Raw genomic sequence first — 53,623 nt, 5'->3', positions numbered from 1 at the left:
CCGACCAATGTTTGGTGAATATCATCGTTGAGCTGTTTTAAATCGAGCATAACGAGATCGGTTACCTCCATTAGCTCATCAATCACGGGATCATAGCGACGTACAAAGCCGTTTGTATCAAGGCAAGTATGGATATTTTGCGCTTTACATGCACGGAACCAATCACGAACAAATTCAGCTTGTAAAATCGCTTCGCCGCCCGATGCCGTTACGCCACCACCTGTGGCATTCATAAAGTGCCGATAAGTAACAGCTTCTTTCATTAACTCTTCGACGGTAACCATCTTACCGGTATGGGTGTCCCAAGTATCACGGTTATGACAATATAAGCAGCGCATTAAGCAGCCTTGAAAAAAGACAATAAAGCGAATACCAGGGCCATCAACAGTACCACAAGATTCAAAGGAATGGATACGTCCCAGCGTCGCAGGAGGCGCAGTGGTGCTTAAATCAGCGGTTGGGATAATATTGGTTGTTGTCGACATAGCAGGAACTCCAAAAATACCTGTTATACTTAAATATATCGTTATTAGTGGGTAATTGACTTAAAGTATTCAGGTTTAGTTCTAAAAAAGCCCCATAAGGCTGGGGCTTTTTAGTTATTTTAATTGACTTATTAACCTAATTATTACATTGAACTTGTGAAAGTACGAGTAATAACGTCTTGCTGTTGTTCTTTAGTCAGTGAGTTAAAGCGCACTGCATAACCAGAAACACGGATAGTTAACTGAGGATACTTCTCTGGGTTTTCCATCGCATCCAACAGCATTTCACGGTTCATTACGTTGACGTTCAGGTGCTGACCGCCTTCGATAGAAGCTTCATGGTGGAAGTAACCATCCATTAGACCGGCTAAGTTCGCTTTACGAACCTCATCATCTTTACCTAATGCATTTGGTACGATAGAGAAGGTATAAGAGATACCATCTTTCGCGTAAGCAAATGGCAGTTTAGCGACAGAAGTCAGTGAAGCCACAGCACCTTTTTGGTCACGTCCGTGCATTGGGTTTGCACCTGGTCCGAATGGTGCGCCAGCACGACGACCATCTGGTGTGTTACCTGTTTTCTTACCATAAACCACGTTAGAAGTGATTGTCAGGATAGATTGAGTTGGTACTGCATTGCGGTAAGTCGGCAGTTTCTGAATTTTCTTCATGAAACGTTCAACTAAGTCACAAGCAATATCATCGACGCGAGGGTCGTTGTTACCAAATTGTGGGTATTCACCTTCGATTTCAAAGTCAATTGCAATGCCGTCTTCGTCACGAATTGGTTTTACTTTCGCATATTTAATTGCAGACAGTGAGTCAGCAGCGACAGATAGACCTGCGATACCACAAGCCATTGTGCGGTAAACGTCACGGTCATGCAGTGCCATCAGAGCCGCTTCATAGCTGTATTTGTCATGCATATAGTGAATGATATTCAATGCAGTGACATACTGAGTTGCTAACCAATCCATAAAGTGATCCATACGATCCATCACAGTATCGAAGTCAAGTACTTCGTCCATGATAGGAGCGTGTTTAGGACCTACTTGCATTTTCAGTTTTTCATCAATACCACCATTGATGGTATACAGCATGGTTTTCGCTAAGTTAGCGCGAGCACCAAAGAACTGCATTTGTTTACCAACTACCATTGGGCTGACGCAACATGCGATAGCATAGTCATCGTTGTTGAAATCTGGGCGCATTAAGTCATCGTTTTCATACTGAACTGATGAAGTATCGATAGAGACTTTTGCAGCGAATTTTTTGAAGCTAATTGGCAGTTTCTCTGACCACAGGATAGTCATGTTAGGCTCTGGAGAAGGGCCCATAGTATACAGTGTATTCAAGAAACGGAAGGTGTTTTTAGTCACCAGTGTACGGCCATCAAGACCCATACCTGCCAGAGATTCTGTTGCCCAAATTGGGTCACCAGAGAACAGCTCATCGTATTCAGGAGTACGTAGGAAACGAACCATACGTAGCTTCATGACTAAGTGGTCAATCAGCTCTTGTGCTTCTTGCTCTGTCAGTTTACCAGCTTCAAGGTCACGTTGGATATAAATGTCTAAGAAGGTTGAAACACGACCAAATGACATTGCCGCGCCGTTTTGTGATTTCACTGCCGCTAGGTAAGCGAAGTAAGTCCACTGAACCGCTTCTTTAGCGTTAGTCGCAGGACCTGAAATGTCATAACCATATTTTGCAGCCATTTCTTTGATTTGGCCTAATGCACGGTGCTGTTCAGCAATTTCTTCGCGCAATTGAATGGTCATTTGCAGGTCTTCACCGTTCTCTAATCTTTCTTGCAGTGAAGTGAACTGATTAAATTTGTCTTTCATCAGGAAATCAATACCGTACAGAGCAACACGACGGTAGTCACCGATGATACGACCACGACCATATGCGTCAGGCAGACCGGTTAAGATACCTGATTTACGGCATTTTAGAATGTCTGGAGTGTAAACATCGAAAACGCCTTGGTTATGGGTTTTGCGGTATTCAGTAAAGATTTTTTTCAGGCTAGGATCTAAAGTGCGATCATAGGCTTTACATGAATTTTCCACCATTTTGATCCCACCGAATGGGATAAGTCCACGTTTTAGAGGTGCATCAGTTTGCAGGCCAACGATTTGTTCTAAATCTTTGGCGATGTAACCCGCATCATGGGAAGTGATCGTTGATGCAACATCAGTGTCAAAATCAACGGGGGCATGAGTACGGTTTTCGATTTTGATTCCTTCCATGACTTTTTCCCACAGCGCATCTGTTGCTGGGGTAGAGCCTGCTAAGAAAGATTCATCACCTTCATATGGAGTGTAGTTTTTCTGGATGAAGTCACGCACATCGACGTTTTCTTTCCAGTTACCTTGGTTAAAACCTTGCCATGCTAAAGCGAATTTTTCATTTAATTCTGACATGATACTTTTACCTTTTAACAATGGATCTTTTAAGGATCTTAATAAATCTTTTCGTGAAAGTAGTGGCTATTAATGTTTTTGACCACCACGTAAATGCATGAACCAGTAAATTAGGCCGACTAAAAGTGCGCCGCCAATGATATTGCCGATAGTAACGGGTATTAGGTTGTCTGTAACAAAGTTGCTAACACTGAGTTGAGAAAAGTGTTCTGGTGAAACGCCAATTTGAGTCCAGAATTCAGCTGGAGCAAACTCTTTGATCATGATACCTAATGGGATCATAAACATGTTTGCAATGCTATGTTCAAAGCCACTCGCAACGAACATGGCGACAGGGAGCACAAGCACCAAAAGCTTATCGGCTAGGCTACGACCTGAATAGCTCATCCAAACAGCGAGACAAACCATTAAGTTAGCTAAAATACCTAAACAAACAGCCTCAATAAATGTATGGTGCAGTTTATGGTCTGCGGTTTGTAGGACATTAAGCCCCCATTGACCATTTGCCGCGGTATATTGACCAGCAAACCAAATCAAAGCAACAAAGAAGAGCGCGCCGATAAGGTTGCCAACATAGACGTTAAACCAATTTAGGAACATTTGCCCCCAAGTGATCCGCCCTGTAGCTTTTGACACAATGGTCAACACCGTGGATGTAAATAGATCTGCACCGCAAATAACCACGAGCATCAACCCAAGAGAGAAACAGACACCACCGATAAGTTTCGTAAAACCAAAAGGAGCGGCTTGTGCGCCAGTGGTCGCAGTAATATAAAAAACGAATGCGATTGAGATAAAGATACCGGCAGTGAATGCTGACAAGTATGTTATTGCTGGATGTTTATTGGCTTTGTAAACACCAGAGTCATCTGCAACTTGAGCCATTACAGCGGGAGGCAAAAGATTAAAAGGGTTGTCAGCTTTCATACTAACACTCTCTTACTAAGTTGATTAATTATAGCACGCAATCATAGTAACAAACGGCATAACTAAGAAATTTGATATGGATCATGAACCATCGTAAGAAATCGACGTAAATTGTTGAAAAATGGTTAAATTTAGATTTATCTAATTGATTTTTATAAATTAAATATTTTTTAAATTTTATTAAAAATTTTTATATTCTGACTTTGCTCAGGGAATATAGGTAAATAAAACCGGTGATTTGTTATTTAAATATTGCAAAATGAGCGGTGATTTTAATTAATTTAACTTATATAAAGATAATGGCCCGAAGGCCACTATCTAAAAATGATGAGTTAGAAAACAATTAGGCATGTTCACGTTTTGCTTTTTGCAGTTTTTCATAGGCGGCAAGTAGCGCTTGGTGAGCTGGAAGCGCAGTTAATTCATCATCGATGGACCACAAGCCATAGAAACAAGATTCGCCAGCAATAGCAGCGGATGCCGCATCGACGGTCTCTTGCCCATACATACGGACAAAAGCGCTATAATATTGTGACGCATCACGTTGTTCTTCTTGGCTCAGTAGTAGCAGGGTATGCAAACAACGATAATAGTTAGCTCGTTCAGCGGTAAAAACGGAGCTATTAAAGTCTTGTGTCCATTCTACCCATGCTAATGCCTGATCTAGGTCACCACCTGCTAGCGCCAGCATGGATTTTAACTCACCAATACGCAAGTTACTCCAGCCATTATCTTTACCTACGGCAAGGCCAAGTAGCTCTCGTACACGCGTGAAATCATCGAGGCCTTCATCGTCCAATTGCGCTATTAATGCCAGATAATCTTGCTTTTCCCATTGGCTATCAGGCAGCGTGATAATGGTATGACGTAAATGTGCACCCATCGCATTGTTGGCAATATGCAAGTCTTCGACAGGATAAATATCAGACATACCCGGCACTAAAATACGGCAGGCATAAACCCCTAAGTGGTGATAATCAGCAATATAAACCTCGGCGTCGAGCTGATTAAAAATGCCCATAAGTGTTGCAAATTCTTCTTGTGTTGTGCCTTTAAAATTCCAATCGACGAAAGGGTAATCGGCATCGTCTTTAAAGAGATCCCAGCTAATAAGACCACTAGAGTCGATAAAATGGGTCTCTAGGTTAGTCTGCTCAGCCACTTCTTCATCATCGAATGTCGGCGCATTAAACACATCAAGATCTTTAAGGCTACGGCCTTGCAAGAGTTCTGTTACGGTACGCTCTAAAGCAACACCAAAATCAGGGTGGGCACCAAAAGAGGCAAAACAGGTTCCATTTTGTGGGTTAAATAGCACCACGCAAATGACTGGGAATTGACCACCAAGAGAGGCGTCATAACAGAAAATAGGGAAGCCTTCTTTTTCAAGTGTGGCAACGGCTTCAACCACATTAGGATAGCGAGCCATGATCTCATTTGGGATGGTAGGCAAGCTGATTCGTTCAGCAATAATGCGGTTTTTCACAAAACGTTCAAAGACTTCAGATAAGCCTTGAACACGCGCTTCATTTGCCGTGTTGCCTGCCGACATACCATTAGAGACATATAAGTTGCCGACAATATTCATAGGAATATAAACCGTTTGGTTATCGGATTGGCGAGTAAAAGGCAGTGCACAGATACCACGCTCTTCATTACCCGATTGTAAATCGATCAACTGACTGCCTGCCAAGGCATTATCAGGATCGTAAAATTCACGTAAGCGAGTGTCTAAAATACCTTCCGGTAAGCTATCGTCTTCGGTAAGAGGAAACCATTTTTCATTGGGATAATGAACAAAATCACCTTCAGCGATCGATTTTCCTAAATAGAAATCGGCAAAGAAATAGTTAGTTGATAAACGCTCGAAATATTCACCGAGTGCAGAAGCTAAAGCGGCCTTTTTGCTCGCGCCTTTGCCGTTCGTAAAGCACAGAGGGCATGCTTTGTCTCGAATATGGACTGACCAAACATTAGGAACAGGATTCAGCCATGAGGCTTCTTCAATATCAAAACCGAGCTTTTTCAATTTTGTTTGAAATGCATCGATGGAAACTTCAAGGGCGGCATCTTTGCCAGGAATAAATGTTTGGCTCATGATTTTGTTACTTATCAATAGGGAGAATTATAGGGGGCTATGATACGGATTTTTGTTACACACCTCACGCAAAATTATCCTAATCCCCACTATTTTGCCTAAAATAATTATCGGTATCACGGAAATGCAGTTTCAAATCCACATAATAACGGTAGTTTATTTAAAGAGAGGTTATAGGATGAAACAGAGTCATAAAATATTACTGGCGACAGCGCTCTCATTGGCAAGTACATCCGTTTTTGCACTACCAAATATTACCGTATTAGCCACCGGAGGAACGATAGCAGGAGGTGGTGAATCAGCAACATCTTCAAGCTACCAAGCCGGAAAGGTCGGTATTGATGCACTCATCAATGCAGTGCCTGAAATCAAAAAAATAGCGAATCTTAATGGCGAGCAAGTGGTCAATATTGGCTCCCAAGATATGAATGACCAAGTCTGGTTAACGTTAGCGAAAAAAATCAACCAAGAGTGTGATAAAACAGATGGATTTGTGATCACTCATGGTACAGACACGTTAGAAGAAACTGCCTTTTTCCTCGATTTAACAACATCATGTCAAAAACCTATTGTATTGGTTGGCGCAATGAGACCATCGACTGCACTGGGGGCTGATGGTCCTCTCAATCTATATAATGCGGTGGTGGTAGCGACGGATAAATCAGCGGGGGATCGCGGTGTCTTAATGGCAATGAATGATAAAGTGATCCAAGGGCGTGATGTCGTTAAGATGAACACAACCGAAGTGCAAGCGTTTGAGGCAGTAAATGCAGGCCCACAAGGTTTTATCCATGATGGCAAAGTGACTTTTTATAAACCAGCAGAGCCTAGAGATAATAAAGCAGCCTTTGATGTCAGTAAATTAGACAAATTACCTCAAGTTGGCATTGTCTATAACTATGCTAATGCCTCTGCTGCCCCAGTGAAAGCGTTACGTGATGAGGGAGTTGAGGGAATAGTGAGTGCGGGGGTTGGGAATGGCAACATGTATAAAACGGTTTTTGATGCATTAGCCACTGCTGCTAAAGAGGATGTGGTTGTCGTTCGTGCCAGCCGTGTACCAACAGGCTACACCACTCGTAACGCTGAAGTGGATGATAACTTATATGGCTTTGTAGCTTCAGAGCGCTTAAACCCGCAAAAAGCACGTGTTTTACTTCAATTAGCCTTGACTGAAACCAAAGATCCTAAACGTATTCAGGCACTTTTTGAAAAATACTAACCCACACTAAAATTAGCGAATAGGGGGAATGACCCTCTATTCGCAGCTTTTCGCAGATAAATCCACCCTATTGGCGACAATATTAGCGGTAATTAGCGCAAAGCAAGGTACTAAGGAAAAGAGTATAAAGAGCCATATTGATGCCGATTGTGCACCTTCAATCCCTCCAGGTGAAGAAAGCCCTGCAAGGTTAGCGATCATACCTGCCAAAGAGGCACCAAAAGCAGTGGAAAATAGCTGTAAGGTCGTAATTGCCGACGACGCTTTTTGAGATTCACTTCCAGCCGAGACTTGCAATACTCGCGTGAGCAAATGTGGCCATGCTGCACCAATACTTGCGCCAGTGATAAATAGACCAATACAAATAATCCATACCTGAAATGCTTCAATAGCAATAATTTTTGTTATGAACAATGCAAGAGTGGTTAGGCCTACCAGTGTGAATAGTGGAGCGAAACGAATAATTCGCACGGCAACCGTCGGCTTTAGTGATGAGGAAGCAATGGCGGCACTTGACCAACCCGCACCGACTAGGGCCGCTAAATAGCCTGATAACAAGGGAGCCACACCATGCAATATCTGTAAAAAATAGGGAACAAAAACCTCTGTTTGTACACTTAGACCCAACAATGCCATCGTGAGGTAAATAGGCGCTAATTGTGCAGAAAAGCGAAATGTTCCCGAAGGAAAAAGCGTATTATGACCACGACGCTCAATAACCATTAATCGAGCACACAGTAAAACGGCAATAAACATCCCTCCAATAGGGATAAATTTGTCTTGACTCAAACTGCCTAGAGAGATGGCGAGCACGGCGCAAGAAAGCAGTAAAAGGGCCTGTAATGGAATCGGCTGTTGAGGGCAGTTTTCATGGGGATTTTTTGCCGGCAAAATCCGCCAAGTCAGCCATAAATAAGGGATACCGACTACGACCAGACACCAAAATGCTCCTCGCCATATATCGTACTCTGCAAATACGCCACCCAGTGCTGGCCCTAGTAATGTTGCCATTCCCCACATACTCGACATCATCGCTAACACTCTCGACCATAAATGTTGAGGAAATACAATGTGTACCATTGAGTAAGATAAGGTGAGTAAAATCCCGCCACCAGCCCCTTGGATCACTCTGCCAAGGAGCATCACTGGCATTGAGGGGGTGATAGCGCAGATAACGGATCCTACAAGAAAAATCAACGTCGCCAGCCCATAACTTTTTTTGGGGCCAAAATAATTGAGGATCCGTGAGGTAAGGGCGGACAAAATAATCGAAGACAGAATAAACAGTGTGGTATTCCAAGCATAGAAATTAATGCCGCCAATATCCCGTACAACGGAAGGTAATGTGGTAATGGTGATATAAACATTAATCGCATGGAGGCAAATCCCCCCCGATAAGGCAAGTGTTAAACAGAGATTCTTACCGGTGAGTAGTGTACGCCAACCTTCCTGCTGACTTTTCTCTATATTCACGTGTGACGGATCCCTCTTATTTCTCTTATTGAATCGCCTTATTTTCCCTCACTAAAATCATTCACTTGATCTGTTTATGAGTGAAAAACTATTCATCAACTAAAGCAGTTATGAATCAACTTAGCAAGTTTGAATGAAACGATTACATTCAAATGCAGTTATTTTTTATGTTGAAATAAGTCCAAAATGCCCATTCTGTCCATAGTGTTTTGCCTGCATTTTATCCTAAATTCAGGATATTAATTCGAGAAACACCATAAACTCGAATAATTACTACTGTGAATGAATAGAAAAATTAATGTGTCTTGGCTCATATTTTAGGAATAAATATATTTTTAGCCTTGATAATTCGCGTTGCGAAAAATAGGCTAAGTAGGTACTCGTATTTTGTTTATCAAAACTAATCATTACTTAATGGGCGGCTACTGAAATTTATCACTGAAAAATAATATAAAAAACTGAGGAAACATCGAATGGTTAATAAAAATGTCAATCGTGGCAGGGGAATACTCGTGCTTAAAATAGGAATAGCACTCCTTCCTATTAGTTATCAACCAATAAGTTTTTCTGAGCAATTTTTAGATGATTCAACCCTTAAAGGCGGTTTGTATTATTGGCAACGTGACCGTTCGAGGAAAGAGTTAAATCCAGAAAGCGATAAATATAAGAAATATGTCGACAACCTTAAACATTCAACCGTGAATGCCAGCCTTGATTATTCTTCAGGTTATTTTCAGGATGTCATCGGTTTAGATTTAGCCGCATTTACAGCCATAGAATTATCCAATAGTGGCCCAGCGGCGCCTAATGAAATTGGTTTTAGTGATGCAAAAACGCGTTGGGATGAAAAATGGACCGGTGATCGAAGTGGTGTCAGCGTTTATAAAGCAGCGGCTAAAATGCAATATGGTCCGTTTTGGGGCAGAGGCGGTTATATCCAACCAACAGGACAAACACTATTAGCTTCTCACTGGAGCTATATGCCCGGAACTTATCGGGGTTTCGAAATCGGTGGGGTATTTGATTTCGCACAACAAGGGGCCTTGAGCCTGTCATATATGTGGACAGACCGTTATAAAGCGCCTTGGTATCGCGATATGTATAACTTCCGTGAAGCGGATGGTCAAACAGGGATCAGTTATTTGCAATCCCTTGGTTTTAAATATGATTTTAAAAATAACCTTGTTTTAGAGGCGGCTTATGGGCAAGCAAAAGGCTATATGGACCAGTACTTTGCGAAGGCCTCTTATGCTGTTCCTGTGGCCACACGTGACCTGCGGATGTCTTATCAATTTTATGGAGCAAAAGATAAGGTAACCAATGGTGGCATTAATGATGTTTACGATGGATTGGCGTTCTTGCAAGCCGTGACGTTTGGCTATACCTATGATCAGTTTGATTTTCGATTAGAAGGCACTTATGTGAAGGCAAAGGGGAATCAGGGCTATTTTTTACAGCGTATGACCCCGGGGTATGCGACATCAAATGGGCGATTAGATATTTGGTGGGATGGGCGCTCCGATTATAACGCGAATAATGAAAAAGCGCTCTTTGCGGGGGTGATGTACGATTTAGCTAAATGGGATCTTGCTGGTTGGAAAGTAGGAACATCATATATTTATGGATGGGATGCTAAACCCAGCACGAATACACAATATGCTCAAGATGTAAAATTAAAAGAAACGGCTTGGAACGTTGATATTTTATATACCGTTCAGACAGGTAAGGCGAAAGATACCTTATTTAAATTACATTTTACTAAATATGACAACCATACAGATATTCCAAGCTATGGTGGTGGGTTCGGCAATATATTTCAAGATGAAAAAGATATTAAGTTTATGGTCATGATGCCATTTACTATTTTTTAATAGCGCGGTCACTGCTATTAAAAAATAAAATAGCAGTGGTTGATTTTGAATTTAATATTGAGGTCACAATGAAAAAGAATTATTTAAGTCCTTTAGCATTATTCATATCAGCAACACTTTTTTCTACCGCAGTAAATGCTGAACAATCATCGGCTCAAGTCGTCGATGCATTAAGTGATATAGATGTGAAAATAAATGTGCTTGATAACCAAGCTGGTGAGCATGGTACTCACTGTGCTGCACTGGGTGCCGATTGGGCTGCATGTAACCGTGTCGATATTACCTTAACAAATGGCGATACTGCGATTGAATCCAACGATTGGGTGCTTTATTTTCATAGTATTAGACAGATTCTAAAACAAGATAACCCGCAATTTAAGATCACACATATTACAGGCGACCTTCATAAAATTACACCAACAGAGCAATTTAAAGGGATTAAAGCCCACGAAAAAGTGGTATTACCGCTAACGGGAGAATATTGGCAGGTTAGTTATTCAGACTTTATGCCTAGGTGGTACGCGACATCGGGAGATGCATCCCCACGCAACCTTAAGAGCACTGATACTCAAGATCCAACAACCTTTGTTACCCCCTTTGAACTGAAAAATTGGAAACGAACCGACGCCGATAACAATCTATTAATGACACCAGAAAACCGCTATCAAAAAAACTTAGCGATGAAACCGTTATCTGAGCAGCAATTGCGAGGGCAAATCTTACCTACTCCATTTGATATCAGTTTGCAGTCAGAGGATGTTGATCTGAGTAAAGGCGTTAAATTACAACTAAATGGGCTAACGAAAGGTGAGTTAGCTGTTATTGAACAACACTTACAACTGAGCAAGCTAAAACAAAATAGTCACGGGTTCCCCATTGAAGGGAAAATCGCACCTAAGCAATTTTCTACTGAAGATCAAGTGAGTGGTGCTTACAAATTAGTGATCACACCGCAACGAGCCGAAATTATTGGTTATGACCGTATAGGGTTATTTTATGGTGTAGGTTCATTATTGTCAGCGGTAACTGAAGGTGACACACCGAAAGTGGCAGCAATGGTCGTGAATGATAAACCACGTATGGAATATCGTGGGGTCTTTTTAGACGTTGGACGAAATTTCCACAGTAAACAGGTGGTGATGCGATTAATTGACCAGATGTCACGCTATAAATTAAATAAATTCCATTTTCATTTAACCGACGATGAAGGCTGGCGGATAGAGATCCCCGGTTTACCTGAATTAACGGAAGTGGGAAGTCAGCGTTGCCATGATTTAACTGAGCAAAAATGTTTATTGCCGCAACTCGGGTCGGGGGCTGACAATAATAATATGGGGAGCGGCTATTTCACGCGTGATGACTATATTGAAATTTTACGTTATGCCAAAGATCGCAACATTGAGGTGATCCCTGAAATTGATATGCCAGCCCATGCACGTGCAGCCGTTGTTGCTATGGAGGCGCGTTATAATAAGTTAAGCGCGGCGGGCGATGAACAAGGGGCAAATGAGTACCGCTTAGTTGACCCATCAGATACTTCAATAACCACATCGGTACAGTTTTATGATAAGCGCAGTTATTTAAACCCTTGCTTAGATTCATCACAGAACTTTGTCAATAAAGTCGTCAGTGAAGTGATGCAGATGCACGATGAAGCAGGTGTTCCACTGAAAACATGGCATTTTGGTGGTGATGAGGCGAAAAATATTCGCTTAGGTGCAGGCTTCCAAGATAAACGCGGCCCTATTGAGCCGGGCAAAGGTATTATTGATAAACAGCGCGAAGATAAGCCATGGGCAAAATCGAAAGCATGTCAGGCTTTAATTCAGCAAGGGGATGTCAGCGATTTTGACCATCTTTCCAGCCATTTTGCTAAACAGGTGAGTAAAAGTTTGCAACAAAAAGGCGTTACAACAATGCAAGCATGGCAGGATGGTTTAAAAGACGCTTCGAGTGCGAAAGATTTCGCCACTGACAATGTTCGCGTTAATTTCTGGGATACTCTCTATTGGGGAGGCTTTGACTCGGCAAATGATTGGGCAAACAAAGGCTACCAAGTGGTTATCTCCAACCCAGACTATGTCTATTTTGATATGCCTTATGAAGTTAACCCAAGTGAAAGTGGTTACTACTGGGCAACACGCGCGAGTGATGAACAAAAAGTCTTTGCTTTTGCCCCGAATAACCTCCCTCAAAATGCTGAAACCTCAGTGGATAGAGATGGGAATCCTTTCAGTGCGAAAAGCGACAAGCCTTGGCCGGGCGTATATGGTCTTTCAGGGCAATTGTGGAGTGAAGCCGTCAGAACGGATGATAAGGTCGAATACATGTTATTCCCTCGCATTTTGCCGCTGGCAGAAAGAGCGTGGCATAAGGCGCAATGGGAAAATGATTATCAATCAGGGCGTGAATATATTGGTGGTAAAACCCAATATGTTTCACAGCAAAAATTAGCAGATGATTGGAACCGTTTTGCGACTATCGTAGGGCAAAAAGAGCTTCGCCGCTTAGATAGAGCCGGAGTTGCCTACCGTATCCCTGTTCCTGGCGCAAAAATTGAAAACGGTGTGCTACTGGCGAATATCAGTTACCCTAGCTTAATTATCGAGTATGCATTGGCAGATAGCGATAACTGGCAGGTTTATTCGGCGGATAACCCACCCAAAGTCAATGGGAACGTCAAAATAAGAGCGAAAAGTCCAGACGGGGCGAGGGCGAGTCGTGTAGAAATCGTGACTCAAAAATAACGGGTATGTGGTGAGGGAGCGAATGAAGAGGCTCCCTCACGGTTTTATCGTCACCATACAATAATCACGTTCTATTACCCGCCGAGCTTGGGTATCAGAACCCTATCAACCATACGACTTAATCTTTACTCAGCTGACAAAGGATTGAAGGGGACTCGTTAGGTTCTTGAAAGATCTCAAAACAGGATAAGTAAGGCATTAATATGAAGTGGGGAAGGCTAGAGCCCAGTGAGTACTGGACTCAAATCCCACAGCCTTTTTAAAAACTATCTATAGTCAGTTAAAGGCAAAGATTTACGGTAATTACTCTTTTGGATCGTGTGCGTCCGCATTTTCACGGCAATCGCCATCAGCACAGTGACCATAAAGATACAAACTGTGGTTAGATAGTTTAATACCGTGGCGTGCAGCGATATTGGTCTGGCGCTCTTCGATGGATTTGTCAGAGAACTCGATGACTTTTCCACAGTCTAGGCAGATTAAGTGGTCATGATGGTGCTGTTGAGTCAGCTCAAAAACGGATTTACCGCCTTCAAAGTTATGACGTGTCACGATACCTGCATCATCAAACTGGTTTAATACGCGGTAAACTGTAGCCAGACCGATCTCTTCGCCCATATCAATCAGCTTTTTGTAGAGATCTTCCGCACTGACGTGATGGCACTCAGGCTCCTGAAGTACTTCCAATATTTTTAATCTTGGAAGAGTGACTTTGAGTCCAGCATTCTTCAATGCTTTATTGTTGTCTGTCATGCGGGTTTGTCCTGTATCTTAAATCATAAATTTAACAATAATGAGACGTTTTTAACATAAATTCAGTTGTCTTCTAAACTGATTTACAATTATAGGCATGGAAATAAAAAATAGAAACCATGCTTTGTCGCATTATTATAATAGTATTAATAAGCCTATTTCTAATTAGTCGATTAGCCTAAAATTTCAGACAAAGACATCTCTTCTGAAATTTGCTGTACCCATGCATCAACACGTTCTTCGGTGAGTTCCGGCTGGCGGTCTTCATCAATAGCAAGGCCGATAAAGTGGTTATCATCCGCCATTCCTTTAGATGCTTCAAAATGGTAGCCATCAGTTGGCCAATGACCGACGATCACTGCACCGCGTGGCTCGATAATATCGCGAATGGTTCCCATCGCATCACAGAAGTACTCCGCATAGTCTTCTTGGTCGCCACAGCCGAATAAAGCAACAAGTTTACCTTCAAAGTCAATTTCTTCGAGTGTTGGGAAGAAGTCATCCCAATCACATTGGGCTTCACCATAGTACCAAGTTGGGATACCGAGAAGCAGAATATCGAATGCTTCAATATCTTCTTTACTGCACTTTGCAATATCATGAACTTCCGCGTTCTCGTTGCCTAATCTCTTTTGGATCATCTTGGCAATATTTTCTGTATTACCAGTGTCACTACCGAAGAAAATGCCTATGACTGCCATAAAGTGAATAACCTCTTGTTTTTCCAATCTGGTTTACTAAAGCCAGATAGGGCTAAATTTGAACTAAAGTACCTAGAATTTTGACCCTATTTTGGCGAAAAAGCGTGAATAAATCTGTCGAATTTGTGTGGTTTATGAAGACGAAACTATTGACCAGAAGGCTCATAGACTAGCGCTAGCTGTGACATTAACATCTCTTCTATCAACTCACTACGGCTCATGTTTTTTTCATTCGCCAATTGATTCAATATCGTGACAGCATCTTCATTAAGTTTTAATTCAACGCGGCGTAGTCCTTTGACCTTATCACGCTTAAGTTGATTACGTTTGTTGATTCTTAATTGTTCATCCCGCGACAGCGGACTTGTTTTAGGTCGCCCAGGCCTGCGTTCCTCAGCGAACAAATCAAGGGTGGTGCGATCAGTTTGTTCTTTTGCCATATATTTTTACTGCTAAAGGGCGTATACCAATAATCCAGCGCGCAATAATACCCTAGCTGACTCCCTTGTACCATAGCGCATGTCGAGCGAAAGTTATTGATAGTAAAAAAAAGAGCTGTTTGTTGGAAAAAGCACCAGCCGAGCGCATGCTGGTGCTTTGACGGTACTATTATTGAGTTTGCTGCCGCCATAAATGTGCATATAACCCATTTTGCTGAAGCAAATTTTGATGGTTATCCATTTCAGCCACCTTACCGTCGCAAATTACACAAATGCGATCCGCATGCATGATAGTATTCAAACGGTGCGCAATACTGATCACTGTCCGTCCTTGTGTGATTAAAGGCATATTCGCCATGATGGCGGCTTCGGATTCATAGTCTAAAGTTGAAGTGATTTTGAATTCTGGATGTGTGAAATTAATCGTTATACATCAGCCAGTTAAAAGAGTTAAGTGTGGCTTTTGGCTGGCTTCATTCTTCGGCTGTGTCGAAATTGTGACGTGCTCACTATATTTGGTTAAATGCTGACCGCTAAAGTGAGCATATTTCTGAACCATTTCTAATGTCTCCCATCCTCCCATTTCTTTTAACACCATTAACGGAGTTCCACTTTGTGCGTGCCAACTTGCCCAAGTGTGTCTCAAGTCGTGAAAAGTGAAATCAGTTATACCGGAATCAATCAACGCTTGATAATAGCATTCACGATAATAGTTACTCCTTCGCTTTCCTTTGTTGGAAAACACATATTCACCATCCTTTTCAATTCCATTTAGAACCTCAATGGCCACGTCATTTAGCGGAACTGGTCTAGCTCGTCCTGACTTTGCATTATCTGCGGTTACATGAGCAACTCTTCTAACTATGTCTACACTTTTCCATTTAAGCGATAATATCTCGCTTTTTCTCATACCCGTTAAAATAGCAATAGAAACAAAATCCTTCATCCACTTAACTTTGATGTTAGATATGAGTAGTTCAGCTTCCCACTTTTCTAGCCATCGAACCCTAACAGTGGGTTCTTTCATCCGTGGTATATAGGATGACTTGGTTAGCCATCCCATCTTGTGAGCTAGTGAAAATGCACGCATAATAAAAGAACGATATCTATTCTGTGTTGCGTTGGATAGCTTTCTCTTTGTTTTTGGATTATAAACGGGCAAAGAGTTAGCTATTTCATCACTGGTTATTGTAGATATTTTCCTTCCTTTAAATACACACTGGAAATATTCAGCGTAGGCAAGTTTTGTAGGAAATGATGCTTGTCCTTCGGCATCTTTTAAAGCCAGTAACATCATTTCCTCAAACGACCTATCAGGAATCCTGTTCAGTTTTTCCATTTGCCATAGGTCATGTTTTAACTTGTCATGATACTCTTGGGCTTTGACTTTATCCTCCGTGCCAGCAGATTTTCTAATTCTTTCTCCGCTTGGTGCTGTAACGTCAACCCAGTATTTCTTACCTCTTTTGTAGATCGGCATGTTTTCCTCCCGCTACCGACTACAGCCAGCCGATAGACATTATTGTCGTTAAACTGCGCCTGTTCAAACTTTTTCAGGCTTTCCTTGTTTGCTCTCCATGAGCTACCGACCCTGAACATGTAATATTTAGCAGGGTTGCGGTATACCGTTGAAGATGACAGCCGGATCATCGGTGCGTATTCTTTTATTGTATAAAGAGAGTCATCCACTATTAATCTCCTTATCGATAGAGTTGACGTAATAAGTCAACCACATAATCGGTGGGAATTTCTTGTGTTTTTCGCTGAGTGTTAATTGAAACTTCGGAAGGTAATCTTTAAGTATTGCCGCGCTTTGTTTATCGCTGAGTTTTTTGAGTTGCTTTAATTTGTCTCTGCATTCCCTTGCTATCTTTCGGCGTCCGTTTTCAAGCGTTACATCATCCATTCTTCCTTCTATATTTCTCATCATCATCCCCACAATCTTTACTGCAATATGCGCTATTTGGTTTTGCTGGCATTTCTTCACACCAGATGCACATTCCGTTTATTGATTTAGTTACTGGTTGGCGATTTGATAATGCGGCTTGAATTCTTAATTCGTTGAGTTCGTTTGCTGAGTCGATAATGTCCATAATTCACCTATGCTATTTTCAATACGTTATTAAATTGAATATTGCTTTCCACCTGATCCCCGAATACATCCCAATCGCCAAATTTTTCACGAGCGAATAATTCGATGCGTGGCACGTCTCCATATAGTTCCTCTAACCTGTGATGTACTTCCTTTGGCTTTTCACTATGATCACCAAGGCATGAGTAAACAACTTGTCGAACACTGGCGGACTGACGTGGTAGACCATTACCACGAACAGCTATCAGGCATATTTCTGCATTTGCACGAGTGTAATTACCACCATTAATTTTCGTTTCGTTATTTAAAATATCCATATAATCGTAGGCATCGAATAGCTCACCGTTTTGTATTTGCTTTGTTATTCTTTCCATTGCCAATTTATTTAATTTAACCCACACGAAACCAAGCATAGTTTTAACTTTAAATCCCCATGCTTCGGATAGCTTAATTGCTTCAAGTGCAAAATTACCCGTGTACCACATGCACAGTACGGAGTTTTCAGAGGCTATAGTTTCTATGGGTAATCTGGATAGGGAATATAAGTCGGTAGTATTGTAATGATTGGTTGCCGCTCCGTTTGATGCTTTATTATTATATTGCCAAGGCGGGTCAGCGAGAATTAAGTCATACTTTTTCATTCTCCGCATCCTTCATCATTAAGAACACTTCCATAGCGGCGCGATATAGGTTTTTATTTACTGAGTAAATATCATGATAAAAAAGAGATTCAGAAATCCACTCGTCGCTATCGTATCTTGGTGACAAAGTTAATTTATTCTCAATAATAATCGGCATTGCATCGGATGGGTTGTTGCATGGGTCGAATACTTGATATTTACCTTTGATATTATAAGTAATAACGCCATTAGGTAAGAATCTAAAATATTTATGCTTTATTTTTGCTTTGTGAAATACAGCTTTATTAATCTCGAAGTCAGATAGTTCAGTGTATTTATTCATTGATTAATCCTTCACAGTTATCTTGTAATTACCTGCGTGTGATTTCTTACCGTACGCTGTTTTTCCATCACCAGTAGCCACAGCTAGCGCATTAACATCTGGTTTATTACTGATAATTGTTTTTGCCGCTTCTAGAGCAAATAAATACTCATTATCTTTACATTCGATTGTTATTTTCATTATCTAATCACCTCACCGCAAACTATCTCAACATCCCGCACCATCATTATCTGCATAGCACGGCTCTCGCATTCTTGCTGTGTGTATAATGTATCGGTTACAGGCGTAACATATCCCTGCCAAATTAATAACAGTACAAATAGCTTCATTATTATTTAATCCAATCGATATAGTGGGATATTAGTTTCTGTTTTTTCTGGGTAAATAAATGCTTTTTGTTTTCTACGAAGAAGAAGTCCAGAAACAGGAGTTATATAACCAACAGGCTCTACATCTTTTAGCTCATTAATCCGGTCGTTCATTTTAAGTACATTGCAACTATCGTCATTTGGGATGCTTTCTACGCCGTGTAATACAAAGTTGTTTAATATATTCTGCAATAAAGAATACTCTTCGTCATTTAAGGCAAGTAGCTTCATTTTATTTTCACTCCCAATCTTCTTTAATTAATTGCCTACCTTTATCGGTTAATTCAAGAGTTCGACCAGTATCAATTCCGTAGCCTAAATCCTCTAAAAATTCGCAAGCATCTTCACCAGCCGACATAAATAAATGGTCGCTATTTGCGTATTGTTGGAAAACTAGAATTAAATGCTTAATGGCTTCGTCGCGTTCTTTTTCTAAACTCTCGCGTGATGCTTGCCATGCCATCCATTGGCGCTGGTGCATTCTCGTTATCGAAATCATACCTAACCCATTCCGCTTCATTTCTTCTTTCTGTGGTGCAAACCACTCTTCAAATTGCTGCCTTGATTTATCCATGCTTACTCCTGAATTTTAGGTATAAAAAACCCTGCTAGTGCAGGGTGTTGGATATATTTGTTAATTAATTATTTTATGTAGCCACCTTTGCCATCTAATAATCCAGATGACTTTTCTATAAATTCTTCTTCTGTTGGCACTTTAGTTTCATATGCAACATTATAATAATAACCACTTATTTTAAATGAAGTGGTTCTGTATTTATCACTTACAGTGGGTTCTACTGCATCTCCAAATCTATGGCCTTTCGTTTTTTGCTTTTTATAAAGACAGGTTATAACTTCTGTTTCATTATTATCTTTAATTAGTAAATATTCCATGTCACTCTCCTTATAGTTGAGAGCTGACTATACCATCTAAAATTTAGTTAAGTAGTGATAATCAATAAATTCTGCGAAACTCAATAACCCACGCCCATTCTTTATTATTCCAGCTATCTTCGCCGTATATATCTATCCATGTTTGAGCGAACCACGAACGAGAAAAGTCAGGGAAACCATATTCACGCGACACAATATCAATAGAAGGGTGGCTTGGTGGTGCGCCTTCTTTCATTGCGTCTTGCTGCGATATCTCCTGTACTTGCTGAACCCAAACATCAGTAATTTCAATTTTCCCTTTGATATTACCGTCTTTATCTGCAACTTTGATGATGTCGCCAATTTCACCATACGGACAATCAACATCAACAAAACCATGCCTCCATGCTGCACATACTTGCTCTGATAGTGTGTAACCATCTTGCCATGCACCTAAATTGCGTAATTCATCCTCGGTTACTTTTGGCTGTGGTTCAATCAGTCTACGTGTCTGTGTTTTTCTGCCATCCATGACAGCCGCTAACATTGCATCGTTAAACTTGATTCTGTCTTTCATATTCATCCCTCTTATTGCATATATTTAATCGCTAGGATTAAAACGTTTCATGGCAAATATTTAATCATCACCTACACTTAAGCCAGAAAGGTTAATGACAAGCTGTGCAACTTTCGCCGATGCTCCCTGTGTCGGCTTTTTTTGTCTAAATATCTTGCCAAATCCTGCTCGTTAACTATTCTTAAACTGCATACACAGATAAATTATAAGCTTCATTCCTGCACGTCCCCTTGCCGTCCGCGCCGTGGCGGCATTTTTTATTCATTGCATCCCTGCGAGTTAAATTAATCTTCCGTTAAGTCAATAACATCATCAATAACACTTTGCTTTACTGCGTAATAGCCATCTTCGCCATTGAGTGTGATTTCTTCCGTGTTTTTGTAAATGCTGATAATCGCCTGTTTCAACTTCGCATTTTCTTCTTGTAACTGTTCAATAGTCATATCTATCTCCTGTTTGCATCCTTGCAAATATATCCTTTGGTTAAATCACATAAATAGCGTGGCGTGAGTATTGCAGCCCGATAGGGGCAAAGGGAATATTGTCATCCCAATCCATCGGTGGCTCATTCTGCGGCGATTGTTGCTGTGACTGTTGAGATTGTCGCGCTGGTTGCTGGATTCCTGCCTGATTGCTATTGCCGCCTAACATTTGCATAGAGCCGCCGATATTCACAACGACTTCTGTCGTGTATCGGTCTTGACCGCTCTGGTCTTGCCATTTTCTGGTTTGCAAAGAACCTTCGATGTATACCTGACTTCCTTTTTTCAGATATTCGCCTGCAATTTCAGCTAAATTGCCGAAAATCACCACTTTATGCCACTCTGTTTTCTCGCGCATTTCACCGGTTTGCTTATCGCGCCAGCTTTCAGAAGTTGCCAGAGTTAGGTTTGCCACAGCGCCGCCGTTAGGCATGTAACGTATAGATGGGTCATCACCGCACCGACCAATTAATATAACTTTATTAACGCCCTTACTTGACATGGCTCACCTTATTTTTATCAACAGCAGCGCCAAGATACCCCCTTGACCCGCTAACTAAATTTTTTAATGAATTGGGGTTTAACCTTCCCTTTCTTGAGCAATCCATCATATTTTGCTTTTGGGTTCCTGCTTCTAAGTGGTCAGGATTTGTGCAGGCAGGGTTGTCACATTTGTGCATGATAACCGCACCATCAGGTATCGCCCCTTTGTACATTTCATAACTAACTCGATGAGCCTTTTCTGGAGATTTATTTGCTCTGACTCTGTTGGATATTATTGGGTGTCCGTGGTTATCCATAGCTCCAGACCAACCCCAACAAGACCCATCAAGACTGATTATTTGCTTCTCTCTAACCCTGTCGAATATGCATCTTCTCTTTAGCGCCCCATGATAACGAGAGTTGCATCCAACCGAGCAAAATCGACTATTTTTCCATTGGGTAATGCTGTGTTTTGCTTTTTTATAAAACTCTGCGCCACAGTGAGCACATTTTTTGATATCAGAAACTTTTAATTTACTAGCCATTAAGAAGCCTCCGCATATTTAGTTAACTTTTCTATTTCTTCCTTGAGTTCATTTAAGAATTTACGAACTTCTTGCTCAATTTCTTGTGCTAGCTCGTCATTAAAAACAATCCGTGTTTTGAAATAAGCGAGGTTTACTGGAAGGCGATTGTCGTAGCTGACAAAGTCACACCATTTGCGTCCAGTGCACATCATTTGCCCATGCATCTGTAATAGATATTCTGTCTTGGGCTTTCCTGTCCTAAGCGTTTCTAAGTGAGTTGCGGTGTTTGGGCATTTGATTTCAATAAGTCCATCTTCATCTACCAACCCATCAGGGCTAGCTCCGAATCCTTCGATAGATGGGTGAGGGATAAAGCCTGTTTCTGTCACTGTGGCGTCGAACTCATTGAGGCAATACATTTCCCTTGCAACTGCCTCAAGCTCGTTTCCACGCTCCATACTGGCTGATTTAAAGGACTCTTCCTTTTGTCCTGTTAGTGTTTCGCAAATTAGCTGAGCCATATAATTTCTACGAGTTGCTCCGCTTCCTTTTGCCATTACTTTTGATAGGTTACTGGCGGTAACACATCCTAGTCTTGCCGCATACCATTCGTCAGTTTTCTGCTCCACTTGGCACCTCGGTAAATTCAGCATCAATGGCTATAGAGTTTTTAATTCGTTCCTTTTCAGCGGATCCGATAATGGTTCGCTCATCCCCTGATAACTCCGTCCATAATTGTTTAAATGCGTCCATTCCTTTGGCTGCTGCCGCTTCGCACTTAGCGATTAGTTCAGCTCTTTTTTCGTGGCTTTCTTGCCCGTTAATAACGCCCGTTGGTGTGTTTTCGGTAATTCTTTCGGCCTCGTCTTGGTCATAAATACCGGCAAAACCAAAAGCTAGTCGAGCACATTGGATCATTGCTTTGTGCCGTAACATCCGTTTTGGGTGTGATTTCCAAGGCTGGGTGTTTCGATTGCATTCATCCATATACTCAGTAACCGAGGTAGGATGACTCCTGTCTTTGCGGTAAATTTTGCATGTGCAGGAGTCAGCGTCCATAATGAACTCCATGCCATCAAAGTTTTTGTTTTCATTAATAATGCGCGCCCAACCATCAACACCAACCACCGGAACAATTCCTGTTCTGTCTGGGAATGCGTAAATTTCTTTAGTCCAAGGGTTTAAGTTGTATTGATTAGCGACGATGAGAAGGGCTAAAAATTGCTGTTCTGTTGCTTCGGCTTTAAATGCCGTGGATTTCAATGTTTGAATTAGGTCTTTTTCATCAATAGCCAGCTCTAACTTTTTGGCAAGTGAGCCAGCCATTGAAACTAGTGAGTTACTCATATTTTTCCCTTTGATTATCTCAGTAAGTTTTCAGACTTAGCGGCTTTAAATAATCCATTCCAAATACCATCAAGTTCAGATTCATTAAGTTTTTGTATTAGATGCGGAGTTTCATCCATGACCGCATCATAAAACCGCTGAGCCATTTCATTAGCTAGCTCATCATATTGATTTGCTAGATGCTCGCGGTCTGGAATGGTGACGAAATTTTCATACTCTGAAATTCTCATGCTGCCACCTTACCTTTGCTCCTGATGTAATCGACAATCCATTGCCCGTCGCCTGCTGCTATGGCTTCATCAATAAACCCAGCAAGCTGCCCATTTTCCTTAATGTTTTCGTACCGTTCTTTTTCCGTGAACTGTAGTTTGCTAATGATTATTCCGTAATCACCGTCTATGCGCTTGATGTCATTTCCGTTGACACAAGTAATAATTGTTCCTGATGAAGAGTGGTCGCATCCAAAAGTTGACAATAAAAGCTGTATGCATTTATTCATAAGTCACCTCACCAAAGCAGGAAGTAATAGGAATGCGAATATTGCTATAACTGCCAGACAAAACCCTGATGTTGGCTTATTTCTAACTGCTTGAGGTTTAACTGGTTTAACCATGCAAACGTCTCGCATTGCACGGCTGTATTTGTTTTTTGATTGCATGATTAATCCTCACTTATCGATTGATAGCGATTGTTATTTAGGTTCTGGTGTTGGTGCGGTGGGTTACTGCTGACCGAGGGCTTTTGCGATTACAGCGTCAACGATATCTAAATCATCGTCATCATCTGGTTTATAGCTTGCAATTTTATTGCGAAGTCTTATTAACTGCTCTAATAACTCTGGCGCTGCTGCGATTAGATGGGCGTTGGCATCTATGGGTGTTAGCTCATCAGAGTCACCTACAAAACCGATATACTGCCCATCGTTACCGAATATAGAGTAACCGCTACAGTTTGGTCTTTTGTCATGACATCGCCACGGCGCTGGCGTTCCTTTAAACTCCATATCACCCCCTAGCCTTTAACATTGCATCTGCCATGCGGTAGGCTTCCTCAGAAATTTCATTCATAGAATAATCGCTAAATGCCTGCTCACCGAAATATGCAATCATTGGTTGCATAGCCTTAGCGGCTAGATAATCACGTAAATTCATGCCTTCCTGCGCTACAAACTGCATATCTGGACGCCCGCTTGCTGGAAAAGCCGCTCCACCTGTTTTATCTGGCATACTCCCTCCGTTATTCTTCAGTTTCATCTGGCTTGATTGCAGTTTCAATATTTACTGGCCCATACAATACACCAACCAGACCAGCGCTTAATTCCCAATAGTCAGGAACACTGTCATTGAAATATTCAGGTGTAATTAAGTGCTTTCCATCGTCACTCAACCAAGCAAAATCAATATCGTTTGTATTTCGATACCAGAGATATGTCTTTCCATGTTCCATATCTTCAAAATCAACTTCTGGAATACGATCCATACTCCCTCCGTTATTAACTAAACACGATGCTAGTCGTCTTCTGGATAAAGCATTTCCTGTAATTCTTCAGGCGTTGGCTTTTTCCAGTTCGTTATCTTTCCTGTTTCGATATCGATATCTAACATCAGATAATCACCGTAGTGGTCACCGGGGAAAAAGCTAGGAACATAGTAGCTATAGTTTTCTACTTTATTCCCGTTAGCATCAAGAATGTCACAGTTGAAACTGTCAGAAACTTTAATGCACGTCCTTAGCGTTTTAATGTCAACTTTCGCTTTTGTATTTACTTCAATTTCCATCTCTATCTCCTATCTATTAATCAACTCACCACAGCCCACCTTGATGGACTGTAATTAGTTAACTGTGCCTGCTTTTAACCACGTCAGGCGAGGTGGTTCCTTACTTTCCACAGTCAAGGAAAATTGATATATTGGTTATTCCACAGTCAAAATAAGGAATAACTTCATGGATGTAGGTTTATTTATTTCTTCGGTTAAAAATGCCATTGGTGCTCTTTCTACTGTTCAAACGAACGAGGTACTTAGAGAGCGAATCGCTTTCATCTAAGAGCAAATTGAAGTAATTCAAAAAGCCAATGAAGCCACCGAAAAAGAACTTGCCGAGCTTAAAATAAAGAACAGCGAACTTGAGAAGGAAATAGCGAGTTATAGGGAAAAGGAGCAATTTATCCAGCACATGGGAGCGGCCTTTAGAAAAGACACCTCTGGCAACTACATTAGGGCTGTGTATTGTCCCAACTGTCTTAAAGCGGTCGGTAGTGGTTTTACTGATTTTCCTTACCATTGTAGCTCCTGCGGTTGGACGTCTGAATTTGAGTGCAGGGATTTAGAATCGGTAATGAAAACCCTGCCGTAGATTGTTAATAAAAGCCCATCCGTGGGCTTTATCTCGCCGTAACCCCGAACTCACTGCTCGGCTGTTTTGTTTTAACTCCTGAAAATATTGCTACATTAGGTAAGCAACAGTTGTCTCCACTTGGATAATGCTTTGTTGGTTTGAGAGAGAGAACAGGGCGTTCTTTCTTCTCAACTCCAAATATCGAATCCCAAATTTCTTCCACTGAGCGTCCTTTTGCTAAGGCGCGTTGTGCATAATATTCACCGCGTTTTTTGTATTTCCGCACCTTAAGGTTATCTATGTACGTCACCTTTGGCGCGAGATCTTTTTTGTTAACAAGTCCATTCATTGTGAGAATTTTTTTGTCTTTCATAATGCCTCCTAAGTGATTTTTGGTGGTGATGCCGAATGCCTCCGGTAGCTGTCTTTCGCCCACAAGGCGACTGCTTGCCTTTTAGGCCATCACCCCAAAATTCACTTTTAAAGCATTGCACGGGAAAGTTGTCCTGTGCGTTCCGCTATGCCTTACTAAACTAACCACACAAAAGGCAACATGTTAAAGAGCATTTATCTCAGGGTGTGTTCCGTTGATGAGTTAATCATATGCATTATACGCAAATGCGTCAAGCGCATATTTGCATATTAATTAAATGCGTGAGAAGAATATTCACTATTTAATTGTTTTCACTGATAATTTATTTTCAAAAGAATCTCAGATTGGAATGCAGATCACTTCTTTGGCGGGGATAGGACACAAAAAAACCCTCGCGGGGAGGGCTGGGAGATTATCTTCTTTTAGGTTTTGTTCTATGCTTGCTTGTTTTTTTTCTAACTTCTGATCTGGCTACTTTATCTTCCCACCAATCTGGCATGGGCTCTGGGGTTACTTGTAGTATGTCTGCAATTGCAGAAATTAAACTATAAGATTGAATCCCATCTATATGTTCAGATAGAGTTGGTGATACATCTTGCCTTAATGGGTCTAAGATGAAGTCTATTCCTTTTGTTCTTGCGTGTTTAGCTGCCGGGACAAAATCTGAGTCACCAGCCACCAAAACCATTACATCTACTAATTTTTCATATGCAAGCATGGTTATATCCATGCCTAGCTTAATGTCTACAGCTTTTTGTTTTATGTCGTAATGAAAATCATCATTGGTCAGTTGTTCCCATTTTTTCCGGCCAGCAAGAAGATCTTTGAGCGTGTGTTCATTTATTTGCCAACGCTTACTATCAACTAGTGTTCCCATTCTAAGGGCTGTTTTTCTGCTTTTCCTTAACTCTTCATGGAGTTCTGTTCTTAGAATATAAGATGGCTCTAGTTTAAAATTTTTCCTTGGTGGCGACGTGTGCCCTTTTTCGGCTGGCAACGGGTACCTTGTTTGTATATCAAGAGGTGGGCAATCGTAGAAATAAATTCGGTATAATTCCAGTGGAGATCTATGCTCATGAGAGCCATGTCTTTTGTTCAAGTGATACTGAACAAGCCCCCATATTAATTTCATTAGATGAGATGCATTTAAATCATGACCTTTAAAATGCTTACGCCTTACAGCGTTAACTCGTGAGATAAAGAATCCTGCATCAATAAGAATAGCTGTCTTTTTCATAATCAAATAAAAAACGCCCAGAGCCGTTATGTAGATATTAACTATTGTCTACGAACGGGGCTGGGCTTGACGTCCTTAGACTATTCCAGTTGCCAACCCAATGTCAACAACTTTTTTAATTATTTTATATCAGACTTAGATGCCACACCCTAAAACGTGTCGTCATCCAAAGAAGCAGCCACGGGCATCATCTTCAACGAGCCTAATGGCGTCAGAAAAACTGCCTAGCATTATTTCATCGTAGTTGTGCCAGTTGCTGTCTTTATCCATCCAAAACAGAGACCAAGAGCTGTTAGATTTGTCATGTGTAATTTTTGCTATCGGCTCTTGAGCTTGCCCGTCACTCCAAGTAAGGCGTCTTACTTCAAATATGACAACGGAGTCATCTTCAATGCTATAGCTTAAATCCAGCTCATCCCTTAGGTGTTCAGCAGGTCGGCGCTTTTCCATGAAAAACTCCATACACCGCTTAATGTTAGCTATCTCAATGTCGTTAAATGCCATGCATTCTCCTAAAACGTGTCGTCAGGCCGTCCAAAAATCATCTCGTAGAGTTGGAATATGGCATCATCATCAAAATCAAACCATACCAGCATTGCAATCACGGATAGTGCTGCGGTTATTTCTACCTTGTGCTGCTTGATACAACCCCATAATTTTTTCATATGAACGTGTCGTCAGGCCATTAAAACAGTGCTCGGCCTGTTTTTTCGCAAGCGTCTATATATTTAATTGGTTTAACGATAGCTGACACATAGTGCATGGTGTCAACTTGATCTGGTGATAGAGTAATGGGCTTGTGTGAGTTGTTTATACTGGAAAACTGATAGTCCCCATCACGAGTTTTGTTGAAAATCTTAATCATATTGTGACCTTCAACCGTGCGCACAAAAACCTCATCGCCAGATCTGACTGTTGTATTTGGTTCAACCACAACAAACTCGCCTGATTGAATGCGCGGCCACATGCTGTCACCTTTAACCTTCAACCCGTATGCGTCTTTATCGTCGCTGTATATCTTCAGCCAGCCATTGTGAGCCTCGATCATATCAACAGCACCATCAGCACCTAAGAACGCCTCACCGCGCACCTGAACCATTCCTGAAGGCACTGTGCCTATATATTCGATTTCATCAAGCTGTGGTGGGCTTTCTGAAAATAAGTCAGCTACCGAAACCCCGAGAGCTTCGGCTATTTTAACTAACGTATTTTCTGAGTAACCTTGAATATTTCTTTCAAGGCGAGAGATATTCCCCACATCGCTGTTAATTGCTGTGGCTAATTGAAGGATGGTTAGCCCCTTCTTCTTTCTAAGTTCTCTAATTCGTGTCCCTATTTTCATATGTTAATTCAACTTTATTAATGCGCACAACACAAAGCGTATTGCGCATATTTTATTGTGTGGTAATATGCGTGCAGCGCATCAATAAGGAGACTGATATGCAAACACCATTAAGGAAAGTTCGGCTTGAACAGAAGCTGACAATATCTGAAGTAGCTAGCGCTATAAATTTTGATGCAGGGAACCTTTCTAGATTAGAAAGAGGAATTCAAGCTGCATCTTTGGATATAGCAGAAAAACTCGCAAATTTTTATCGCGGAAAAATAACTGAATTAGAGATTCTTTATCCGCAACGTTATCAGTAAGTACTACCTGCTCTTTTACAACTGGAAATAGATGTTGCTGTCCCTAGAGTCAGACTAGGGTGTCTATTTCCAACGGAACGCTCAGAGCAACCTCTCCGAGCAAAACTTAACTCACTGGATCGTGAGTCACGGACTAACTGTATCTAAAAAGGACTATAGACTATGGAAAATGCAAAAAATATCAAAGTAGAGTGCTCATCAAACGAATTGATGACGTTTTACATTCAACAAATGTATTCAGTCGGTAATAACGGACTCGCTAAGGCGCTAGGAATACACCCATCAAAATCCAGTCGAGATAAAGCCAGAATATTCGATTTAGCTTGCCAGTTGGTGAGTAAGTTCGGATTACCCCCTGATTCTGTAAATATCAGCGATAAGCCAACGAAAGTTGTGCTTGAAGGTGACTATGCAGAAAGGCTAATTCAGGCTCTTGAAGGGAAGGGAAAGGTTAAAAGAAAAGCCTCAACCACGGCGAATGATGAGGCTCAAATCAATTTGGATATTTAACGATCAAAACAACTGTATCAACAACCAGTAATTATAACAAGGGAAATTTAGCGTTTCCCTTTTTTGATACAGCAATAGAATAAGAGAATTATATCATGAAAAATAAACGAAATCATGACTTTAATTATCATGCAGTGCATAAAAACATCATGCGGGATAGGGAACTCAGGAAAGTTACCCCACTAGGGATAAAGCGACTTAGAGAAGCTTTTGAAGATGCAAAACTAAGGAATGCTCACAGGAAAGAACTATTGGGAGGGAAAACGCATGAGTAACGTTGCATATGCTGATTTTGGCAACAAGAACCACGCTAGGAGTTCTCGGATGGATAACTCTAAACTTGGTCACGTCGCGATATTCAGGAGCCTGCTTAACGCAAGCTGGGCAGAAGATACAGCTAAGCTTGCGCTATGGGTCAGATTACTAGGGCAGGCAAGGCATAAGCCAACAACAGTTGAGTTTGGTGGTGTGTCTTGGGATCTTCGGGCTGGTCAGTTGGTAACAAAAGCAAAAGTTTTAGCTAGAAAACTGAAGGATGCAAAGGGAAAAGAAAAGACTGAAAAACAAGTCAGAGACATGCTGGATTTTTTTGAGCAAGAAGGGATGATAACCCGCGCAGGTACACGACACGGAACAATAATCACAATCACAAATTACCTTGAATATCAGGCAAATTACGAGGTGACAAAGCAAGTTACTAATGAGGTGACAATCAAACCCAGTGATACCAACGTTCAGGGCTTAACTGAGGTTACTAACCTAGTAACAAAAGAAGTGAAACAGAATAAGAATGTATTTGAACAAGAAATAAATACTCCCCTAACCCCTCAAGAGGGGGATTGTGAAAAGTTAATTTCAACCAATCGAAAAAACAACATCCCCTACATCGAAATTATGAATGCGTTTAACGAGGCTGCTGGTGACAGATTACCAAATGCTGAATCCTTGAATGACAAGCGGAAACGAGCCATCTCAAAATTCCTGAAAGAACTCAAAGAGCCAACAGTCGAAGCGGCTAAAAACTATTTTGAGTATTTCATGAGTTCAGCTAAAGATTTTTATTTCGGTGAAAACGATTCTGGTTGGAGGGCTAATTTCGATTATCTGCTAAGACCGTCGACAGTGTTAAAAACTAGGGAGGGATCGCTATGAATTACCAAGTGCCACACAGCCTAGAGACCGAACAAAGTGTTATCGGCTCACTACTGATTGACCCAAACAGTGATAATGCTCAGCGTGTATTTGCTGTGTTGAAGCCAGATGATTTCTATGGTACCCACCACAAAATTATCTTTGAGCAAATGCGGTCAATGGCTAGCAAGCATCAACCGATTGATATCTTAACTGTGGCTGACAGCTTGAAAGCAACTGGAAGCGAAGGAACTACAGGTGGATTGGGCTATCTGGCTGAAATTGCAAAGAATACCCCAAGCACCGCAAACGTGCTCCATTACTCGAAGAAAATCAAAGAGTATGCCAATGAGCGCTATGCCATTGAGAAAATCAACGAAGCCACACGATTACTGATTGAGCCAAGCACTCTAAGCTTTGGTGAAAAAATGGAGTTCGTGCAGAAGCTGGTAACTGACGCAAGCGAAAACGGTGTTACTGGTCGAAAGTCTGGCTTGAAGAATATGGCTGAGCTATTGCCTGAGTGGTTCGAAGGCGTAGAAAACATGTTTAACAATCCCGATCAGTTTGTAGGACTCAAGACAGGCATTAAGCCTCTTGATGACATGCTGGCACCTAAATTTGTTGTGCGTGGGTCATTATTCGTTATCGGTGCGCGTCCAAAGATGGGTAAGACAACTGTTTTAACTGAAATGGCGAAGAACGTTTCCGATGATGGTTTGCCAGTGGCTCTGTTCAGCATGGAGATGTCAAATCAGCAATTGGTTGAACGAATGGTAAGCCAGAAGTCAGGCCTAAACTCTGACATGTTTTACGGCGGCACTGAGGATGATTTCGAATGGGCGCTACTTGGCAAAGCTATTAATGACCTTAGCGAAAAGCCTAACATTTGGGTTGATGATACAGCGGGAATGACGCTTGAGCACATTCAATCAGAGTGCAGAAAGCTGAAACGCAAGGTTGGGAAAATCGGGTTTATCGGTGTGGATTATTTAACGCTGATGAAAGCTGGTAAAGCAGACCGAAACGATATTGCCTATGGTGAAATTACCAAAGGGCTCAAGCAACTGGCAAAAGAGCTTGATACTACCGTGGTATTACTCACACAGCTAAACCGCAAACTGGAAGACAGAACCAATAAGCGACCTATGCCAAGCGATAGCCGTGATACTGGTCAAATCGAGCAGGATTGCGATTACTGGATGGGAATATACAAAGACTCAGTTTACAACGACAAAGCCGACAAGAGGCTTACAGAGCTTATTGTGAGACTTAACCGTCATGGTAAAACAGGAACAGCATTTGTAGACCAGAAAGGTCTTTGCTTATTCGACACCGACCAAACTCACGCAATGGCTCGCGCTGACATGGCAACCGCCAACCGTAACACACCAAATCATAAGGACTTCTAGATGAGATTATATTTAAGCATTGATGAGTTGGAATTGATGATTAATTTGATTAAGCAATATCATGAATATGATAGCAGTCATACGTCGGACACTTTGATCATTAAGCTACAGCAAGAGCTAACCCATAAAGTAGCGTTAAGAAATGCTGCCGAATCAATTTATAACTCGGTAATTAAGCGAGGTGTTGAGTGATGAAAGGAACAACGTTAACAGAGGGAGGCATCTAATGCAGGGAACTAATTGGGTTAAGTGTAGTGATTCACTACCTGAAGATAATACTGAAGTGTTGGTCTACTGTGACGACACTAAAGAAATGATGGTCGCATATCTAGATGATGATGGGGACTTTTGCTGGCTAGACCAAGAAATACTTGGAACTCAGTTGATTTGCTATCCATCCCACTGGATGCCACTCCCACCAATGCCAGAGGGTGAATGATGAAGCCGATTAGCAACGAGTATATAAAATTACTCGGACGTCAAATGAAGCTGCGAGCACTTCAAGTTAAGAAACCAACCAAAAAAGAAATGTTAATTTTCTATTTCAAAATAATCACTTACCCAATAGCGGCGGTTATCGCTGTTTTGGTTATCGAGGGTAAATTATGAGCGAACTCAAGAAATGCCCGTTTTGCGGTGGTGACAGCATTAATCTGCGCAATGAAAAATTCATAACTACCAATGACTTCAAAAAATATTTGGAGGCAAATGGATGGTATGAAAAATCTACCATCTCTGGCTTAGCAGTTGTTTGGCGCTCAAATACATTTACTCGTGATGAAATATTGCAACCCATTGATACGGAACTTTCAGATTACAGTAATCGGGTCGATGACATAATCCGTGTTTTGTCAAAAACACAAAGGAAATCATTGGGAGAAATCATATCTGATATTAACGCTATTAGCAGCATGGAACAGGAGAGCTAATGATGAATGAGTTAAAAAAGTGCCCGTTTTGCGGCAGCAAAGTTAAATGGTGTGGCGAGAACGAGCCAGACCCAGAAGATAATCACCTTTGTGACCACATCCAATGTACTAATGCTGATTGTGGCACTAATTTCTCTTTTATCCGCAATAACGACATTTACCCAGATAATTCTGATGACATGACAGCAGAAGAATTAATGCAAATTGACCGTGATTATTCAGCGCAAAGGTTTAATAGGAGAGCTAACAGTGAGTGATCCAGTAGAAGTCATGGTCTATTACGTCAGCTTCAATACGAATAGCAGATTTTGGATGTTAAAAATAAACGTAGGCTGGATTGAGGAACACTATAAATTCCCATGCAAACCAACCAAAAGACAAATCCGCAAAAAGAAAAAAGAATGGATCCAAGAAGCTAAATATTGGATAGAGGTATACGCAGAAATGCAAGGAGCTAACAGTGAGTGATCCAATAACATTGATGTACAAAATCAGCATGAACCTGTTTTGCGGATTAGGCTTTGCAATGGCATTTATCATGCTGAAGGTATTTGATGGGGATAATAACTGGTTCGTTATTACGATGAAGGTTATATCAGCAGCAGCGATAATTCTCTGGTTAACATCTATGGCTTATATTTGTTTTTTCTTATTCAACAACGTGTTTCTTGAAAAATGAATAGGAGGCTAACTTGGAGAAAGCCACAAAGTTTCTTCTAAGAAATAAACGAATACGTGAAAACCTAATAGCCACAATAAATGCTCTACCCCTCAACGAAGAATTCCCCCTAGAAGTAAAAATCTCAGAATCCAGCCGAACACTACCGCAGAACGACATGTTCCATGCGCTATGTGGTGATGTGTCAAAGCAAATGACACTCAACAATGAGCCACTGAAATTATGGCAGTGGAAGAATGTCTTTGTGTCTGGCCACTGGATGGTTACTACAGGAGCGAAAGAGTCACCGTTAATTAGGGGAATTGAAGGTGAGCTATTAAACATACGAGAGAGTACGTCTCAAATGGGCAAGAAGCGCATGAGTAGCTTAATTGAATACTCGACAGCTTGGGCGGTAGAAAACGGCGTGAAGCTGCGTACAACTCGTTATGAATATAACTACTACGGTCACAGGGAATAACTCAAGGAGCAGCAAGAGAGATGACAGAACCCCACATACACAGACTTCTCACTTACGAAGAAGCAGAAAGACTTTGTGAGCATTACAAGCGACAAGGTTATTCCCCAGTCAAAATGCTCAATATTAACCCGAAATATTTCGACGTATCAGTCAACCTGCCTACCCAAAAATGGCTCAAGCCAACACCGCGAACAATGATTAATAGGATGTGGAGATGAAAAACGAAGCAGAAGCGTTTATGAGCGCACTGATAACATTAAAGCTATGTTGGGCTATCCATAAGTCTAATGAAGCCGTCAGGAAGTGTGCAGGGCTATTAAAGCGCAAATTTAAAGAGCACTTAGCGTATGAAGCAATGCGGAAGATTGAAGGTAGTAGTAACCCGATGTTGGTTATCACACTTGCAGAGTGGGAGCTAGAGAAATGACAAGTATCTACCGCTCAAAAAAATGGCTCAAAGCCGTAGCTCAAATCGAATGTTGTGTCTTGTGTGGTCGCTATGGCACTCAGGTAGCACATAGAAACGAAGATAAGGGGATGGGGCTTAAGGTTGACGATAGCCTCACAGCAGCATTATGTCAGCACTGCCATCATGAGATTGATAACGGCAGCAAGTTGAGTCGAATTGAAAGACGTCAACTGATGGATAGGGCGATTGTTTTAACACTTAGGGAGCTAACCAGAGGGGGATTGATAGAACCATCATGAAGCAATATCACCTCAAGTTGCCGTGGCCGCCTTCAGTAAATACGTACTGGCGACACTGCAAAGGCAGGCACTATATATCATCAAAGGGTACAGGCTACCGAAAGCAAGTAACAGATTACATCAAGCAACATAACCTAGATATCAAAACCACCTCTCGCATCAAGATAATCATCACTGCAAACCCTCCAGACAAACGCAAAAGAGACCTCGATAACTTGCCTAAAGCTGTTTTCGATTCGCTTACTCACGCCAACTTTTGGGATGACGACGAGCAGATAGATGATTTTCGAATTAAACGCGGCGAGAGGGTTAAAGGCGGCTCACTGGATATCATGATATGGGAGATAGATGATGCAGGCTGAGATAACAACCATTCCAGAATTACTCATCAAAGCCAGAGGAAATCAAACTCGAGTGGCTGGCTGGATAAGCGCATCGCGAAATACAGTAAAGAAGTACGCATTCGATACGCGAGCAGAAAAGCACATCATTGTAAATGGGCAGCTTATGGTTATACATCGCGGTGGAATCGGCGGAGCGATAAAAGGAAAGAGTGAAGTATTGCAGGGGGTGAGATGAACTACATCGGAGAGAAAGAACTTACAAAGGAGCAATTCGACTGGCTTAATGGATGGCTTGAATTGTGGGGCGCTTGGGTTCACTCAGGCCGAGTAGACATGAGGAAAATTAACATCATATACAAATTCATGCAATCAGTTGACCCAAGCAAAAATCTAACACGGCCGATGTGTAATGACGATGACGGAATGTTGATTTCTCAGGTCATAGATTCTGTCATCGCCATTGACAAGCAGGCTTACAAGATATTGATAAGTTACTACGTGTACGGCGCGTCAAAGCTTTCGATAGCATCTTACTACCATAACAATGCAAAACCTCGCAAAATGAACACAAGGTCAGGAGGAAAAGTAAAGGTTCCATCATTGCGAACATGTCGAAGAGAGGTTGACGAAAAGCTGAAAGCTTGTCAGTGGTTATTATACGAACCTCTACGAAATGCAATGAACGGTCGCAAACGTGTAGCTAAAGTTAGAAAAATAACTGAACTTTGCTATTGACAGAAATGGCCAAATGGACAATACTTATCAGGTAAGCTGCCTTAATTGTTCTTAGGTTGGCTTAACCAGATTAATAGAGCCTCACTTCGGTGGGGCTTTTTGCATTGCAAGGGTTTATATGCTTGATGAATTCGAGTGAGCATAAAAAAGCCACCAACTTTTTAGGATGGTGGCAAAAGATTGCAAATCATGTTTATAGCTAAACCAAAAAAACTCTTGGTCGTCTTTTATTTTAACCAACCAATTAAAAAAAAGAAACAGGCTTTATCTGATGTTCTATTTATAACTGGTTGATATTATTCCGATGCCGGAATTCCGGTGTCGCCAATTAAAGCTGTAAGGATTGCTTACAAGTTCACATTCAAGAGGTCGCCTAGTGCGGCCTTTTTCGTATACAGCCGCCACAGAATCACTACTATCACTCACTTTCACTGAGCGTCTGTGCGCGGCTTTCTATTAACTAAATTCCTCCAGTAAAGGGGGTGAGTATGGATCATATGAAAGAAAACCCCGAGTTCTGGGATAACGTATTTCAAATTATTGCTGCTCATAAGGAGCAAGGTATTAGCGCATCACTAGCAACAGGTATGGCGATTCTACGCGGCAAGTACAACGGCGGCGGTTGGAAGAAGACGCTATTTGATGGTGCCATGTGTGCGTTGTTTGCATGGTTTGTAAAAGACCTTCTAACACTGCTTGGACTTAATCATGAATTGGCATATCTGGCCAGTGTATTCATTGGGTATGTCGGCGTGGATGGCCTGAGTAAAATTATTAAAGGCAGGGCGGGGGTGAACAATGACTAAGCAAGCGCGAGGCATTCGCAATAACAACCCTGGTAACATTGATTACAACAAAGCCAATAATTGGAAAGGGCAATTGCCGCATGACCCAAGTATTGAACCTCGCTTCTGTCGATTCGAAAGCCCTGTTTATGGTATTCGTGCATTGATGGCACTACTTCGTACCTACCAGCGTAAGTACGGGTTAAAAACTGTATCAGGCCTGATTGACCGCTGGGCTCCGACGAATGAAAACAACACCCGAGCATATATTAACGGTGTAGCTAAAGAGTTGGGTGTATCGCCTACTGATGTTATCAGTCTTTATGATAAGGCAACCACAATTAAACTGGCCAAGGCAATCATTCGTCATGAAAATGGCACGCAACCCTACGATGAGGCTATGTTCGAAAAAGCGTGGAGTTTGCTGTGAAAAGGCTTATAGCTTTAGCACCGTTTATTTGCTGGCTGTTGCTATTCATATTTGGCTTAATACTGACATATCAGATGGTCAAAGTGAGTAAAGAGAATGGAAAGCTCATTGAGCAATTATCAACAAGCCAGCTACTAAACCAAGTAACCCAATCAGCAATAACTCTTCACTATCAAGCATCGCTCGACAACATCAAAGCAAAGCAATTAGAGGACTCAGAACATGTCAAAGTTAAGACTGTTATCAAAACAGTACTCAAAGACAATGAGTGCGCTAATACTGCTGTGCCTGACGATGTTGTTAGTGAGTTGCACAAGTACAAAAGAGGTATTGATTCCCGTTCAGTCTCCACCAATACCAGCACAGTTAACCGCTGATTGTCCTCAGCCTGATATTCCTGAAAAAGTGGACTGGGGCGACATGCCACAACTGCTAGTTGATGCGATGAATTCAATAGCAAAGTGCAATTTAGATAAGAAAGCCATTCGAGAGATTGAATCGGCTAGAAATAATTCAATATCACATTAGAACGGAGTGTTTAAAATGAACAAATCATTAGGTCAAAAATTAGTTGGTATTAGCTTTAACCCATCATCATTATCAACAGTAGATGAAGTCAAGCAGAAATCAGCTGAACTTATCGATTTAGTGCGTGACAGTATGGAAAGCGCTACATCAGAAGAAGCATTGATGATTCACAATGAAGCCATGCGCCGTATTGTGGATGCTCAAATGTGGGCTGTAAAAGCTATCACTTGGAAAGATTAACTCTCGACAAGAAAGCAATACGGGAAATTGAAAACAAAGAAATGCCCCAGATATCGAGGCAAAGTAGAGAATAATAGTTCATGAATGTAACGTCACTATACGTTAATCGTGAATAACCACAACATTAAAAAGGTAGTAATCTCAAGCAGATATTACAAATCTGAGCCTCGCAAAATAGCGGGGCTTTTTAATGGAGAAATATCATGGCAACGCAGGGTTTTGATAAGCCAGATCAATTCCGGGAAGAACTGGATAAAAGCATTCCGAAAGAATAAAAAAAGCCCACACACCGCGGGCTAAAATACATATATAAAATAAAATGAATATCCGCGCTAAATGTAGTTGACGCATTCAAAATATGCAAGCGAATAATGAGCCTCTGAGAAGTCAGGGGTTTTTATTCGCATTTCACTCTGTGCACCACATGCACACACATCTAAAAACATCGAACCGTTATTTAGGAATGAGCCTTTGAGGAGATCAGTTATAGCTGGTGCTGCTTCGATGGGCTGATTTCCTATGTGGCAAGGGTTCATTACTAAGTAAGGATAGCACTATGCAATACGCAACTATTGTTATTGAGAATACTCGAGTTAGAAGCAACGAATATGGAGCTTACAACTTAAATGATCTCCATAGGGCTGCGATATCTGGCGGCATAGCTAAAGAATGGCAGCGACCAAGTCAGTTTTTAAAAGCTGATGGAGTGAAAGAGTTTGTTGAAGAAGCAACCAGAGTGCTAAAAGTCACTCTGGAACAAAATCAAATACTTAAAGTTGTTAATGGCGGTAATAATCGTGGTACATGGGCGCATGAGATTATCGCGCTACGATATGCATCATGGTTATCTGCTGCTTTTGAGGTAAAGGTATACCAAACATTCAGGGAGTTTGTTCTTGGTCACCTAAGCAAGTTTGCGCAAGCCAATAAACTTGAACTTGAATACCAAAGTAAAAAGAAAAGGGTAAGCACTGCTGCAAGGATTATGAATAGGTGGGGTGTTGGTGGTGAGAAAAATCACCTTGAATCGCAACGAAAGCTACTGGCTAATGAAATTCAAATGACTATACCTGATCTATTGGAGGGTAAGTAATGAATGATCCATTATATGCCTGTGATTTTTTTTGTGGCCAAGTAGCCGAGGCTTATTTGCTTTATCTGGTATCCGTGTGGCGCAGACCTATTTATAGATATGAGACAGGGGATATTGAAGTCAGTAAGTCATTTCTTCACGGTCTGCTAGATGGGTACCCAAAAGATAGAATGACTGACAGTTATCGTGCCAGATTCTATTCAAAATTACTTAAAGAGTTTGATGAGACTCCGTCAAAAGGCGTGGTTATCTGTGGTGGTAAAATACCAGAATTAAGTAAGCGCGGAATTAAATACATGAATGCTCTTGTTCATGAATACGGTGACATGCTTACTGATATTGGTGTTAGAGATGAGTACGGTACTCTAGTTCCACCTGATAATTGTCGTTACGAAAATGCAGGAGCAACTCATTGACCAAGAAAGAAAAAGACTGGCTAGATACTCTCCATCGTCAATTACAGTAATCACTTGAATACTTACACTGTGGCAGAGTTGATGATGGCAGGATAGTTGCTGAAATCGTCGAGCGAGAGTTAGGCAAGTTAGTCAACAAACAGAAAACCAAATAGGCCCTAGCGGCCTTTTTTATTGGGTGGGATATGAAAACAGGAACACTGCATTACAAAATGACACTGCGCCGTTATATGCACCCAGTGTTTATTATTGGAGCTTTGATTCACAGCACTTGGTTAATGAAGCTCTGTTTTAAGAAAGAAATTGTGTTTGAATAAATTTTATAAAATTCTACAAACGTCATTCATAGAGTGGCGTTGATAGAGTTTTATATAGGTTTTTGTTACTGGTGGTCTCGGGATTTACGAGGCATATATGAAAACAGCCAGTGGATTGTTCTAATTGAGGTTAATTAATGGCGACTAAAACAAAAATGGGTCGCCCAAGTAAATTTGCAGAGAGTTTAGTTAAAGCAAAAGAATACTTAATGGGCGGATATGAAACGGTTGGTGATGTTGTACCAAGTGTGGCTGGTCTAGCCTGTTATTTAGGCGTTAGCCGGTCAACGGTTCAGCAATATGCCAAAGAAAATGAAGACTTTTCGGGCACGTTAGAAGCTATAAAAACGTTACAGGAAAATAGACTGATAAATAAAGGCCTGATTGGTGAGTTTAATCCAACGATAACCAAGCTAATGCTGGCCAATCATGGTTACAGTGAGAAGCAGGAAGTGGATCACAAATCCTCTGATAGCTCAATGTCACCAACAAAAATAGTTCTGGTTGCTGGGGGTAGCAATGACGGTAGCGAGGATTGAAATTCCACCTAAACTGGTTCCAGTTTTCGAGAACGAAGGTGTGCGATACCGTGGCGCATATGGTGGGCGTGGCTCCGCAAAGACGAGAACATTCGCATTAATGACAGCTATCCGTGGCTACATGGCTGCAAAGAATGGGCAGTCTGGGGTGATACTTTGCGCTCGTGAGTACATGAACTCACTTGAAGAATCCTCGATGGAAGAAGTTAAACAGGCTATCAGGTCTGTGCCTTGGCTAAATGATTTCTACGAGCTTGGTGAGAAATACATTCGCACTAAGTGCCGCTCAGTTAGCTATGTTTTCGCAGGGTTGCGACATAACTTAGATAGCATCAAATCCAAGGCGAGAATATTAATCGCTTGGGTGGATGAGGCTGAATCCGTGTCAGAGACGGCATGGACGAAACTGACCCCCACTGTTCGTGAAGCTGGTTCTGAAATATGGGTGACATGGAATCCTGAGCGAGACGGAAGCGCTACGGATAAACGCTTTAGAAAGGAGCCACCCGATAACGCAATTATTGTCGAGATGAACTACGATGATAACCCGTGGTTTCCTTCCGTGTTAGAAGAAGAGCGCTTGAATGACCAAGCTAGACTAGATGCCGCTACTTATGCGTGGATATGGGAAGGTGCTTACCTTGAAAACTCTGATAAACAAGTATTAGCCAATAAATACGTTGTTCAATCATTCCCTGATGACCTGTGGAAGAAAGCAGATAGGTTGCTTTTCGGGGCTGACTTTGGTTTTGCTAAAGACCCTAACACGCTTATTCGCATGTTTATCTTGGATGACTGCCTGTACATCGAGCGCGAGGCTTACGGTGCAGGCGTTGAACTTGACCACATGCCAGCTTTTTACGATGAAATACCCGAAGCTCGTAAGTGGCCTATTAAAGCTGACTCCGCGCGACCCGAAACAATTAGCTATTTAAAGCGGCAGGGATTCAATATCTCAGCTGCTAAGAAGTGGCAGGGCAGCGTAGAAGATGGCATCACATACTTGCGTGGTTTCAAGCAAATTATCATCCATCCTCTCTGTAAAGAAACAGCAAAAGAAGCCCGCCTCTACTCATACAAAACAGACCGCATCACTGGTGAAGTGCTTCCCGTCATTGAGGATGCGTATAACCACTGCTGGGATGCGGTTAGGTATGGTCTGGATGGGTATGTCAAGGGGCGTACATCAGTATTGGATATCCTCTAATGACTAATAAAAACTTAATTACTCGGCTTAATGACAGCTTGAGCAGCATGATGACGTCTCTCGGTGAAAAGATAGGCGCAATTACATACGGTAATAAGAAAAAAGCAGTGCCAGATACCGAATTAATGGCGCTGTACGATGGCTCATGGGTGGCGAAGAAGTACATCAATAAAACCGCCGAGGATATGCTTAAACGCCCTCGTGAGTTTTCAGGTGACATTGACAGTACGTTAATTCAAAGCATCAAAGATGCTGAGACTGAATTAGGGGTTTATCAGGTTTTGAATGATGCGTTGACATGGAGTTCATTGCTAGGTGACGCTCTCATTGTTGCGATTACTGATTGTGATGATGAAAAAATAGTATCAAGGCTCAATCTGGCAGATGAAGATATTGTTAAATTCATAGTGCTAAGGAAGGGTGAATATACGCCTGATTCCAATGTCATTACTGATATCGCTTCACCGCATTTTGGCGAGCCGATTGTCTATCAGATTGATATTGGAGATAAGCAGTTAAAATTTCATCACACACGCTGTCATCGAATCAAGCTTGGTAAGCACAGTTTAAAAGATAGAGCTAAGTTCGGTACATCTGATCTGCAAACACCGTACAAAGACATCAAGATATTTGATACGGCGGTTCTCAGTGCGGGCGACACTATCCAAGAAGCTAACGTCGATGTTTTATTTATACCCGGAATGAACAATCAGATTGCCAGTGGTGAAGAAGATAAAGTAAGAAAATACCTCGCTGTGATGAAGAAAGGTAAATCGTCTACTGGTATTCTTGCTATTGATGCAGGTGATTCTAATGCTCAAGGGCGATACGAGCAAAAGACGGCGCAATTTGCAGGTTTGTCTGATGTCATCACCAAGATGATGAGTGTTCTTGCCGGCGCTCTGGATAGACCTATCACTGTTCTATTTGGTCAGTCTGCAAGTGGCTTCAACTCAGGCGAAGAGGATAACAAATCTTACTACGAAACAATAAACGGGTTGCAAGAAGCTCGTTTGCGTCCACTGCAAGATTTTATCGACCAGTTCATCCTCGACAAGCTATCAATCAGTGACGAACTTAAGTATGACTATCCATCAATTGACAGCATTAACGAAGCTGAACAGGCAACACGATTCACTGCATACTCAACCGGTTTCACGTCAATGTTGCAAAATAGCGTAATAGACGAAGAAACGGTACTACGTGAAATGGTGGCGAGAGGGTTATTAGTTACGGTTACTGAGACCGATATTAAACGAATAGTTGAATCATCAGGATATGGTGACTATGGAACTACAACAGATATTGGAACACAAACAGGGGAGACTTAAGCCACGACGAAGGCGAATGCGACCCATCAAACAGAGCAAACGCACCGAGGTTTGGTACCGAGAGCGATTAAACTCTGTAATTGATGAAATGGTTAATGTCATTATCGCCGAGTTAGAAAGTCCCACGCTGAACGACGCTCCAAACACTCCTCCTTTAAGTATCACAGCCAAATTATCTAGAGCAATACAAAAAGTGGCCAATATGTCTATCGCTGACATTGCTAACCGATTGTCATTTGGTCTAGTTAATCGCGCAAACCAACAAAACAAAGAACAGACACTGCGGACGTATAAAAATGCGTTCGGTATCGACCTGTCCGGCATGTTGGGTGATGGTGCTATTCGTGAGGATATGGATAAAGCGGTAAAAGAGAATGTTGATTTGATTAAGTCAATACAGACTGACTTTATCAATGATATCGGCGCGGAAGTGTTCGGTAATCTGAAGAACGGCGGCAGGCACGAAAATCTCATTGCATCCATCCGTGAGCGGGGGAAGGTGTCGAAAAGCCGTGCGAAGTTTATCGCACGTGACCAAACCGCAAAGCTTAATGCTGCATTGACTGAATCTCGTAGTCGTGCGCTCGGACTTGACTTGTACGAGTGGGGCGGTGCTGGTGATGAGCGTGAGCGTGATAGTCACCGCAAGTTAAACGGCAAACTCTGCAAATACTCAGATCCCGCCGTCTACTCTGACGATGGCGGCAAAACGTGGAAGAAGCGCAAATCAATCGGGGCATACGAAGGCCATCCAGGAACTGATTATCAGTGCAGGTGTGTCGCGTTGCCTTACGTCTCATGGGATTAATTTATGGCATGGAAAAAAACGCCACAGGGGTACGCTGTTACTACTGCGGCAATAACCCGTGCAGGGCCTATTGAATATTATGGTCATGAAATTGGGTTAACTGGCAGTGATGCCAACAAAAAAATAACAATCATCCGCACGCTCGAAGAACTCTCAAAGCAAGAAACACTTAAATCGTTTGAAGGACTCCCTTTGACGCTTACTCATCCCGACAGCGGTGAAGTGACATCAGGCGATCACAAAGAGAAAGCGATAGGTCACATCCAGAACGTCAGGATTGAAGGCGACAAGATTGTTTGTGACGTCTACATCACAGACGCAGCGGCAATCGCAACACTAGAGAAAACAGATGTCCGTGAGGTTTCTGTTGGCTATGAGCCAGCCGAAATTGAAAGGCGTGACGGCAAGTTATATCACATCAATATTCGTGGCAACCATGTTGCCGTGGTAGCAGAAGGGCGCTACGGCGCTGACATTAGGTTAAACGACAAGAAAGGTAAAACGATGTTTAAAACATTAAAAGATGCTCTTAGCTTTATGCAAGGCAAAAAACTGAAAGACGGAGAAGGTGCGACTCTCACTGCCGAAGAAATTGTTGGCATGATTGCTGCGCTTGAGAAGTCATTAGAAGAACTTGAAGGTAACGCTTCGGAAGAGGCTGCTGCAAAAGCCGCTGAAGTTATGTCTCAGTTAGCCGAATTAAAAGCGCAACTTGAAGGCATGAATGCAACGCCAACTGATGCAGATCCAGAAACACCACCCGCCGATGATAAAGATGCTCGCATTGCGGCATTGGAATCTGAAAACGCTCAGCTAAAAGAAGAAAATCAGCAACTGAGGGAGGAGTTAGAGGCTCTCAAGGCTGAGAAAGACACTAATACGACATTAACTGATGCGAAAGCAAGATTCCCAAAACTTAAGTTCGCAGATGCAAAATCAGCTCGTGATATCCACTCAATCGTTCTGTTAAGTACGGGGGCGTTTAATGATGCTCAGGTGAAAGCAATGTCAGATGAAGCCTTGAGAACAGCTTACATTGCAGTGCAGGCAACATCTAAACCCAAAAGTGACATTGGCAAACATCTATTCAATGACTCGGCATCTAAATCAACAAAATCAGTCTCTCAACGTTTAGGGGGTAAAAAATAATGTCTTTTTTCCAAACTAACTGGGATTCGCCTATCGGAACGCTCCGGGCTGGCACAATTTACCGCGCATCAAGCTCGAACGATAAAGTGTGGGGAGAAGAAAACCGCACTGAAAAAGATATGGACTATGGCATCTTTGTTGCAGTCAATCCAGAGGGCGGCGTTAAACATATTGAGACAGTCAATGATGTCGTTCACGGTATTGTTGTTCGTGATATTTACGGCGACAAGGCTCCGCACAGTAAAACAACTAACGTTGGCCACTTCTCTCACGGTGACTGTGTGGGCGCTCTAGCTATAGAAGGCGAAGAGTTTACTCGTGGTGATTTGGTTTACATCAAAGTTGGTGGTGATGCGTCAGGACGAGTGACTAAAGAAGCGGATGGAAATATCTTTCTTGGCTATTGGGCTGAAAAAGTGAGCAAAGGTAGTAATTGCGTAGCTATCACTCTGGGCTACATGCAAAACGTACAACAAACAGGCTCGGGAGAGTAATTAATGGCTATCGAAGAAGCATATTTTGAAGAAGTGTTGCAAGAGTCTCTGACTGAGCGTGACAAAGAGTTGCAGGAGAAAGAGCTACCTGAAATTAACATTGGTGAAGCTATTCCTGTTAGCGAAGGTCTTGATTTTGCAATGGAGTATTTTGAGTACGGACGCACAGAAGTGATGGGTTCTGTGATGGATGGCATTATTGGTAACAAAACCAACTCATTGGTCACTATTGACAGTGAAATTGAGATGGAAAAAGCACCGGTCGCACAATGGGCTAAGGCTGCTACATGGACAACGCAACAAGTTGAAAAAATCGCCAAGCTGGGGTTAAACCTACCATCCAAAAAGCAAGATGATCTTTACGCCAACGCACTAGCAACAATTCAGTATGCTGGCTACCGTGGTCACAATGCTGTTAAAGGTCAGGAAGGTTTACTTAATGGCTCATTAGTGCCAGTGATCACCGAGAAGTCTAAAAAGTCTATCGCAGATATGACGGCAGAAGAGTTTATCTCAATGATCCTCGATGCCTACAATGTTGCATGGGCTGCATCAGGTTATCGTGTACAACCAACTCACATTGCAATGGATGCGGCTGACTTCATGTTAGCTATGCAGAAGTTTGATACAAACAGTGTGATTGTGGGTGTTGACTTACTACCAGTATCAGCAATGGATCGCGTCATGGCGGCACTGCGTAAAGCATCAGGTGATAACGCATTCAGTATTAATTTTGTAAAAATTCCTGCTGAATATGCGCGAGAAATCACAGCAGGAAAAACTCGTCTAGTTATCTATACCTACGATGAAGAGTATGTGGAAATGAAAGTTCACATGCCAGAGCTTTTACCTGTTCGCCAACGTGACCTGCTGACATACGAGTGTGGCTATCGTGCTGCGTTCGGTGGTGCAATGTGGAAGGTTCCTGCATCAGCAGTGTATGTGGACTACAAAACATCGCCTAGCAAGTAATCTAAGGGGGTAACATGTCTTTTCTTGTGCGTTACCCCGAATTTGCCAAAGTTGATAAAGCAAGAATTGAACTCGCCCAACAAGATGCTGAAAACCAAATGTCTCGTAAAATATGGGGAAAGAAGTTTGAGCAAGGGCGAGATGCTTTAACAGCACATCTTCTCTATGTCTCTGGCGCATTAACCAAATCAGGTCATTCAAATGGTAATCCAGTACAATCCGCGACAAGTAAAGCTGCGGGTGGTTTATCTATTGGTTACTCTGCGCCTGACGCTGGCTTTGGCTCTAATCACGATGGATACGCATCAAGCTCTTATGGTCAGGAATATATCCGACTTCGCAAGCTAGTTGGTGTGCATGTAATGGTGATCCCATGATTAAAAACTCTGGCAAATTCAATGGTGCGGGTCTCAAAGCATTAGAGGCTCGTATTCGTGCAATAGGGCAAAAGAAAGTCGTCGTGGGTGTACCTGCAGCAACTAACGGTAAGCGTGATGATGGACTCAGTAATGCCACCATTGCAGCGGCGCATGAGTTCGGTGTTCCCGGTCATATTCCTGAGCGGTCGTTTCTTCTGTCGACGTTGAGGGAAAATAAAGGTAAGGCGACAAAGTTGCTTATTCGTGAAATCATGACAGATATCTCACAAGAGGATTATTCAGGTAGATCACTCGCTATTGTCGGAGAAAAGCTAGCAGGTGAGGTAAAGCGTAAAATTCAAACAGGCATCAGCCCAGCGCTTGATCTAAAAACGATAAAGCGCAAAGGGTCCTCCAAGCCACTTATTGACACTGGCAACTTAATACAATTAATCACTTACGAGGTGCGCGATAAATGATGGATAATTTTGTTGAAGATATCTTTTCCGATCCGTTCTTTGCTCAGGAGTGTGAGTTTGAAAGTGAGTCTGGCGAAAAGCGTATTCTTGTCTGCATTGTTCAGCCAGCCAGTAATGATGACCTGCAAATTCTGCCAGAAGGTGATCGCTACAACCCAACCGTCAGAGTCATGACACAAGAGCCAGTCGAAAACAAAGAGTTGTTTTACTGGAACGGTCATCGTTGGCGCATTATCAGTAAATCGCTATGGAATGATTATGGCTATTACGACACTCTCGCAACTCGATATGAGGGCAGTCAGACGGACGATAGCGGAGGTTTCCCAATTACGTGAGGAACTGGTTATTGACGGTGATGATGGAGTAGATGTTTCTGATTGGGAGTATTTCATATCAGTAAGCAGGTTACCATCAGAGCCTATTGGTACAGAGATTAAATTCGATGCCACCAATGAAAAAGAAATCGTCACGTCAACCTACGAAACCTCAATCTCTATCAATTCCTTTGGCAGAAATGCCTATCTGATCATAGAGAAGCTATCAACATCAATCAGAACGAGCTATGCACAACAGCTATTTAAACGAATAGGTGTCGGTGTCGTTCGCTCATCTCAAATTAGAAACTTACCAACTGCAATCGCTGGAGGTAAGGAGCAACGTGCTCAGTTCGACTTAGTTCTTTCACATATTCATCGTATCGAAGCACCGCTCAATCGTGGTGAGTCGGTCGTCATCACTACTCAAAAGGATTAATAAATGAGTTTATCAATCAAAGAGGTGATTAACGCTCAAATATTGCCACAAGCGGCAGCGGCACAACGCCGTGATTTGAGTATGGTCGCCATTTTTACATCAGAGGTTGGAGAAGTCTTTCAGGATGCCACGACACGCTATGTGTTTGTGTCTGATGCTGATGATGTAGCAAATCTATTCGGTAGCCAGTCTAGCGCACACAAAGCGGCACAGGCGCTATTCTCAGCACGTCCAAAGTTAAAGCGTGCAATGATTGCTCGTTACGCAGAACAGAAACAAGAAATCCCAGCTATCGCTAATGCGCTGAAGGGTTCAACGGTATCTGCTGGTATTAATGCGTTTAAATCTATCACCGATGGATCTATGACGTTGAATATTGCAGGTGAAGAAACGGAACTAACAGCATTAGATTTTAGCAAGGCTATTGGGTTTACCGATATCGCATCAACTATTGAAACTCAATTACCAGAAGATAAAAACCTACAAGTGATTTGGGATGAGGTTGGTCATCGTTTCATTATTCAGGCAAAAACTACGGGTGCTTATCCTGCGACACGCTTAGGTTATGTTACAGAATCAACGCAAGGTACTTACATCGGTAACATGCTTAAACTTGAAAATGGTCAGGCGACAATTGTTGTTGGGAAAGCGTCAGAAAGTGTTGAAGCTGAAATGCCATCTGATGCAATGCGTAAACTGCAAAATATTTATCAAAACTGGTATGGCGCTTATTTTGCTAACACGTTAACTGACGAACAGCTTGAAGATGCTCATGATTGGGTGGTTAGCGCTGATTTAAAAGTGCTGGCATATACCGCTATTCGTGATGAGCAAATCGAATGGAATAACGAAAACGTCCTTAAAAAATTGCACGACAAAGCCTCTGGTCGCTTAATGGTTCAGTTCAATAAAACTGGAGATGATCACGCTGCAGCCGAATTGCTCGCGATTGCCGTTTCAACGGTTTGGCAAGGACAGAACACAGCTAAGACAGTTAAATTTAAACAACAATCTGCGGTTCGTTCTGATGACCGAGTGACATTAATTGATGCTCAAAAGTGTCGCCGTTTAGGTATCAACTACTACACCGACTATGACGGGATCAATATGTTAGCTGAAGGCACGATGCTCGGCGGCACATTTATTGATGAAGTGATGGGGCTGGATGCGTTTATTGATGCGTGCCAAAAACAAGCCTTCACGACCTTACAAGCCAACCCAACAAAAGTACCTCAAACCGATAAAGGCCAAGCGATGCTAATTGGCTCACTGGTCGTTATTGGCAATGAATTTGTCCGTAATGGTTTTTTAGCCGGTGGCATTTGGCGCGGTAATGATGTGGGCGAGTTAACATACGGTGATCGCCTTGATGAAGGTTTCTATTTTTACTCGGATAGCTTTGATGTTCAGTCACAAGCAGATCGAGAAGCCCGCAAAATGATGCCGATTATGTGTGCAATAAAACTCGCTGGGGCAGGGCACTCAGCCGATTTATTAATTCAATTCAACCGCTAGGAGTTCTCAATGGCAATTTATAACCACAAGCGACTAATGGTCAGCATCAACGGCTATGAGATCACCGCATTCGATGAATCGGCGGATTCAATCGCAATTGCGCCGGTTGGTGACGACGGGGCGTTTACCATCGGTGCGAGTGGTCGCGGTGTGTATGTGTTTACCGGTAACGAATCAGCAACGCTGACACTCAAGCTATTACAACATTCAGAAGATAATCAGTTTTTATCAAATTTACGCAATCAAATTTTAAGCAGTCAGTCTGCACCAACGCCACTTGAGCTTTATATCAAAGACACATGGAATGGCGATGAAATCGTGGGTCACGTTGGTTTCTTTACGACACCACCTACAGTGACACGGGGCGCATCACATAACCCAACTCAATGGACTATCCAGTTCGAGCGAGTCATTACTAAATTAGCCAAGGGAGCACAAAACTAATGGAAAAAGATAATATCACTTACGAACACCGCGCCAGCAACTTTATTGAAGCCAAAAACCACGCAATGAAACTACTCGGCATGTTAAAGGGGTGTATTACCTTAAATGGTGAACAGGTAGGTGTTGATATCGGTGGTGTGCTAGCCAATATCGGGTCGCCTGAAATGCAAGACATCGAGAAGTTTATTTTAAAATGGGTGATTGCAAAAAATGAAGAAGGGGAAATAATTCAATTAGATAAGGTGGATGTATTTAACAAACACTTTAATACGCATCGCTCACACTATTACCCGCTAATTGTGGATGGGTTGAAATTCCACTTCGCTGATTTTTTGCCCGATGGAGTCGCATCCAAAGTAAGTACGCTCAACTTGGCGGAACTGACAGTAATGTAAGTGATGTTGATTGGTTAAAAATGCTCCCAATTATGGAAGGCAAATATACCGGTCATGATCTTAGAACGACAGCAACGCTCGGCGATGTGCTTGATTTTCATGAAGCCTATGTCGAGCGTTTGTTGTCTCAGCAGAGGGCAGAGGATGGAAATCGAAGAACTTCTCGTTGCCATCGGAGTGGACACCACTCAGGCAGCTAAGATTAAAGATGTCGTCGCTGCCCTCGGTGCGGCTGCGGCTCAAATTGCGATTGAAGCAAACAAAATTAACGGAAATCTCGATGACATTGGGGATGAGGCTTCAGATAATCTTGAAGAGGCTGGAACCAAGGCGGACAATGTTGGCAGCAAAATTAGTAAACTTAAATTAATTGCGCTTGGGGTTGGGGCGGTAATAGGCGCTGTATCAGCTAAAGTGATTGGTTTTATTGATGGCGCACTCGCTGGCGCAAAAGATCTCGCGCAAGAAAAAGGGTTACTATTTGATATATCGAAAAAGGAGTTGGCACAAGCTGATGAATATCAAGCGGCACTGAAAAAAACAGGGTTATCAATTGACTCGATTAAGACAAAAATCGCTCTGAACCTCGTGCCGCAACTTACCAAAGCAACGAAGGGTTTTAATGAGTGGTTAACATCAAACAAGGAGCTTATCGCTAATGGTCTGACAAAAGTCATTCAGTGGGGGGCGAAGGTAATTCAAGTTGTTATCAACTCAGTTAAAGCAATCAGTATGCTGATAGAAAAAACCATTGGTTGGAAAGCGGCTGTTATCGGACTGGTAGCTATTCTGGCAGTGCTGAAGAGAGCAATGCTCATGGCGTTCATTGCAAACCCGATAACGTGGGTGATTGCAGGTATTGTTGGCTTAATGCTCTTACTTGATGATCTGATGGTTTACCTCGAAGGTGGCGATTCCCTATTTGGTGAGTTTTGGGGTTCATGTATTAGTTGGATTAAATCAGTTAAAGATTGGTGGAGTGGGTTATCTAAAGAGTTCAAAGCATCATTAAAAATCATCGGGGCAATGCTAGCGGCCACATTTGGCACTAATATTTTTGTATCGATGACTAAAGGTGCTGGTCTTTTTGGAAAGGCGATTAGCTTCCTGATATCACCGATAAAAACGCTCATCAAGTTTGCTGGGTTAGCTGGCAAGGCTTTCATGATACTTGGTAGGGCGCTATTAATGAACCCAATAGGCATTGTTATCGGGCTTGTTGTTGGTCTAGGTTATGTTCTTTACGATCTTTATAAATGGCTTACAACTGGCGAGTCTGCTTTTGGTGATTTTTGGAAGGCTGTTGCTGACACTTGGGAAAAGATAAAGTCATTTTTTAAAGACGGTGTGAAATCCATCTTGATGTCGCTGGGGCTTTCAGAAGACGGTGCAGAAAAAGCAGTCACAGCCATCGGTGAAGCCTTTAGTGCGGTGTTTGCCCTGATTATCTATCCTTTCACCTCAGCATGGGAATTTATCAAGGGGCTTTTCAGTATTTGGGGCGATGATTCAACATCTTTCACCGAAAAGCTCGGTAAAACCTTTAGCTTGGCGACGGATATCATTAAAAAGCCATTTATGATCGCGTTTGAGTTTGTTGAGAAATATTTCAATAAGCTCATTGGAGGTATTAAAGACGGTATTGCTTCAGTCAAAAGTTTTTTTGGTTTTGGTAATGATGAAGCAGTTGGTGAAGCTAGTGGTAATCTGACTGGATCGATTATCAACGCCGCATTGCTAGAACCAAGTTTGCCTAACTTATCGTCTGCGACCACCAATAACAAGTCAATTACGATTAACCAAGGCGATATACAGGTACAGCAAAGTATCGTCACTGGCGATCCACAAAAAGCGGCTTCATTGTCTCTGGATGGCATTAATAAGAATGGCTATAAACTTGCAGAAAAATCACTCGATAGCGTTTTGGCTAATGGTAGATAAGGTAATGAGATGGATATAACTAGTGGTATGTTTACGGGGCGCGTGGCGGTGATCACGCGCTCAATTGGTGATTTTGAATTAGATTGCACGGTCAGAGAAGAACATACGTCATCATTGCGGTTAACAAAAAACCCCGTTGAGTCAGGGGCGGATATTGCCGACCATGCCATTTTAGAACCCAAGTCACTCACGATAACGGGAATTGTGGTTGGGTACGAACCCCCACAACAGATTAAGAACTTAACCGGTTTAGATACGGATTTAATGAGTGAATACCCGTTACCGCTTGAATTATCTGCCTCCCTAGGGCAAGCCCAATCAATGTTAGGCTCTTACCTTTCGGTAGGTGCCGCTGTTCAAGAAAAAGCGGCTAAGGTGCTTGCGCCTTGGTACCCAGATAATGTGAATACCTCAACCGATGCGTCACCCACGTTAGACCGTGTCGGGCGTGCGTATGAAGGGCTGCTCGCTTTACAAAAAAAAGGTGAGCCTATCACTGTACAAACGGGGATCCGGTTGTACACAAACATGATAATTACCAATATTAGTACCACGCAAGACAAGCCTGGTTCGGCTGAATTCACATTGACGGTTGAAGAGATATTTATTGTTGAAAATAAAACAACACAAGGGCTACATCCTGATTTAAAAGGGCAACCGAAAAAAGCCAATAAAGGGCGCACTCAGCCGACTGAAAAGGGGAGTAAATCCTCCACATTGCGGGAGATTTTTAGATGATTTACGAAATTCCGCTATCAGATGAACCTATTCAAGAGCAGTTATTTTCACTGTTTGATATGAATTTGCGGCTTACACTCTACTACAATCCGATCACCCACGGTTGGCAGTTTGATTTGTCAGATACCGATACAAACCGCCTTATCACACAGCGGCAGGGGTTAGCTGTCAATGCGCCGTCACTGCTTGAAAAAAACTTACCCTTTATTCTGATGCTTGCTGATAAGTCTCACTTTGGTATCAATGCGTTATATCGACGTGAATTAGGTGAAAGGCTTTTGCTCTATATTGTTGATAAAGGACTTTGGTATGAAGCAATTCGGGCGACAACTTAAATTAGTGATTGGCAATACAAAAGAGTCACTAGAAATAACAAACCTTAGAGTCACTTTTGAAGTCAAAAAAACACTAACACCAGAGCCTAACCCTGCTGTTATCCGTATTTACAACCTTAATGCGTCACATCGAAACTTATTAACCAGCAAAGAATTTAATCGAGCCTCGTTATCTGTAGGTTATGAAGAGCTACGTCAAATTTATGCTGGCGATATTGTTGAGGCAAACACAATAAGAGACGGTGAAGACTTTATTACTGAGCTGATATGCGGTGATGGGTTTAAAGCTTACACGTCATCAATGGTAAACAAAACGCTGTCGGCAGGTAAGAGTGATGCTGAAATCCTTAGAGAGAATACGCAAGCAATGGGGGTTGAGACGGGTGTTATTGATTTACCAAAAGATAGGCAGTTACCGCGAGGTAAAGTGATGTTTGGCGATCCTAGGGAGTTACTTCATAAGATAGCTAAGAATAACAATGCTCAATGGTCTATTCAAGACGGTCAAATGACGGTATTGCCAAAAGATAAGGTGCTTGCAGACAATGAAGGCTTTGTGCTTTCACAAGAAACAGGATTGATTGGTAGCCCAGAAAAGACCGATAAAGGTTTACAGCTAACATGCTTGTGTAATCCGGCATTGCGAATTGGTGGATTTGTTCGCGTTCAGTCCATCATGAATGAGTACAGTGGCGACTTTAAGATCACTGAACTAAGCCATGCTGGCGATTTCATGAATGATCAGTGGTACAGCCAAATGACGTGTATCGGTGGCAAGTTTAAGAAGGTGGAAAAATGACAGAGCCAACGCTACTTGATGTGCTCGGCAAGCAAGCTGAAAACCAACGCCAAGACATTCATACGGCACTGCCGGCAAAAGTAGTGTCATGTAACGGTCATAGTGCGACGGTTGAATTAATGATCAGCCATGTCACTAAAGAGGGAAAAGTGATTGCGTTGCCTCCGTTAGCCGATGTTCCGGTTGGATTTTATCGTGG

The 53,623-nt window shown here is 42.0% G+C and carries 80 protein-coding genes and 1 pseudogene (1 of these 81 cut by a window edge); 46 read left to right on the top strand and 35 right to left on the bottom strand.

Translation table 11 applies throughout. From position 1 onward, the window contains the following. The 4 genes from pflA to ycaO all read right to left on the bottom strand — a co-directional run. On the bottom strand, window positions 1–485 hold the 5' portion of the coding sequence (gene pflA / locus PR699_RS07155) for a pyruvate formate lyase 1-activating protein (protein ID WP_014657838.1). It extends 310 nt beyond the left edge of the window; only the first 485 of its 795 coding nucleotides appear in the window; it begins with the start codon at window positions 483–485; its stop codon lies beyond the left edge, outside the window. Window positions 486–628: 143 nt separating this feature from the next. After that, window positions 629–2,911, bottom strand: a complete 2,283-nt coding sequence (pflB, locus tag PR699_RS07150) for a formate C-acetyltransferase (RefSeq protein WP_004918106.1) — start codon at window positions 2,909–2,911, stop codon at window positions 629–631. A 69-nt stretch (window positions 2,912–2,980) separates the two neighbouring features. Next, window positions 2,981–3,838 carry a formate transporter FocA gene (gene focA / locus PR699_RS07145; RefSeq protein WP_004918108.1) on the bottom strand — a complete coding sequence of 286 codons (858 nt, stop codon included), beginning with the start codon at window positions 3,836–3,838 and terminating at the stop codon, window positions 2,981–2,983. A 343-nt stretch (window positions 3,839–4,181) separates the two neighbouring features. Beyond that, the gene (ycaO, locus tag PR699_RS07140; RefSeq protein ID WP_014657839.1) at window positions 4,182–5,936 is read right to left on the bottom strand and encodes a 30S ribosomal protein S12 methylthiotransferase accessory factor YcaO; all 1,755 of its coding nucleotides are present in this window, start codon (window positions 5,934–5,936) and stop codon (window positions 4,182–4,184) included. Between the two features lie 178 nt (window positions 5,937–6,114). Between ycaO and ansB the strand changes: the two genes are divergently transcribed. Then, window positions 6,115–7,158, top strand: coding sequence for an L-asparaginase 2 (gene ansB / locus PR699_RS07135; protein ID WP_014657840.1), 1,044 nt, complete (start codon window positions 6,115–6,117; stop codon window positions 7,156–7,158). Window positions 7,159–7,194: 36 nt separating this feature from the next. On the opposite strand, the gene PR699_RS07130 is transcribed toward ansB, so the two are convergent. Further along, entirely contained in the window at window positions 7,195–8,631 is a 1,437-nt protein-coding gene (locus PR699_RS07130; protein WP_004918113.1) for an MFS transporter, read from the bottom strand. Between the two features lie 473 nt (window positions 8,632–9,104). Between PR699_RS07130 and PR699_RS07125 the strand changes: the two genes are divergently transcribed. Both PR699_RS07125 and PR699_RS07120 read left to right on the top strand, forming a co-directional pair. Further along, window positions 9,105–10,502 (top strand): OprD family outer membrane porin, encoded by a 1,398-nt coding sequence (locus PR699_RS07125; RefSeq protein ID WP_004918116.1) that lies wholly within the window; start codon window positions 9,105–9,107, stop codon window positions 10,500–10,502. Window positions 10,503–10,570: 68 nt separating this feature from the next. After that, the gene (locus PR699_RS07120) at window positions 10,571–13,249 is read left to right on the top strand and encodes a beta-N-acetylhexosaminidase (protein ID WP_272577832.1); all 2,679 of its coding nucleotides are present in this window, start codon (window positions 10,571–10,573) and stop codon (window positions 13,247–13,249) included. 303 nt (window positions 13,250–13,552) lie between these two features. On the opposite strand, the gene fur is transcribed toward PR699_RS07120, so the two are convergent. The 29 genes and pseudogenes from fur to PR699_RS06975 all read right to left on the bottom strand — a co-directional run bounded on the left by fur (window position 13,553) and on the right by PR699_RS06975 (window position 27,252). Next, entirely contained in the window at window positions 13,553–14,002 is a 450-nt protein-coding gene (gene fur, locus PR699_RS07115; protein ID WP_004918120.1) for a ferric iron uptake transcriptional regulator, read from the bottom strand. A 173-nt stretch (window positions 14,003–14,175) separates the two neighbouring features. Next, on the bottom strand, window positions 14,176–14,703 hold the full coding sequence (fldA, locus tag PR699_RS07110; protein WP_014657842.1) for a flavodoxin FldA: 528 nt from the start codon (window positions 14,701–14,703) through the stop codon (window positions 14,176–14,178). Window positions 14,704–14,849: 146 nt separating this feature from the next. After that, the gene (gene ybfE / locus PR699_RS07105; RefSeq protein WP_004918124.1) at window positions 14,850–15,143 is read right to left on the bottom strand and encodes a LexA regulated protein; all 294 of its coding nucleotides are present in this window, start codon (window positions 15,141–15,143) and stop codon (window positions 14,850–14,852) included. A gap of 169 nt (window positions 15,144–15,312) precedes the next feature. Then, window positions 15,313–15,537 (bottom strand): annotated as a pseudogene (locus PR699_RS07100) (type I secretion system permease/ATPase); the annotation flags it as partial. Between the two features lie 39 nt (window positions 15,538–15,576). Then, entirely contained in the window at window positions 15,577–16,623 is a 1,047-nt protein-coding gene (locus tag PR699_RS07095) for a site-specific integrase (protein ID WP_272572878.1), read from the bottom strand. Between the two features lie 201 nt (window positions 16,624–16,824). Continuing rightward, the gene (locus tag PR699_RS07090) at window positions 16,825–17,049 is read right to left on the bottom strand and encodes a hypothetical protein (protein ID WP_041705223.1); all 225 of its coding nucleotides are present in this window, start codon (window positions 17,047–17,049) and stop codon (window positions 16,825–16,827) included. After that, a complete protein-coding gene (locus PR699_RS07085; protein WP_041705225.1) occupies window positions 17,042–17,236 on the bottom strand; it encodes a hypothetical protein in 195 nt (64 codons plus the stop codon). Before PR699_RS07085 ends, PR699_RS07090 begins: the two co-directional genes overlap by 8 nt. A 7-nt stretch (window positions 17,237–17,243) precedes the next feature. Beyond that, window positions 17,244–17,876 (bottom strand): MT-A70 family methyltransferase, encoded by a 633-nt coding sequence (locus PR699_RS07080; protein ID WP_014657846.1) that lies wholly within the window; start codon window positions 17,874–17,876, stop codon window positions 17,244–17,246. Then, window positions 17,863–18,198, bottom strand: a complete 336-nt coding sequence (locus PR699_RS07075) for a phage protein NinX family protein (protein ID WP_196993098.1) — start codon at window positions 18,196–18,198, stop codon at window positions 17,863–17,865. Before PR699_RS07075 ends, PR699_RS07080 begins: the two co-directional genes overlap by 14 nt. A gap of 3 nt (window positions 18,199–18,201) precedes the next feature. Beyond that, on the bottom strand, window positions 18,202–18,378 hold the full coding sequence (locus tag PR699_RS07070; protein WP_004916560.1) for a hypothetical protein: 177 nt from the start codon (window positions 18,376–18,378) through the stop codon (window positions 18,202–18,204). A 155-nt stretch (window positions 18,379–18,533) separates the two neighbouring features. Continuing rightward, the gene (locus PR699_RS07065; RefSeq protein ID WP_196993097.1) at window positions 18,534–18,797 is read right to left on the bottom strand and encodes a hypothetical protein; all 264 of its coding nucleotides are present in this window, start codon (window positions 18,795–18,797) and stop codon (window positions 18,534–18,536) included. 7 nt (window positions 18,798–18,804) lie between these two features. Then, window positions 18,805–19,140, bottom strand: a complete 336-nt coding sequence (locus PR699_RS07060; RefSeq protein WP_196993096.1) for a hypothetical protein — start codon at window positions 19,138–19,140, stop codon at window positions 18,805–18,807. Between the two features lie 68 nt (window positions 19,141–19,208). Further along, window positions 19,209–19,460 carry a hypothetical protein gene (locus PR699_RS07055; protein ID WP_196993095.1) on the bottom strand — a complete coding sequence of 84 codons (252 nt, stop codon included), beginning with the start codon at window positions 19,458–19,460 and terminating at the stop codon, window positions 19,209–19,211. A gap of 61 nt (window positions 19,461–19,521) precedes the next feature. Beyond that, window positions 19,522–20,016, bottom strand: a complete 495-nt coding sequence (locus PR699_RS07050) for an ASCH domain-containing protein (RefSeq protein WP_196993094.1) — start codon at window positions 20,014–20,016, stop codon at window positions 19,522–19,524. Window positions 20,017–20,300: 284 nt separating this feature from the next. Beyond that, window positions 20,301–20,459, bottom strand: coding sequence for a hook protein (locus PR699_RS07045; RefSeq protein ID WP_163768728.1), 159 nt, complete (start codon window positions 20,457–20,459; stop codon window positions 20,301–20,303). 40 nt (window positions 20,460–20,499) lie between these two features. Beyond that, window positions 20,500–21,000, bottom strand: coding sequence for a single-stranded DNA-binding protein (gene ssb / locus PR699_RS07040; protein WP_163762141.1), 501 nt, complete (start codon window positions 20,998–21,000; stop codon window positions 20,500–20,502). Then, window positions 20,990–21,526, bottom strand: a complete 537-nt coding sequence (locus tag PR699_RS07035; protein ID WP_231405869.1) for an HNH endonuclease signature motif containing protein — start codon at window positions 21,524–21,526, stop codon at window positions 20,990–20,992. The genes ssb and PR699_RS07035 overlap by 11 nt, the downstream gene beginning before the upstream one ends. Beyond that, the gene (locus tag PR699_RS07030) at window positions 21,526–22,137 is read right to left on the bottom strand and encodes a lambda exonuclease family protein (protein WP_193450954.1); all 612 of its coding nucleotides are present in this window, start codon (window positions 22,135–22,137) and stop codon (window positions 21,526–21,528) included. Before PR699_RS07030 ends, PR699_RS07035 begins: the two co-directional genes overlap by 1 nt. Further along, entirely contained in the window at window positions 22,121–22,855 is a 735-nt protein-coding gene (bet, locus tag PR699_RS07025; RefSeq protein ID WP_121874696.1) for a phage recombination protein Bet, read from the bottom strand. The genes PR699_RS07030 and bet overlap by 17 nt, the downstream gene beginning before the upstream one ends. A gap of 14 nt (window positions 22,856–22,869) precedes the next feature. Then, window positions 22,870–23,085, bottom strand: a complete 216-nt coding sequence (locus PR699_RS07020) for a hypothetical protein (RefSeq protein ID WP_060561218.1) — start codon at window positions 23,083–23,085, stop codon at window positions 22,870–22,872. After that, a complete protein-coding gene (locus PR699_RS07015) occupies window positions 23,082–23,354 on the bottom strand; it encodes a hypothetical protein (RefSeq protein ID WP_154611335.1) in 273 nt (90 codons plus the stop codon). Before PR699_RS07015 ends, PR699_RS07020 begins: the two co-directional genes overlap by 4 nt. A 222-nt stretch (window positions 23,355–23,576) precedes the next feature. Beyond that, the gene (locus tag PR699_RS07010) at window positions 23,577–23,858 is read right to left on the bottom strand and encodes a hypothetical protein (RefSeq protein ID WP_249890491.1); all 282 of its coding nucleotides are present in this window, start codon (window positions 23,856–23,858) and stop codon (window positions 23,577–23,579) included. Between the two features lies 1 nt (window position 23,859). Next, window positions 23,860–24,081 carry a hypothetical protein gene (locus tag PR699_RS07005; protein ID WP_249890490.1) on the bottom strand — a complete coding sequence of 74 codons (222 nt, stop codon included), beginning with the start codon at window positions 24,079–24,081 and terminating at the stop codon, window positions 23,860–23,862. A gap of 10 nt (window positions 24,082–24,091) precedes the next feature. After that, complete coding sequence (locus tag PR699_RS07000; RefSeq protein WP_249890489.1) at window positions 24,092–24,334, bottom strand: hypothetical protein; 243 nt, start codon at window positions 24,332–24,334, stop codon at window positions 24,092–24,094. Between the two features lie 29 nt (window positions 24,335–24,363). Beyond that, entirely contained in the window at window positions 24,364–24,633 is a 270-nt protein-coding gene (locus PR699_RS06995) for a hypothetical protein (RefSeq protein WP_249890488.1), read from the bottom strand. Between the two features lie 178 nt (window positions 24,634–24,811). Beyond that, window positions 24,812–25,138, bottom strand: a complete 327-nt coding sequence (locus PR699_RS06990) for a hypothetical protein (RefSeq protein WP_272572877.1) — start codon at window positions 25,136–25,138, stop codon at window positions 24,812–24,814. 100 nt (window positions 25,139–25,238) lie between these two features. Beyond that, the gene (locus PR699_RS06985; protein WP_230085851.1) at window positions 25,239–25,565 is read right to left on the bottom strand and encodes a hypothetical protein; all 327 of its coding nucleotides are present in this window, start codon (window positions 25,563–25,565) and stop codon (window positions 25,239–25,241) included. Window positions 25,566–25,977: 412 nt separating this feature from the next. Continuing rightward, window positions 25,978–26,802 carry an NYN domain-containing protein gene (locus PR699_RS06980; protein WP_063073724.1) on the bottom strand — a complete coding sequence of 275 codons (825 nt, stop codon included), beginning with the start codon at window positions 26,800–26,802 and terminating at the stop codon, window positions 25,978–25,980. Between the two features lie 162 nt (window positions 26,803–26,964). Continuing rightward, window positions 26,965–27,252: a DUF3024 domain-containing protein gene (locus PR699_RS06975; RefSeq protein ID WP_223854688.1), complete on the bottom strand. Its 288-nt coding sequence runs from the start codon at window positions 27,250–27,252 to the stop codon at window positions 26,965–26,967. Between PR699_RS06975 and PR699_RS06970 the strand changes: the two genes are divergently transcribed. Next, on the top strand, window positions 27,251–27,445 hold the full coding sequence (locus tag PR699_RS06970; protein WP_191864193.1) for a hypothetical protein: 195 nt from the start codon (window positions 27,251–27,253) through the stop codon (window positions 27,443–27,445). The two genes, PR699_RS06975 and PR699_RS06970, sit on opposite strands and share 2 nt — an antisense overlap. Window positions 27,446–27,487: 42 nt before the next feature. On the opposite strand, the gene PR699_RS06965 is transcribed toward PR699_RS06970, so the two are convergent. After that, the gene (locus PR699_RS06965) at window positions 27,488–28,144 is read right to left on the bottom strand and encodes a S24 family peptidase (protein WP_249890486.1); all 657 of its coding nucleotides are present in this window, start codon (window positions 28,142–28,144) and stop codon (window positions 27,488–27,490) included. Between the two features lie 98 nt (window positions 28,145–28,242). Here PR699_RS06965 and PR699_RS06960 point away from each other — a divergent pair, with 98 nt between their 5' ends. The 42 genes from PR699_RS06960 to PR699_RS06755 form a co-directional block, all read left to right on the top strand. Then, window positions 28,243–28,449 carry a helix-turn-helix transcriptional regulator gene (locus PR699_RS06960; protein ID WP_154623707.1) on the top strand — a complete coding sequence of 69 codons (207 nt, stop codon included), beginning with the start codon at window positions 28,243–28,245 and terminating at the stop codon, window positions 28,447–28,449. Between the two features lie 162 nt (window positions 28,450–28,611). Continuing rightward, complete coding sequence (locus PR699_RS06955; RefSeq protein WP_272577831.1) at window positions 28,612–28,959, top strand: hypothetical protein; 348 nt, start codon at window positions 28,612–28,614, stop codon at window positions 28,957–28,959. A gap of 324 nt (window positions 28,960–29,283) precedes the next feature. Beyond that, window positions 29,284–30,111 (top strand): replication protein, encoded by an 828-nt coding sequence (locus PR699_RS06950; RefSeq protein ID WP_249687081.1) that lies wholly within the window; start codon window positions 29,284–29,286, stop codon window positions 30,109–30,111. Further along, window positions 30,108–31,502, top strand: coding sequence for a DnaB-like helicase C-terminal domain-containing protein (locus PR699_RS06945; protein ID WP_272572876.1), 1,395 nt, complete (start codon window positions 30,108–30,110; stop codon window positions 31,500–31,502). Before PR699_RS06950 ends, PR699_RS06945 begins: the two co-directional genes overlap by 4 nt. Further along, window positions 31,503–31,694 carry a hypothetical protein gene (locus tag PR699_RS06940; RefSeq protein ID WP_014657874.1) on the top strand — a complete coding sequence of 64 codons (192 nt, stop codon included), beginning with the start codon at window positions 31,503–31,505 and terminating at the stop codon, window positions 31,692–31,694. Window positions 31,695–31,728: 34 nt separating this feature from the next. Beyond that, window positions 31,729–31,941: a DUF551 domain-containing protein gene (locus PR699_RS06935; protein ID WP_060561205.1), complete on the top strand. Its 213-nt coding sequence runs from the start codon at window positions 31,729–31,731 to the stop codon at window positions 31,939–31,941. Window positions 31,942–32,107: 166 nt separating this feature from the next. Then, entirely contained in the window at window positions 32,108–32,431 is a 324-nt protein-coding gene (locus PR699_RS06930; RefSeq protein WP_004916482.1) for a hypothetical protein, read from the top strand. Further along, window positions 32,431–32,688 (top strand): Lar family restriction alleviation protein, encoded by a 258-nt coding sequence (locus PR699_RS06925; RefSeq protein ID WP_181407434.1) that lies wholly within the window; start codon window positions 32,431–32,433, stop codon window positions 32,686–32,688. The genes PR699_RS06930 and PR699_RS06925 overlap by 1 nt, the downstream gene beginning before the upstream one ends. Further along, window positions 32,681–32,899, top strand: a complete 219-nt coding sequence (locus tag PR699_RS06920) for a hypothetical protein (RefSeq protein WP_272572875.1) — start codon at window positions 32,681–32,683, stop codon at window positions 32,897–32,899. Before PR699_RS06925 ends, PR699_RS06920 begins: the two co-directional genes overlap by 8 nt. Then, a complete protein-coding gene (locus PR699_RS06915) occupies window positions 32,892–33,110 on the top strand; it encodes a hypothetical protein (RefSeq protein ID WP_272572874.1) in 219 nt (72 codons plus the stop codon). The genes PR699_RS06920 and PR699_RS06915 overlap by 8 nt, the downstream gene beginning before the upstream one ends. Before the next feature lie 13 nt (window positions 33,111–33,123). Beyond that, window positions 33,124–33,570, top strand: coding sequence for a recombination protein NinB (locus tag PR699_RS06910; protein WP_104873294.1), 447 nt, complete (start codon window positions 33,124–33,126; stop codon window positions 33,568–33,570). Between the two features lie 214 nt (window positions 33,571–33,784). Continuing rightward, a complete protein-coding gene (locus tag PR699_RS06905) occupies window positions 33,785–33,997 on the top strand; it encodes a hypothetical protein (RefSeq protein ID WP_249890480.1) in 213 nt (70 codons plus the stop codon). Continuing rightward, the gene (locus tag PR699_RS06900; RefSeq protein WP_053110584.1) at window positions 33,994–34,278 is read left to right on the top strand and encodes a hypothetical protein; all 285 of its coding nucleotides are present in this window, start codon (window positions 33,994–33,996) and stop codon (window positions 34,276–34,278) included. Before PR699_RS06905 ends, PR699_RS06900 begins: the two co-directional genes overlap by 4 nt. Further along, entirely contained in the window at window positions 34,275–34,640 is a 366-nt protein-coding gene (locus PR699_RS06895) for a RusA family crossover junction endodeoxyribonuclease (RefSeq protein ID WP_060561200.1), read from the top strand. Before PR699_RS06900 ends, PR699_RS06895 begins: the two co-directional genes overlap by 4 nt. Then, window positions 34,630–34,857: a protein ninH gene (locus PR699_RS06890; RefSeq protein ID WP_053110625.1), complete on the top strand. Its 228-nt coding sequence runs from the start codon at window positions 34,630–34,632 to the stop codon at window positions 34,855–34,857. The genes PR699_RS06895 and PR699_RS06890 overlap by 11 nt, the downstream gene beginning before the upstream one ends. After that, window positions 34,854–35,357, top strand: coding sequence for an antiterminator Q family protein (locus PR699_RS06885; RefSeq protein WP_004916449.1), 504 nt, complete (start codon window positions 34,854–34,856; stop codon window positions 35,355–35,357). Before PR699_RS06890 ends, PR699_RS06885 begins: the two co-directional genes overlap by 4 nt. Window positions 35,358–35,845: 488 nt before the next feature. Continuing rightward, window positions 35,846–36,163: a phage holin, lambda family gene (locus PR699_RS06880; protein WP_004916437.1), complete on the top strand. Its 318-nt coding sequence runs from the start codon at window positions 35,846–35,848 to the stop codon at window positions 36,161–36,163. Then, on the top strand, window positions 36,156–36,572 hold the full coding sequence (locus PR699_RS06875) for a structural protein (RefSeq protein WP_060560976.1): 417 nt from the start codon (window positions 36,156–36,158) through the stop codon (window positions 36,570–36,572). Before PR699_RS06880 ends, PR699_RS06875 begins: the two co-directional genes overlap by 8 nt. After that, window positions 36,569–36,949 (top strand): hypothetical protein, encoded by a 381-nt coding sequence (locus tag PR699_RS06870; protein WP_223854692.1) that lies wholly within the window; start codon window positions 36,569–36,571, stop codon window positions 36,947–36,949. Before PR699_RS06875 ends, PR699_RS06870 begins: the two co-directional genes overlap by 4 nt. Window positions 36,950–37,115: 166 nt before the next feature. Then, a complete protein-coding gene (locus PR699_RS06865) occupies window positions 37,116–37,340 on the top strand; it encodes a hypothetical protein (protein ID WP_060560977.1) in 225 nt (74 codons plus the stop codon). 556 nt (window positions 37,341–37,896) lie between these two features. Further along, window positions 37,897–38,433, top strand: a complete 537-nt coding sequence (locus PR699_RS06860) for a KilA-N domain-containing protein (RefSeq protein WP_014657891.1) — start codon at window positions 37,897–37,899, stop codon at window positions 38,431–38,433. Continuing rightward, a complete protein-coding gene (locus tag PR699_RS06855; RefSeq protein WP_014657892.1) occupies window positions 38,433–38,849 on the top strand; it encodes a hypothetical protein in 417 nt (138 codons plus the stop codon). The genes PR699_RS06860 and PR699_RS06855 overlap by 1 nt, the downstream gene beginning before the upstream one ends. Before the next feature lie 185 nt (window positions 38,850–39,034). Continuing rightward, window positions 39,035–39,166: a hypothetical protein gene (locus PR699_RS06850; protein ID WP_272573003.1), complete on the top strand. Its 132-nt coding sequence runs from the start codon at window positions 39,035–39,037 to the stop codon at window positions 39,164–39,166. Between the two features lie 137 nt (window positions 39,167–39,303). After that, complete coding sequence (locus tag PR699_RS06845) at window positions 39,304–39,705, top strand: DNA-packaging protein (RefSeq protein WP_014657893.1); 402 nt, start codon at window positions 39,304–39,306, stop codon at window positions 39,703–39,705. Further along, complete coding sequence (locus PR699_RS06840) at window positions 39,686–40,912, top strand: PBSX family phage terminase large subunit (RefSeq protein ID WP_272577830.1); 1,227 nt, start codon at window positions 39,686–39,688, stop codon at window positions 40,910–40,912. Before PR699_RS06845 ends, PR699_RS06840 begins: the two co-directional genes overlap by 20 nt. Then, window positions 40,912–42,243, top strand: coding sequence for a DUF1073 domain-containing protein (locus PR699_RS06835; protein WP_154640063.1), 1,332 nt, complete (start codon window positions 40,912–40,914; stop codon window positions 42,241–42,243). The genes PR699_RS06840 and PR699_RS06835 overlap by 1 nt, the downstream gene beginning before the upstream one ends. Next, window positions 42,200–43,051 carry a phage minor head protein gene (locus tag PR699_RS06830; RefSeq protein WP_154640062.1) on the top strand — a complete coding sequence of 284 codons (852 nt, stop codon included), beginning with the start codon at window positions 42,200–42,202 and terminating at the stop codon, window positions 43,049–43,051. The genes PR699_RS06835 and PR699_RS06830 overlap by 44 nt, the downstream gene beginning before the upstream one ends. Window positions 43,052–43,054: 3 nt before the next feature. Then, a complete protein-coding gene (locus tag PR699_RS06825; RefSeq protein ID WP_154640061.1) occupies window positions 43,055–44,200 on the top strand; it encodes a DUF2213 domain-containing protein in 1,146 nt (381 codons plus the stop codon). After that, complete coding sequence (locus PR699_RS06820; RefSeq protein WP_121874681.1) at window positions 44,200–44,694, top strand: hypothetical protein; 495 nt, start codon at window positions 44,200–44,202, stop codon at window positions 44,692–44,694. The genes PR699_RS06825 and PR699_RS06820 overlap by 1 nt, the downstream gene beginning before the upstream one ends. 3 nt (window positions 44,695–44,697) lie before the next feature. Continuing rightward, entirely contained in the window at window positions 44,698–45,666 is a 969-nt protein-coding gene (locus PR699_RS06815; protein ID WP_154640060.1) for a major capsid family protein, read from the top strand. 14 nt (window positions 45,667–45,680) lie between these two features. After that, window positions 45,681–46,043, top strand: a complete 363-nt coding sequence (locus PR699_RS06810) for a DUF4054 domain-containing protein (protein WP_154640059.1) — start codon at window positions 45,681–45,683, stop codon at window positions 46,041–46,043. After that, a complete protein-coding gene (locus PR699_RS06805; protein ID WP_272573005.1) occupies window positions 46,040–46,504 on the top strand; it encodes a hypothetical protein in 465 nt (154 codons plus the stop codon). The genes PR699_RS06810 and PR699_RS06805 overlap by 4 nt, the downstream gene beginning before the upstream one ends. Next, window positions 46,501–46,839 (top strand): hypothetical protein, encoded by a 339-nt coding sequence (locus tag PR699_RS06800; protein ID WP_121874677.1) that lies wholly within the window; start codon window positions 46,501–46,503, stop codon window positions 46,837–46,839. Before PR699_RS06805 ends, PR699_RS06800 begins: the two co-directional genes overlap by 4 nt. Then, entirely contained in the window at window positions 46,793–47,257 is a 465-nt protein-coding gene (locus tag PR699_RS06795; RefSeq protein ID WP_230084791.1) for a hypothetical protein, read from the top strand. Before PR699_RS06800 ends, PR699_RS06795 begins: the two co-directional genes overlap by 47 nt. Window positions 47,258–47,260: 3 nt before the next feature. Beyond that, window positions 47,261–48,772 (top strand): DUF3383 domain-containing protein, encoded by a 1,512-nt coding sequence (locus tag PR699_RS06790; RefSeq protein WP_121874675.1) that lies wholly within the window; start codon window positions 47,261–47,263, stop codon window positions 48,770–48,772. A gap of 9 nt (window positions 48,773–48,781) precedes the next feature. Beyond that, a complete protein-coding gene (locus PR699_RS06785) occupies window positions 48,782–49,216 on the top strand; it encodes a phage protein (protein WP_121874674.1) in 435 nt (144 codons plus the stop codon). Further along, on the top strand, window positions 49,216–49,611 hold the full coding sequence (locus tag PR699_RS06780) for a phage tail assembly chaperone (protein WP_154640056.1): 396 nt from the start codon (window positions 49,216–49,218) through the stop codon (window positions 49,609–49,611). Before PR699_RS06785 ends, PR699_RS06780 begins: the two co-directional genes overlap by 1 nt. Window positions 49,612–49,755: 144 nt before the next feature. Continuing rightward, window positions 49,756–51,552 (top strand): hypothetical protein, encoded by a 1,797-nt coding sequence (locus PR699_RS06775; RefSeq protein WP_272577829.1) that lies wholly within the window; start codon window positions 49,756–49,758, stop codon window positions 51,550–51,552. A gap of 9 nt (window positions 51,553–51,561) precedes the next feature. Further along, window positions 51,562–52,290: a phage baseplate protein gene (locus PR699_RS06770; RefSeq protein ID WP_154640054.1), complete on the top strand. Its 729-nt coding sequence runs from the start codon at window positions 51,562–51,564 to the stop codon at window positions 52,288–52,290. Further along, window positions 52,287–52,625 carry a hypothetical protein gene (locus PR699_RS06765; protein WP_154640053.1) on the top strand — a complete coding sequence of 113 codons (339 nt, stop codon included), beginning with the start codon at window positions 52,287–52,289 and terminating at the stop codon, window positions 52,623–52,625. The genes PR699_RS06770 and PR699_RS06765 overlap by 4 nt, the downstream gene beginning before the upstream one ends. Continuing rightward, window positions 52,600–53,424: a hypothetical protein gene (locus tag PR699_RS06760; protein ID WP_154640052.1), complete on the top strand. Its 825-nt coding sequence runs from the start codon at window positions 52,600–52,602 to the stop codon at window positions 53,422–53,424. Before PR699_RS06765 ends, PR699_RS06760 begins: the two co-directional genes overlap by 26 nt. Beyond that, window positions 53,421–53,623: Gp138 family membrane-puncturing spike protein (locus tag PR699_RS06755; protein ID WP_272577828.1), on the top strand; the 203-nt coding region annotated here is incomplete at its 3' end. The genes PR699_RS06760 and PR699_RS06755, both read left to right, overlap by 4 nt.

It is taken from the genome of Providencia sp. PROV268 (genome assembly GCF_028477805.1).
In the GTDB taxonomy this organism is placed as follows: domain Bacteria; phylum Pseudomonadota; class Gammaproteobacteria; order Enterobacterales; family Enterobacteriaceae; genus Providencia; species Providencia stuartii.
The sequence above is the reverse complement of the archived record's forward strand: the minus strand, read 5'-3'. Positions and strand labels throughout refer to the sequence as shown.

Bases quoted from the DNA above. Each gene is read 5' to 3' on its own strand.
- pflB (WP_004918106.1), bottom strand. From the start codon at position 2,911: ATGTCAGAATTAAATGAAAAATTCGCTTTAGCATGGCAAGGTTTTAAC.
- focA (WP_004918108.1), bottom strand. From the start codon at position 3,838: ATGAAAGCTGACAACCCTTTTAATCTTTTGCCTCCCGCTGTAATGGCT.
- ycaO (WP_014657839.1), bottom strand. From the start codon at position 5,936: ATGAGCCAAACATTTATTCCTGGCAAAGATGCCGCCCTTGAAGTTTCC.
- ansB (WP_014657840.1), top strand. From the start codon at position 6,115: ATGAAACAGAGTCATAAAATATTACTGGCGACAGCGCTCTCATTGGCA.
- PR699_RS07125 (WP_004918116.1), top strand. From the start codon at position 9,105: ATGGTTAATAAAAATGTCAATCGTGGCAGGGGAATACTCGTGCTTAAA.
- PR699_RS07120 (WP_272577832.1), top strand. From the start codon at position 10,571: ATGAAAAAGAATTATTTAAGTCCTTTAGCATTATTCATATCAGCAACA.
- fur (WP_004918120.1), bottom strand. From the start codon at position 14,002: ATGACAGACAACAATAAAGCATTGAAGAATGCTGGACTCAAAGTCACT.
- fldA (WP_014657842.1), bottom strand. From the start codon at position 14,703: ATGGCAGTCATAGGCATTTTCTTCGGTAGTGACACTGGTAATACAGAA.
- ybfE (WP_004918124.1), bottom strand. From the start codon at position 15,143: ATGGCAAAAGAACAAACTGATCGCACCACCCTTGATTTGTTCGCTGAG.
- PR699_RS07095 (WP_272572878.1), bottom strand. From the start codon at position 16,623: ATGCCGATCTACAAAAGAGGTAAGAAATACTGGGTTGACGTTACAGCA.
- PR699_RS07090 (WP_041705223.1), bottom strand. From the start codon at position 17,049: ATGGATGATGTAACGCTTGAAAACGGACGCCGAAAGATAGCAAGGGAA.
- PR699_RS07085 (WP_041705225.1), bottom strand. From the start codon at position 17,236: ATGGACATTATCGACTCAGCAAACGAACTCAACGAATTAAGAATTCAA.
- PR699_RS07080 (WP_014657846.1), bottom strand. From the start codon at position 17,876: ATGAAAAAGTATGACTTAATTCTCGCTGACCCGCCTTGGCAATATAAT.
- PR699_RS07075 (WP_196993098.1), bottom strand. From the start codon at position 18,198: ATGAATAAATACACTGAACTATCTGACTTCGAGATTAATAAAGCTGTA.
- PR699_RS07070 (WP_004916560.1), bottom strand. From the start codon at position 18,378: ATGAAAATAACAATCGAATGTAAAGATAATGAGTATTTATTTGCTCTA.
- PR699_RS07065 (WP_196993097.1), bottom strand. From the start codon at position 18,797: ATGAAGCTACTTGCCTTAAATGACGAAGAGTATTCTTTATTGCAGAAT.
- PR699_RS07060 (WP_196993096.1), bottom strand. From the start codon at position 19,140: ATGGATAAATCAAGGCAGCAATTTGAAGAGTGGTTTGCACCACAGAAA.
- PR699_RS07055 (WP_196993095.1), bottom strand. From the start codon at position 19,460: ATGGAATATTTACTAATTAAAGATAATAATGAAACAGAAGTTATAACC.
- PR699_RS07050 (WP_196993094.1), bottom strand. From the start codon at position 20,016: ATGAAAGACAGAATCAAGTTTAACGATGCAATGTTAGCGGCTGTCATG.
- PR699_RS07045 (WP_163768728.1), bottom strand. From the start codon at position 20,459: ATGACTATTGAACAGTTACAAGAAGAAAATGCGAAGTTGAAACAGGCG.
- ssb (WP_163762141.1), bottom strand. From the start codon at position 21,000: ATGTCAAGTAAGGGCGTTAATAAAGTTATATTAATTGGTCGGTGCGGT.
- PR699_RS07035 (WP_231405869.1), bottom strand. From the start codon at position 21,526: ATGGCTAGTAAATTAAAAGTTTCTGATATCAAAAAATGTGCTCACTGT.
- bet (WP_121874696.1), bottom strand. From the start codon at position 22,855: ATGAGTAACTCACTAGTTTCAATGGCTGGCTCACTTGCCAAAAAGTTA.
- PR699_RS07020 (WP_060561218.1), bottom strand. From the start codon at position 23,085: ATGAGAATTTCAGAGTATGAAAATTTCGTCACCATTCCAGACCGCGAG.
- PR699_RS07015 (WP_154611335.1), bottom strand. From the start codon at position 23,354: ATGAATAAATGCATACAGCTTTTATTGTCAACTTTTGGATGCGACCAC.
- PR699_RS07010 (WP_249890491.1), bottom strand. From the start codon at position 23,858: ATGGAGTTTAAAGGAACGCCAGCGCCGTGGCGATGTCATGACAAAAGA.
- PR699_RS07005 (WP_249890490.1), bottom strand. From the start codon at position 24,081: ATGCCAGATAAAACAGGTGGAGCGGCTTTTCCAGCAAGCGGGCGTCCA.
- PR699_RS07000 (WP_249890489.1), bottom strand. From the start codon at position 24,334: ATGGATCGTATTCCAGAAGTTGATTTTGAAGATATGGAACATGGAAAG.
- PR699_RS06995 (WP_249890488.1), bottom strand. From the start codon at position 24,633: ATGGAAATTGAAGTAAATACAAAAGCGAAAGTTGACATTAAAACGCTA.
- PR699_RS06990 (WP_272572877.1), bottom strand. From the start codon at position 25,138: ATGGTAAGGAAAATCAGTAAAACCACTACCGACCGCTTTAAGACAGTT.
- PR699_RS06985 (WP_230085851.1), bottom strand. From the start codon at position 25,565: ATGAAAGACAAAAAAATTCTCACAATGAATGGACTTGTTAACAAAAAA.
- PR699_RS06980 (WP_063073724.1), bottom strand. From the start codon at position 26,802: ATGAAAAAGACAGCTATTCTTATTGATGCAGGATTCTTTATCTCACGA.
- PR699_RS06970 (WP_191864193.1), top strand. From the start codon at position 27,251: ATGAAAAACTCCATACACCGCTTAATGTTAGCTATCTCAATGTCGTTA.
- PR699_RS06975 (WP_223854688.1), bottom strand. From the start codon at position 27,252: ATGGAAAAGCGCCGACCTGCTGAACACCTAAGGGATGAGCTGGATTTA.
- PR699_RS06965 (WP_249890486.1), bottom strand. From the start codon at position 28,144: ATGAAAATAGGGACACGAATTAGAGAACTTAGAAAGAAGAAGGGGCTA.
- PR699_RS06960 (WP_154623707.1), top strand. From the start codon at position 28,243: ATGCAAACACCATTAAGGAAAGTTCGGCTTGAACAGAAGCTGACAATA.
- PR699_RS06955 (WP_272577831.1), top strand. From the start codon at position 28,612: ATGGAAAATGCAAAAAATATCAAAGTAGAGTGCTCATCAAACGAATTG.
- PR699_RS06950 (WP_249687081.1), top strand. From the start codon at position 29,284: ATGGATAACTCTAAACTTGGTCACGTCGCGATATTCAGGAGCCTGCTT.
- PR699_RS06945 (WP_272572876.1), top strand. From the start codon at position 30,108: ATGAATTACCAAGTGCCACACAGCCTAGAGACCGAACAAAGTGTTATC.
- PR699_RS06940 (WP_014657874.1), top strand. From the start codon at position 31,503: ATGAGATTATATTTAAGCATTGATGAGTTGGAATTGATGATTAATTTG.
- PR699_RS06935 (WP_060561205.1), top strand. From the start codon at position 31,729: ATGCAGGGAACTAATTGGGTTAAGTGTAGTGATTCACTACCTGAAGAT.
- PR699_RS06930 (WP_004916482.1), top strand. From the start codon at position 32,108: ATGAGCGAACTCAAGAAATGCCCGTTTTGCGGTGGTGACAGCATTAAT.
- PR699_RS06925 (WP_181407434.1), top strand. From the start codon at position 32,431: ATGATGAATGAGTTAAAAAAGTGCCCGTTTTGCGGCAGCAAAGTTAAA.
- PR699_RS06905 (WP_249890480.1), top strand. From the start codon at position 33,785: ATGAAAAACGAAGCAGAAGCGTTTATGAGCGCACTGATAACATTAAAG.
- PR699_RS06900 (WP_053110584.1), top strand. From the start codon at position 33,994: ATGACAAGTATCTACCGCTCAAAAAAATGGCTCAAAGCCGTAGCTCAA.
- PR699_RS06895 (WP_060561200.1), top strand. From the start codon at position 34,275: ATGAAGCAATATCACCTCAAGTTGCCGTGGCCGCCTTCAGTAAATACG.
- PR699_RS06890 (WP_053110625.1), top strand. From the start codon at position 34,630: ATGCAGGCTGAGATAACAACCATTCCAGAATTACTCATCAAAGCCAGA.
- PR699_RS06885 (WP_004916449.1), top strand. From the start codon at position 34,854: ATGAACTACATCGGAGAGAAAGAACTTACAAAGGAGCAATTCGACTGG.
- PR699_RS06880 (WP_004916437.1), top strand. From the start codon at position 35,846: ATGGATCATATGAAAGAAAACCCCGAGTTCTGGGATAACGTATTTCAA.
- PR699_RS06875 (WP_060560976.1), top strand. From the start codon at position 36,156: ATGACTAAGCAAGCGCGAGGCATTCGCAATAACAACCCTGGTAACATT.
- PR699_RS06865 (WP_060560977.1), top strand. From the start codon at position 37,116: ATGAACAAATCATTAGGTCAAAAATTAGTTGGTATTAGCTTTAACCCA.
- PR699_RS06860 (WP_014657891.1), top strand. From the start codon at position 37,897: ATGCAATACGCAACTATTGTTATTGAGAATACTCGAGTTAGAAGCAAC.
- PR699_RS06855 (WP_014657892.1), top strand. From the start codon at position 38,433: ATGAATGATCCATTATATGCCTGTGATTTTTTTTGTGGCCAAGTAGCC.
- PR699_RS06850 (WP_272573003.1), top strand. From the start codon at position 39,035: ATGAAAACAGGAACACTGCATTACAAAATGACACTGCGCCGTTATATG.
- PR699_RS06845 (WP_014657893.1), top strand. From the start codon at position 39,304: ATGGCGACTAAAACAAAAATGGGTCGCCCAAGTAAATTTGCAGAGAGT.
- PR699_RS06840 (WP_272577830.1), top strand. From the start codon at position 39,686: ATGACGGTAGCGAGGATTGAAATTCCACCTAAACTGGTTCCAGTTTTC.
- PR699_RS06835 (WP_154640063.1), top strand. From the start codon at position 40,912: ATGACTAATAAAAACTTAATTACTCGGCTTAATGACAGCTTGAGCAGC.
- PR699_RS06830 (WP_154640062.1), top strand. From the start codon at position 42,200: ATGGAACTACAACAGATATTGGAACACAAACAGGGGAGACTTAAGCCA.
- PR699_RS06825 (WP_154640061.1), top strand. From the start codon at position 43,055: ATGGCATGGAAAAAAACGCCACAGGGGTACGCTGTTACTACTGCGGCA.
- PR699_RS06820 (WP_121874681.1), top strand. From the start codon at position 44,200: ATGTCTTTTTTCCAAACTAACTGGGATTCGCCTATCGGAACGCTCCGG.
- PR699_RS06815 (WP_154640060.1), top strand. From the start codon at position 44,698: ATGGCTATCGAAGAAGCATATTTTGAAGAAGTGTTGCAAGAGTCTCTG.
- PR699_RS06810 (WP_154640059.1), top strand. From the start codon at position 45,681: ATGTCTTTTCTTGTGCGTTACCCCGAATTTGCCAAAGTTGATAAAGCA.
- PR699_RS06805 (WP_272573005.1), top strand. From the start codon at position 46,040: ATGATTAAAAACTCTGGCAAATTCAATGGTGCGGGTCTCAAAGCATTA.
- PR699_RS06800 (WP_121874677.1), top strand. From the start codon at position 46,501: ATGATGGATAATTTTGTTGAAGATATCTTTTCCGATCCGTTCTTTGCT.
- PR699_RS06795 (WP_230084791.1), top strand. From the start codon at position 46,793: ATGAGGGCAGTCAGACGGACGATAGCGGAGGTTTCCCAATTACGTGAG.
- PR699_RS06790 (WP_121874675.1), top strand. From the start codon at position 47,261: ATGAGTTTATCAATCAAAGAGGTGATTAACGCTCAAATATTGCCACAA.
- PR699_RS06785 (WP_121874674.1), top strand. From the start codon at position 48,782: ATGGCAATTTATAACCACAAGCGACTAATGGTCAGCATCAACGGCTAT.
- PR699_RS06780 (WP_154640056.1), top strand. From the start codon at position 49,216: ATGGAAAAAGATAATATCACTTACGAACACCGCGCCAGCAACTTTATT.
- PR699_RS06775 (WP_272577829.1), top strand. From the start codon at position 49,756: ATGGAAATCGAAGAACTTCTCGTTGCCATCGGAGTGGACACCACTCAG.
- PR699_RS06770 (WP_154640054.1), top strand. From the start codon at position 51,562: ATGGATATAACTAGTGGTATGTTTACGGGGCGCGTGGCGGTGATCACG.
- PR699_RS06765 (WP_154640053.1), top strand. From the start codon at position 52,287: ATGATTTACGAAATTCCGCTATCAGATGAACCTATTCAAGAGCAGTTA.
- PR699_RS06760 (WP_154640052.1), top strand. From the start codon at position 52,600: ATGAAGCAATTCGGGCGACAACTTAAATTAGTGATTGGCAATACAAAA.